Annotated in this window: 56 protein-coding genes and 2 pseudogenes; 19 read left to right on the top strand and 39 right to left on the bottom strand. The window is 42.4% G+C overall.

Going from position 1 to position 57,671, the window contains the following annotated elements; all coding sequences use genetic code 11:
• Positions 1–306 precede the first annotated feature (306 nt).
• From JMW39_RS02800 to modB, 16 genes are all read left to right on the top strand, one after another.
• Positions 307–1,686, top strand: a complete 1,380-nt coding sequence (locus JMW39_RS02800; protein WP_201543636.1) for a NarK family nitrate/nitrite MFS transporter — start codon at positions 307–309, stop codon at positions 1,684–1,686.
• A gap of 360 nt (positions 1,687–2,046) precedes the next feature.
• Positions 2,047–5,805 carry a nitrate reductase subunit alpha gene (locus JMW39_RS02795; RefSeq protein WP_201543635.1) on the top strand — a complete coding sequence of 1,253 codons (3,759 nt, stop codon included), beginning with the start codon at positions 2,047–2,049 and terminating at the stop codon, positions 5,803–5,805.
• 119 nt (positions 5,806–5,924) lie between these two features.
• Positions 5,925–7,463: a nitrate reductase subunit beta gene (gene narH, locus JMW39_RS02790; RefSeq protein WP_201543634.1), complete on the top strand. Its 1,539-nt coding sequence runs from the start codon at positions 5,925–5,927 to the stop codon at positions 7,461–7,463.
• A 70-nt stretch (positions 7,464–7,533) separates the two neighbouring features.
• Positions 7,534–8,325 (top strand): nitrate reductase molybdenum cofactor assembly chaperone, encoded by a 792-nt coding sequence (gene narJ, locus JMW39_RS02785; protein WP_201544267.1) that lies wholly within the window; start codon positions 7,534–7,536, stop codon positions 8,323–8,325.
• 14 nt (positions 8,326–8,339) lie between these two features.
• Positions 8,340–9,065 (top strand): respiratory nitrate reductase subunit gamma, encoded by a 726-nt coding sequence (gene narI, locus JMW39_RS02780; protein WP_201543633.1) that lies wholly within the window; start codon positions 8,340–8,342, stop codon positions 9,063–9,065.
• 245 nt (positions 9,066–9,310) lie between these two features.
• Positions 9,311–10,492, top strand: a complete 1,182-nt coding sequence (locus JMW39_RS02775) for a globin domain-containing protein (protein ID WP_201543632.1) — start codon at positions 9,311–9,313, stop codon at positions 10,490–10,492.
• A gap of 303 nt (positions 10,493–10,795) precedes the next feature.
• Positions 10,796–11,941, top strand: coding sequence for a peptidylprolyl isomerase (locus JMW39_RS02770; RefSeq protein WP_227679184.1), 1,146 nt, complete (start codon positions 10,796–10,798; stop codon positions 11,939–11,941).
• Positions 11,942–12,143: 202 nt separating this feature from the next.
• Positions 12,144–13,439, top strand: a complete 1,296-nt coding sequence (gene glp, locus JMW39_RS02765) for a gephyrin-like molybdotransferase Glp (RefSeq protein ID WP_201543631.1) — start codon at positions 12,144–12,146, stop codon at positions 13,437–13,439.
• Between the two features lie 291 nt (positions 13,440–13,730).
• The gene (gene moaA, locus JMW39_RS02760; RefSeq protein WP_201543628.1) at positions 13,731–14,831 is read left to right on the top strand and encodes a GTP 3',8-cyclase MoaA; all 1,101 of its coding nucleotides are present in this window, start codon (positions 13,731–13,733) and stop codon (positions 14,829–14,831) included.
• A gap of 57 nt (positions 14,832–14,888) precedes the next feature.
• Positions 14,889–15,419: a molybdenum cofactor biosynthesis protein B gene (gene moaB, locus JMW39_RS02755; protein WP_201543626.1), complete on the top strand. Its 531-nt coding sequence runs from the start codon at positions 14,889–14,891 to the stop codon at positions 15,417–15,419.
• A gap of 3 nt (positions 15,420–15,422) precedes the next feature.
• Positions 15,423–16,169, top strand: coding sequence for a molybdenum cofactor guanylyltransferase (locus tag JMW39_RS02750; protein WP_201543624.1), 747 nt, complete (start codon positions 15,423–15,425; stop codon positions 16,167–16,169).
• 93 nt (positions 16,170–16,262) lie between these two features.
• Positions 16,263–16,796: a cyclic pyranopterin monophosphate synthase MoaC gene (gene moaC / locus JMW39_RS02745; RefSeq protein ID WP_201543623.1), complete on the top strand. Its 534-nt coding sequence runs from the start codon at positions 16,263–16,265 to the stop codon at positions 16,794–16,796.
• A gap of 60 nt (positions 16,797–16,856) precedes the next feature.
• A complete protein-coding gene (locus JMW39_RS02740; RefSeq protein WP_201543622.1) occupies positions 16,857–17,135 on the top strand; it encodes a MoaD/ThiS family protein in 279 nt (92 codons plus the stop codon).
• Positions 17,136–17,197: 62 nt separating this feature from the next.
• Entirely contained in the window at positions 17,198–17,689 is a 492-nt protein-coding gene (locus tag JMW39_RS02735) for a molybdenum cofactor biosynthesis protein MoaE (RefSeq protein ID WP_201543621.1), read from the top strand.
• A 90-nt stretch (positions 17,690–17,779) separates the two neighbouring features.
• The gene (modA, locus tag JMW39_RS02730; protein WP_201543620.1) at positions 17,780–18,625 is read left to right on the top strand and encodes a molybdate ABC transporter substrate-binding protein; all 846 of its coding nucleotides are present in this window, start codon (positions 17,780–17,782) and stop codon (positions 18,623–18,625) included.
• Positions 18,626–18,761: 136 nt separating this feature from the next.
• Entirely contained in the window at positions 18,762–19,463 is a 702-nt protein-coding gene (gene modB, locus JMW39_RS02725) for a molybdate ABC transporter permease subunit (protein WP_201543619.1), read from the top strand.
• 61 nt (positions 19,464–19,524) lie between these two features.
• Here the strand turns inward: modB and JMW39_RS02720 are convergent, their stop codons facing one another.
• The 22 genes and pseudogenes from JMW39_RS02720 to JMW39_RS02615 all read right to left on the bottom strand — a co-directional run bounded on the left by JMW39_RS02720 (position 19,525) and on the right by JMW39_RS02615 (position 38,346).
• Positions 19,525–20,529, bottom strand: a complete 1,005-nt coding sequence (locus JMW39_RS02720) for a D-cysteine desulfhydrase family protein (protein WP_201543616.1) — start codon at positions 20,527–20,529, stop codon at positions 19,525–19,527.
• A gap of 208 nt (positions 20,530–20,737) precedes the next feature.
• Positions 20,738–21,325: pseudogene (locus JMW39_RS02715) on the bottom strand (HAD-IC family P-type ATPase); the annotation flags it as partial.
• Positions 21,286–21,441, bottom strand: a complete 156-nt coding sequence (locus tag JMW39_RS02710) for a hypothetical protein (protein ID WP_201543614.1) — start codon at positions 21,439–21,441, stop codon at positions 21,286–21,288. The gene JMW39_RS02710 and the pseudogene JMW39_RS02715, both read right to left, overlap by 40 nt.
• 216 nt (positions 21,442–21,657) lie before the next feature.
• A complete protein-coding gene (locus JMW39_RS02705; protein WP_201543612.1) occupies positions 21,658–22,314 on the bottom strand; it encodes a c-type cytochrome in 657 nt (218 codons plus the stop codon).
• A 97-nt stretch (positions 22,315–22,411) separates the two neighbouring features.
• Positions 22,412–24,025, bottom strand: a complete 1,614-nt coding sequence (locus JMW39_RS02700) for a flavin monoamine oxidase family protein (protein WP_201543610.1) — start codon at positions 24,023–24,025, stop codon at positions 22,412–22,414.
• An 89-nt stretch (positions 24,026–24,114) separates the two neighbouring features.
• Entirely contained in the window at positions 24,115–25,446 is a 1,332-nt protein-coding gene (locus JMW39_RS02695; protein WP_201543608.1) for a cytochrome c, read from the bottom strand.
• A gap of 88 nt (positions 25,447–25,534) precedes the next feature.
• Positions 25,535–26,149 carry a YceI family protein gene (locus JMW39_RS02690; protein WP_201543606.1) on the bottom strand — a complete coding sequence of 205 codons (615 nt, stop codon included), beginning with the start codon at positions 26,147–26,149 and terminating at the stop codon, positions 25,535–25,537.
• A gap of 122 nt (positions 26,150–26,271) precedes the next feature.
• Positions 26,272–26,901, bottom strand: coding sequence for a DedA family protein (locus JMW39_RS02685; RefSeq protein WP_201543604.1), 630 nt, complete (start codon positions 26,899–26,901; stop codon positions 26,272–26,274).
• 182 nt (positions 26,902–27,083) lie between these two features.
• A complete protein-coding gene (locus tag JMW39_RS02680; RefSeq protein ID WP_201543590.1) occupies positions 27,084–27,782 on the bottom strand; it encodes a VIT family protein in 699 nt (232 codons plus the stop codon).
• A gap of 93 nt (positions 27,783–27,875) precedes the next feature.
• On the bottom strand, positions 27,876–28,559 hold the full coding sequence (locus tag JMW39_RS02675; protein ID WP_201543589.1) for a ferric reductase-like protein: 684 nt from the start codon (positions 28,557–28,559) through the stop codon (positions 27,876–27,878).
• Between the two features lie 2 nt (positions 28,560–28,561).
• Positions 28,562–29,734 (bottom strand): FAD:protein FMN transferase, encoded by a 1,173-nt coding sequence (locus JMW39_RS02670; RefSeq protein WP_201543587.1) that lies wholly within the window; start codon positions 29,732–29,734, stop codon positions 28,562–28,564.
• A gap of 55 nt (positions 29,735–29,789) precedes the next feature.
• Positions 29,790–30,104 (bottom strand): hypothetical protein, encoded by a 315-nt coding sequence (locus tag JMW39_RS02665; protein WP_201543585.1) that lies wholly within the window; start codon positions 30,102–30,104, stop codon positions 29,790–29,792.
• Positions 30,097–30,633, bottom strand: coding sequence for a PepSY domain-containing protein (locus JMW39_RS02660; protein WP_201543583.1), 537 nt, complete (start codon positions 30,631–30,633; stop codon positions 30,097–30,099). Before JMW39_RS02660 ends, JMW39_RS02665 begins: the two co-directional genes overlap by 8 nt.
• Before the next feature lie 88 nt (positions 30,634–30,721).
• Complete coding sequence (locus tag JMW39_RS02655; RefSeq protein ID WP_201543581.1) at positions 30,722–32,218, bottom strand: ATP-binding protein; 1,497 nt, start codon at positions 32,216–32,218, stop codon at positions 30,722–30,724.
• Positions 32,219–32,308: 90 nt separating this feature from the next.
• Positions 32,309–32,983 carry a response regulator gene (locus JMW39_RS02650; RefSeq protein ID WP_201543579.1) on the bottom strand — a complete coding sequence of 225 codons (675 nt, stop codon included), beginning with the start codon at positions 32,981–32,983 and terminating at the stop codon, positions 32,309–32,311.
• A gap of 19 nt (positions 32,984–33,002) precedes the next feature.
• A complete protein-coding gene (locus tag JMW39_RS02645) occupies positions 33,003–33,629 on the bottom strand; it encodes a cytochrome b/b6 domain-containing protein (RefSeq protein WP_201543577.1) in 627 nt (208 codons plus the stop codon).
• 300 nt (positions 33,630–33,929) lie between these two features.
• Positions 33,930–34,658, bottom strand: coding sequence for a PAP2 family lipid A phosphatase (locus JMW39_RS02640; protein WP_201543575.1), 729 nt, complete (start codon positions 34,656–34,658; stop codon positions 33,930–33,932).
• A gap of 47 nt (positions 34,659–34,705) precedes the next feature.
• Positions 34,706–35,140 carry a diacylglycerol kinase gene (locus JMW39_RS02635; protein WP_227679309.1) on the bottom strand — a complete coding sequence of 145 codons (435 nt, stop codon included), beginning with the start codon at positions 35,138–35,140 and terminating at the stop codon, positions 34,706–34,708.
• A 338-nt stretch (positions 35,141–35,478) separates the two neighbouring features.
• Positions 35,479–36,066: a PepSY domain-containing protein gene (locus JMW39_RS02630; protein ID WP_201543573.1), complete on the bottom strand. Its 588-nt coding sequence runs from the start codon at positions 36,064–36,066 to the stop codon at positions 35,479–35,481.
• Between the two features lie 180 nt (positions 36,067–36,246).
• Positions 36,247–36,771 carry a cytochrome b gene (locus JMW39_RS02625; protein ID WP_201543572.1) on the bottom strand — a complete coding sequence of 175 codons (525 nt, stop codon included), beginning with the start codon at positions 36,769–36,771 and terminating at the stop codon, positions 36,247–36,249.
• A 617-nt stretch (positions 36,772–37,388) separates the two neighbouring features.
• Complete coding sequence (locus JMW39_RS02620) at positions 37,389–37,829, bottom strand: hypothetical protein (RefSeq protein WP_201543571.1); 441 nt, start codon at positions 37,827–37,829, stop codon at positions 37,389–37,391.
• A gap of 19 nt (positions 37,830–37,848) precedes the next feature.
• Positions 37,849–38,346, bottom strand: coding sequence for a hypothetical protein (locus JMW39_RS02615; RefSeq protein ID WP_201543570.1), 498 nt, complete (start codon positions 38,344–38,346; stop codon positions 37,849–37,851).
• A gap of 310 nt (positions 38,347–38,656) precedes the next feature.
• On the opposite strand from JMW39_RS02615, the gene JMW39_RS02610 reads away from it, so the two are divergent.
• Together JMW39_RS02610 and JMW39_RS02605 are read left to right on the top strand one after the other, a co-directional pair.
• Positions 38,657–39,451 carry a hypothetical protein gene (locus tag JMW39_RS02610; protein ID WP_265088437.1) on the top strand — a complete coding sequence of 265 codons (795 nt, stop codon included), beginning with the start codon at positions 38,657–38,659 and terminating at the stop codon, positions 39,449–39,451.
• Between the two features lie 296 nt (positions 39,452–39,747).
• Positions 39,748–40,452 carry a DUF1345 domain-containing protein gene (locus JMW39_RS02605; RefSeq protein ID WP_201543569.1) on the top strand — a complete coding sequence of 235 codons (705 nt, stop codon included), beginning with the start codon at positions 39,748–39,750 and terminating at the stop codon, positions 40,450–40,452.
• A 22-nt stretch (positions 40,453–40,474) separates the two neighbouring features.
• Here JMW39_RS02605 and JMW39_RS02600 read toward each other — a convergent pair whose 3' ends face one another.
• The 3 genes from JMW39_RS02600 to JMW39_RS02590 form a co-directional block, all read right to left on the bottom strand.
• Entirely contained in the window at positions 40,475–41,779 is a 1,305-nt protein-coding gene (locus JMW39_RS02600; RefSeq protein ID WP_201543568.1) for a sensor histidine kinase, read from the bottom strand.
• Between the two features lie 100 nt (positions 41,780–41,879).
• Entirely contained in the window at positions 41,880–42,566 is a 687-nt protein-coding gene (locus JMW39_RS02595) for a response regulator transcription factor (RefSeq protein ID WP_201543566.1), read from the bottom strand.
• A 40-nt stretch (positions 42,567–42,606) separates the two neighbouring features.
• The gene (locus tag JMW39_RS02590) at positions 42,607–44,313 is read right to left on the bottom strand and encodes a phosphoethanolamine transferase (RefSeq protein WP_201543565.1); all 1,707 of its coding nucleotides are present in this window, start codon (positions 44,311–44,313) and stop codon (positions 42,607–42,609) included.
• Positions 44,314–44,389: 76 nt separating this feature from the next.
• On the opposite strand from JMW39_RS02590, the gene JMW39_RS02585 reads away from it, so the two are divergent.
• A complete protein-coding gene (locus JMW39_RS02585) occupies positions 44,390–45,475 on the top strand; it encodes a phosphatase PAP2 family protein (RefSeq protein ID WP_227679179.1) in 1,086 nt (361 codons plus the stop codon).
• An 840-nt stretch (positions 45,476–46,315) separates the two neighbouring features.
• On the opposite strand, the gene JMW39_RS02580 is transcribed toward JMW39_RS02585, so the two are convergent.
• The 14 genes and pseudogenes from JMW39_RS02580 to JMW39_RS02525 all read right to left on the bottom strand — a co-directional run bounded on the left by JMW39_RS02580 (position 46,316) and on the right by JMW39_RS02525 (position 57,420).
• Positions 46,316–47,578 (bottom strand): RidA family protein, encoded by a 1,263-nt coding sequence (locus JMW39_RS02580; RefSeq protein WP_201543564.1) that lies wholly within the window; start codon positions 47,576–47,578, stop codon positions 46,316–46,318.
• A gap of 155 nt (positions 47,579–47,733) precedes the next feature.
• Entirely contained in the window at positions 47,734–48,333 is a 600-nt protein-coding gene (locus JMW39_RS02575) for a HupE/UreJ family protein (protein WP_201543563.1), read from the bottom strand.
• Between the two features lie 233 nt (positions 48,334–48,566).
• Positions 48,567–49,205: an urease accessory protein UreG gene (gene ureG, locus JMW39_RS02570; RefSeq protein WP_201543562.1), complete on the bottom strand. Its 639-nt coding sequence runs from the start codon at positions 49,203–49,205 to the stop codon at positions 48,567–48,569.
• Positions 49,206–49,305: 100 nt separating this feature from the next.
• Positions 49,306–50,028, bottom strand: a complete 723-nt coding sequence (locus JMW39_RS02565; RefSeq protein WP_265088436.1) for an urease accessory protein UreF — start codon at positions 50,026–50,028, stop codon at positions 49,306–49,308.
• A complete protein-coding gene (ureE, locus tag JMW39_RS02560; protein WP_201543561.1) occupies positions 50,003–50,569 on the bottom strand; it encodes an urease accessory protein UreE in 567 nt (188 codons plus the stop codon). Before ureE ends, JMW39_RS02565 begins: the two co-directional genes overlap by 26 nt.
• 21 nt (positions 50,570–50,590) lie before the next feature.
• Positions 50,591–52,294, bottom strand: a complete 1,704-nt coding sequence (gene ureC / locus JMW39_RS02555) for an urease subunit alpha (RefSeq protein WP_201543560.1) — start codon at positions 52,292–52,294, stop codon at positions 50,591–50,593.
• Positions 52,291–52,650 carry an urease subunit beta gene (locus tag JMW39_RS02550; RefSeq protein WP_201543558.1) on the bottom strand — a complete coding sequence of 120 codons (360 nt, stop codon included), beginning with the start codon at positions 52,648–52,650 and terminating at the stop codon, positions 52,291–52,293. The genes ureC and JMW39_RS02550 overlap by 4 nt, the downstream gene beginning before the upstream one ends.
• Positions 52,651–52,661: 11 nt before the next feature.
• Positions 52,662–52,964: an urease subunit gamma gene (gene ureA, locus JMW39_RS02545; RefSeq protein ID WP_201543550.1), complete on the bottom strand. Its 303-nt coding sequence runs from the start codon at positions 52,962–52,964 to the stop codon at positions 52,662–52,664.
• A 150-nt stretch (positions 52,965–53,114) separates the two neighbouring features.
• Positions 53,115–54,023: an urease accessory protein UreD gene (locus JMW39_RS02540; protein WP_201543548.1), complete on the bottom strand. Its 909-nt coding sequence runs from the start codon at positions 54,021–54,023 to the stop codon at positions 53,115–53,117.
• A gap of 708 nt (positions 54,024–54,731) precedes the next feature.
• Positions 54,732–55,085, bottom strand: a complete 354-nt coding sequence (locus tag JMW39_RS13205; protein ID WP_227679176.1) for an ABC transporter ATP-binding protein — start codon at positions 55,083–55,085, stop codon at positions 54,732–54,734.
• A gap of 59 nt (positions 55,086–55,144) precedes the next feature.
• The gene (locus JMW39_RS13295) at positions 55,145–55,276 is read right to left on the bottom strand and encodes a hypothetical protein (protein ID WP_265088435.1); all 132 of its coding nucleotides are present in this window, start codon (positions 55,274–55,276) and stop codon (positions 55,145–55,147) included.
• Between the two features lie 676 nt (positions 55,277–55,952).
• Positions 55,953–56,173: pseudogene (locus JMW39_RS13200) on the bottom strand (transposase); the annotation flags it as partial.
• 147 nt (positions 56,174–56,320) lie between these two features.
• Positions 56,321–56,902 (bottom strand): hypothetical protein, encoded by a 582-nt coding sequence (locus tag JMW39_RS02530; protein WP_201543546.1) that lies wholly within the window; start codon positions 56,900–56,902, stop codon positions 56,321–56,323.
• Between the two features lie 38 nt (positions 56,903–56,940).
• A complete protein-coding gene (locus tag JMW39_RS02525; RefSeq protein WP_201543544.1) occupies positions 56,941–57,420 on the bottom strand; it encodes a hypothetical protein in 480 nt (159 codons plus the stop codon).
• Positions 57,421–57,671: the final 251 nt, after the last annotated feature.

The raw sequence follows: 57,671 nt of genomic DNA, 5'->3' as shown, positions 1-57,671 counted from the left end.
CTCTTCATCGCGATAACGAAGTACTGTGAGGTATCATTTTTATAAGATTGATAGTTATCATCATTGGTTGTCATGATTGCTTGACACGATTAACTGTCACGATTGGCTGTGCTTATCAAGTGTCATGGCTAATGCTCACCAAAAACGCCTTGGCAACCAATATAAATTTTCCGCACCAATCTAACATATACATAAGCGGTCATCATAAATCAATAAAACGACTGCCTATGACAATTTTTATAGCTGCTTAGCGTTATAAAAATATCCATCATAACTAAGCATAGATGATATTAAGTGAGGAATAGTATGGGCAATGATTACAACTCCAAAGGTGGTAAGCTCATCACTGACTGGCGACCAGAAGTAAAAGAGTTTTGGGAGGGTGGCGGTAAAAAAGTCGCCCGTAGAAATTTATGGATATCTATTCCATCCTTACTATTGGCATTTGCGGTATGGATGGTATGGAGCGCGGTCATCGTGCGCTTACCGGAGATTGGTTTTGATTTTGATGGCGGGCAGCTATTTTGGTTAGCGGCGCTGCCCGGTCTATCAGGGGCAACGCTACGGATTTTTTATTCTTTTATGGTCCCGATTTTTGGTGGTCGTCGTTGGACAGCGATATCAACTTTATCTCTGTTGATTCCAGCGTTATGGATGGGCTTTGCGGTACAAAATCCTGAAACGCCGTTTATGACATTTGCCATTATTGCGCTGCTTTGCGGCTTTGGCGGTGGTAACTTCGCTTCGTCCATGTCCAATATCTCGTTCTTCTTTCCAAAAGCAGAACAAGGTACTGCACTTGGTCTAAACGCCGGCTTAGGTAACCTTGGCGTCTCGGTCATGCAGTTCGTGGTACCGATGATTATATTGGTAGCAGCCTTTGGTAGCTTAGGCGGCGACCCACAAGTAGCTGAAAGCGGTAAACTGTTTTATTTGCAAAATGCTGGCTTTATCTGGGTACCTTTTATCCTGCTATTTTCAGCGCTGGCTTGGTTTGGCATGAACGATATTGCCACCGCCAAGGCCTCTTTTAAAGACCAAGCGGTTATCTTTAAACGCAAACATAACTGGATCATGTGTATCCTTTATATGGCGACTTTTGGCTCGTTCATTGGCTTTTCAGCCGCGTTTCCGATGTTGATTAAGAACTCGTTCCCTGCTATTGATGCGCTTAAATTTGCCTTTTTAGGTCCTCTGGTCGGCGCACTATTTCGTCCACTAGGTGGCTGGATATCTGATAAAACCAGCGGCGCAAAAGTTACTTTTTGGAACTATATTGTGATGGTATTGGCAGTATTTGCGGTGATGTATTTCCTACCTAGCGAAGCCCATGAGGGCAGCTTCGTTGGCTACTTTATCTCCTTTATGGTGCTATTTATCACCACAGGTATCGGTAACGGCTCGACCTTTACCATGATTCCGGTTATTTTTAGAACCTTTCATGACCGCCGTGAGCCTGAGAAAGCAGGGACAGAAGAGTTGTTTGTTGAGATACGTAAAGAGTCTGCAGCGGTGGTTGGCTTTACCTCAGCAGTTGCCGCTTATGGTGCGTTCTTTGTACCGAAGATGTTTGGTTCAGGACTGGGCGTCGATGGCACCTTTATCGCCTTAATTGTCTTTTATGTTCTTTGTATTGTATTGACTTGGTGGTATTACAGCCGTCCTAACGCTGAGATTCCTTGTTAAGCTGATTCATTTATATAAAGCTATTAAGGATATTTCTTTTAATTCAAACCTCTCTCTTTATAGTGCTACTTGCCAGCGTAAGTAGCACTTTTTCTGTTTTAAATGCTTGTTCAAGGCTTTTGAGTTATTAATCATCATTAATAACTTAGATTTAATAGTGTTTTAAATGAGTTCTCAGTTTTAGCTACTACTAAGGTGGTAGTGCTCTGCTCATGTTAGCTGATAGTAACAGCGTGATGGCTTAACTAAAATGACACCATCGAAAAATATTTACGGCTTATGTGCATAGCAAGATAAAGATAGAAGCATTCTGCACTCAGCTCTAGATACACCATAGGCAATAAAACAGAGGATAGCGAAATGAGCCATTTACTCGACCAATTCCGTTTTTTTAAACGTAAACAGGGCGAATTTTCCGATGGGCATGGCGAGACGCGTGATGAAGCTCGTGATTGGGAAAACGTATATCGTAGCCGCTGGCAGTATGACAAAGTTGTGCGCTCAACGCATGGTGTCAACTGTACCGGTTCTTGCTCGTGGAAAATTTACGTCAAAAACGGCTTGGTGACGTGGGAGACGCAGCAAACCGACTATCCTGAAACCCGTCCAGATCTACCAAACCACGAACCGCGTGGCTGCCCACGTGGCGCAAGCTATAGCTGGTATATGTACTCAGCCAACCGTGTTAAATACCCTAAGGTACGTAAGCCGCTTCTAAAATTATGGCGTGAAGCCAAAGCGCAGTATCCTGATCCAGTCGATGCTTGGGGCAGTATTGTCCAAGACCCTATCAAAGCAGAACAGTACAAATCTAAGCGCGGTTTGGGTGGTTTTATTCGCTCGACGTGGGCGGAAGTCAACGAAATCATCGCTGCCAGTAACGTCTATACCGCCAAAACCTTTGGTCCTGACCGTATCGTTGGTTTCTCTCCGATTCCTGCGATGTCGATGGTCAGTTATGCTGCGGGTAGTCGTTATTTATCGTTGATTGGTGGTGTTTGCTTGTCATTCTACGACTGGTATTGTGATCTACCGCCAGCGTCGCCAATGGTTTGGGGCGAGCAGACTGACGTGCCAGAGTCAGCCGATTGGTACAACTCTGATTATATTATTGCTTGGGGCTCAAACGTTCCGCAAACGCGTACACCAGATGCGCATTTCTTCACCGAAGTGCGTTATAAAGGCACCAAAACCGTCTCTATCACCCCTGACTATGCAGAAGTCTCTAAACTTACTGACTTGTGGTTAAATCCAAAACAGGGTACTGATGCGGCAGTCGCGCAAGCATTTTGCCATGTCATTATCAAAGAATTTTATCTTAAGCAGCCAAGCGATTACTTCTTAGATTACGCCAAGCGCTACACTGACTTACCCGTACTGGTCATGCTAGAAGGTGAAGAAGGCGCACGCCATGCTGGTCGCTATCTACGCGCTTCTGACTTAATCGATAATTTAGGGCAAGAAAACAACCCAGAATGGAAAACGATTGGTCTCAACAGTGATGGTGAACTGGTTTCTCCCCTTGGTTCCATCGGTTATCGTTGGGGCGAAAAAGGCAAATGGAATCTTGAGCAAAAAAGCGGCACCACAGGCGCAGATATTGACCTAACCCTGACTTTAAAAGACAGCAATGAAACTTGCAAAGTCGGCTTTGATTACTTTGGTCATGTATCACACCCACACTTTACCTCGGTACCGGGCGAAGCGATACAACAAAAAACTGTCCCTTGCAAAACCATTACCCTTGCCGATGGCAGCACAGCGATTGTCGCTACTGTGTTTGATTTAACCGTTGCCAACCTTGGTGTTGATAATGGTGTTGGCGGTGAACACGTCACCGATGATTACAATGACGAGACTGTACCGGGTACCCCTGCTTGGCAAGAAGTCATCACGGGTCTTAGCCGTGAGCGCGTTATCCAAGTCGCACGTGAATTTGCTGAAAACGCTCATAAAACGCATGGTAAATCGATGATTATCATCGGCGCGGGTATGAACCATTGGTATCACCTCGATATGAACTATCGCGGCGTGATTAACATGCTGATGCTGTGTGGCTGTATCGGTAAATCTGGCGGCGGCTGGGCGCATTATGTTGGTCAAGAAAAACTACGTCCACAGACCGGCTGGTTGCCATTAGCATTTGCCCTTGATTGGCATCGTCCACCACGTCATATGGCGGGTACGAGTTTCTTCTATACGCACAGCTCACAGTGGCGTCATGAAACCATTTCTGCCCATGAAATCCTATCGCCATTGGTTAATAAGAAATTCTTCCCAGAGCACATGCTTGACTACAATATTCAAGCAGAGCGTGCAGGCTGGTTGCCTTCAGCGCCACAATTAAACCGTAACCCATTGACCATCGCGGCCAAAGCCAAAGATAGCGGCAAAGATATAGAAGAATATGTCGTCGACTCTCTCGAAGATGGCAGCTTACGCTTTGCTTGTGAATCTCCTGATAATCCAGCCAACTTCCCGCGCAACATGTTTATCTGGCGCTCAAACTTATTGGGCTCATCAGGTAAAGGCCATGAATATATGCTCAAGTATTTCTTGGGTACCAAAAACGGCTTGCTCAATGAAGAAAACGCCGAGGGTCATCTGCAACCAAAAGAAGTCGATTGGGTAGAAAAAGGTCCTACCGGTAAATTGGACTTGGTTGTCACTCTAGACTTCCGTATGTCGTCGACCTGTCTGTATTCTGACATCGTGCTACCGACTGCGACATGGTACGAAAAAGATGACATGAATACCTCAGACATGCATCCCTTTATCCATCCACTCACCGCGGCGACCGATCCTGCTTGGGAATCTAAAACCGATTGGGAAATCTATAAAGGTATTGCCAAGAGCTTCTCTGAAGTCTCAAAAGGTCATTTAGGTGTTGAAACTGATGTCGTCACCTTGCCGATGCAACATGACACCCCGGGTGAATTGGCACAGCCGTTTGGTGGCACTGACTGGAAAACGGCTGGCGAAAAACCAGTACCCGGTAAGAACTGTCCGATGATTATGGTGGTTGAGCGTGATTATCCAAATACTTACAAGAAGTTTACTTCTATGGGTCCTGCCCTAGAAAAACTAGGCAACGGCTCAAAAGGCTTAAATTGGGATATGAAAACCGAAGTCAAACAGCTCGGTGATTTAAACCACCGTGTGACTGAGCCGGGTATTTCTGAAGGCAGACCAAGTCTTAACACAGCGATTAATGCTTCTGAGATGATTTTGATGCTCGCGCCTGAAACCAATGGTCATGTGGCGGTAAAAGGTTGGGCGGCATTGTCTGAGTTCACCGGTCGCGACCATACCCATCTTGCCAAATCTAGCGAACATGAAAAAATCCGCTTTAAAGATATCGTTGCCCAGCCGCGCAAGATTATCTCAAGCCCGACGTGGTCAGGGATTGAGTCGGATCAGGTCAGTTATAACGCCGGTTATACCAACGTTCATGAGCTGATTCCTTGGCGCACCCTGACTGGTCGTCAGCAGTTTTATCAAGACCACCCTTGGATGCAGGCATTTGGTGAGCAAATGCAACAGTATCGTCCACCGATTGATACCAAGACCACTGAGCTGCTCAAAGACGCCAAACCAAATGGCAATAAAGAGATCGTACTGAACTTCTTAACACCGCACCAAAAATGGGGCATCCACAGTACCTACTCTGAAAACTTGCTGATGTTGACCCTAAGCCGCGGTGGACCTTGTGTTTGGATGTCAGAAGTCGATGCGGCAAAAGCAGGTATCGTCGATAACGATTGGATTGAATTATTCAATGCTAACGGTGCCCTTACCGCTCGTGCCATCGTCAGTCAGCGTGTCAAAGAAGGCATGACCATGATGTATCACGCTCAAGAAAAACTGGTCAATATCCCAGGTTCTGAGCAGACCGGTACGCGTGGCGGTATTCATAACTCAATGACTCGTACTATCTTGAAACCGACACATATGATTGGTAGCTATGCCCAGCAATCTTATGGCTTTAACTACTATGGCACCGTGGGTTGTAACCGTGATGAGTTTGTCGTAATTCGTAAAATGTCAAAAATTGATTGGTTAGAAGACAAACCGGATAACGAATTACCGCGTCCACTACCAACCACCATTGAGGATTAAAGCATCTTCTTCTATTGAGAATATGTCGTTTTAAAAAACTCTTTTAAAACGACATCTTTTAAACAACCTTGATGAAGAATAAAGCCTGCTTTTTCTACTAATATTTGGAGCACAGATCCATGAAAATTCGTTCACAAGTCGGCATGGTGCTTAACCTTGATAAATGTATCGGTTGTCACACCTGCTCAGTCACCTGTAAAAACGTTTGGACCAGCCGTGAAGGTATGGAATATGCGTGGTTCAACAACGTTGAGTCAAAGCCCGGTATTGGCTATCCCAAAGAGTGGGAAAACCAAACCAAATGGAAAGGTGGCTGGATACGTAATGCCAATGGCACCATCAATCCGCGCATCGGTGGTAAATTTAGAGTATTGGCCAATATATTTGCCAACCCGGATTTGCCAGAGATTGATGATTATTACGAACCGTATGATTTCGATTATCAGCATCTGCATACCGCACCGATAAGCAACCATCAGCCTATCGCCCGTCCGCGTTCAGCCATCACTGGCAAGCGCATGCAAAAGATTGAATGGGGTCCTAACTGGGAAGAAATTTTAGGGACGGAGTTCGAAAAACGTCGTAAAGACAAAAACTTTGACAATATTCAAGCGGATATCTACGGCGAGTACGAAAACACCTTCATGATGTATTTGCCGCGTCTATGCGAGCATTGCTTGAACCCAACGTGCGTGGCGGCTTGCCCTAGTGGTGCGATCTACAAGCGTGAAGAAGACGGCATTGTCTTGATTGATCAAGAAAAATGCCGCGGCTGGCGCATGTGTATCTCAGGCTGCCCGTATAAAAAGATTTACTATAACTGGAAATCCGGCAAATCTGAAAAATGTATCTTCTGCTATCCACGCATTGAAGCTGGCTTGCCAACGGTTTGTTCAGAAACATGCGTTGGTCGGATTCGCTACTTAGGCGTCTTACTATATGACGCTGACAAAATCGCTGAAGCGGCTAGTACGCCAAATGAAAAAGACATTTACCCTGCGCAATTGGATTTATTCTTAGATCCTAACGACCCTGCTGTTATTGCTCAAGCACTAAAAGACGGTGTCCCGCAGTCAGTGATTGATTCTGCACAGCGTTCCCCCGTCTATAAGCTTGCAGTTGATTGGAAGCTTGCCCTACCGCTACATCCTGAATACCGTACGCTACCAATGGTTTGGTATGTACCGCCATTATCACCGATTCAAAACGCTGCTGAAGCGGGCAAAGTTGGTATGGACGGTCTAATTCCAGATGTTGATAGCTTACGTATCCCACTACGTTATTTAGCCAATCTCTTGACCGCTGGTGATGAAGAGCCAGTACGTTTGGCGCTAAAACGTCTGCTTGCGATGCGTAGCTACAAACGTATGCAACTGGTCGAAAAACAAGAAGTACAAAGCATCTTAGACGACGTTGGTCTGACCAAGCTACAAGTTGAAGAGATGTATCGCTACTTGGCCATTGCCAACTACGAAGACCGCTTTGTGATTCCAACGGCGCATCGTGAAGAGGCGTTAAGTGACGCTTTTGCTGAACGTAATGGTTGCGGATTTACCTTTGGCGAGGGCTGTTCAGGACATTCTGACAACAGTATGTTTGGACAACGTAAAGCCAATCGCCGCGATTTCATCGATACTGTCCAAAAGTGGGAGTCATAAGATGCAAACTACTCAAGTTCATACTAGCAGTTCAGTAAATGAGCCTATTAATTCAGCGATTGAGACGCCGATGATTGGCGCTTCAGACTTAAAAATACTCAAAGTCCTAAGCTTACTTATCGACTATCCAAGCAATGAGCTATTTTTAGGCGATACGCTTGCTGATTGCACAGAGATTGTTGCTAGGTCAACCATTATTAGCCCAGAAGTACGGACGCAAATCATCGACTTGATTGAAGATTTAATCGACACCGGCTCTCTTGAAGCGCAAGCGCGCTATGACGGTCTGTTTGAGCGCGGTCGTTCTTTATCGCTGTGGTTGTTTGAACACGTGCATGGCGAGTCGCGCGACCGTGGTCAAGCGATGGTCGATTTGATGGGTCAGTACGAAGAAGCTGGCTTTGCCATTAGCGTCAAAGAGCTGCCTGATTATCTGCCTTTATATCTAGAATTTTTGGCGTATCAAGCGACGGTTATCGACGATGATATTCAGATTCGTATGGATATCGCCGATGTCAGCCATATTATTGCCTTGCTCGCTGCCAGACTTGAGCACCGCGGCAGTATGTATAAAGGCTGCTTTAATGCACTATTGCAGATTGCTGGAAAGCCTTTAGACATAGTCGAAGAGTATCAAGAGAAAATCAGCAAAGAAAAGCCCGATGACAGCTTTGAAGCCTTAGATAAAGAGTGGGAAGAGGAAGTCGTGACGTTTTTGGATGCGCAGCAAGAAGAGCGCTGCTCCTCTCAAACCAGCACCCAAAACCTTGCTGCAAAAGCGGGTGTTAGAGCCAATCCAAATGCTGTCGATGCCCCTGTGCACTGGGTAGACTTTAAAACCACCTCAGCGGTTAAACCATAATAAGGAGAAAGGACATGAATATTGCAGATCCTAGTGTACAGTCTTTAGCCAACCTCAGTTGGCTGCAAATTTTCCTTTTTGGCGTTTATCCGTACGTGGCATTAACCATCGCTATCATTGGTACTTGGGTACGTTTTGATTTATCTCAGTATTCATGGAAATCTGGTTCGACGCAAATGCTCAGAACCAAAAACATGCGCCTTGCCAGCAACTTATTTCACGTCGGTATTATCGTGGTATTGCTTGGGCATTTATTTGGCATGTTGACGCCGCATTTTCTTTATGACCGCTTTATCAGTGCCGGCCATAAGCAAATTTTAGCGGTGGTTGTCGGTGGTATCGCGGGGGTATTTTGTTGGTTTGGTTTGGCAATGCTGATATGGCGGCGCTTTACTGATGACCGCATCTCAAACACTTCATCATTCTCGGACAAATTGGTACTGGTGCTGTTATTTATTCAGCTTAACTTAGGTCTTATTTCCATCTTTACCTCAGTGAAGCACTTAGATGGCTACACCATGATGAATTTGGCAGGCTGGGCACAAGACATCACTATCTTAAGACCTTGGCAAGCAGCGGCGCGTATCGAGCAAACTGACTTGATTTATCAGCTGCATATGGCGCTTGGTATCACCCTGATTGCGATATTCCCATTCACACGCCTTATTCATATTATCAGCGCACCAATCTGGTATTTCGGTCGCCGTTACCAGATTGTAAGAGAGAAACGTTCGCAATAGAAACGTTGCCAATAGAAATAAGCACAATAGAAATAAGCACAATAGCGATACAGCATTGATGTTTAGATAAAGTTACGATACCATAAGATTCATTTTTAATGAATCTTATGGCAGTCGCTTAATTATTAGATGATTACAGGCTTAATCCCAGCGCTCTTTATAACGTCTAATAATGGTTGTCAGGTTCTTAAAAAGAACTTTAATCCCTAAACTTATCAATGTGAGATATCACTAAAGGATCCACCATGGCGTCACCACAAACATTAGAAATCGTGAAAGCAACCGTACCTGTGCTCGAAGAACATGGGACAGCGATTACTACCGTATTTTATAAAAACATGTTCAACGAACATCCTGAACTGCTAGACATTTTTAACGAAACCAATCAAAAATTAGGCCGTCAGCAAACTGCACTGGCTATGACCGTTTTGGCAGCAGCCAAGCATTTGGAAAACTTAGCGACACTATTGCCGCAAGTTACCCAAATCAGCCATAAGCATCGTGCTTTGCAAATTTTGCCTGAGCACTATCCTATCGTTGGTCATCATTTATTGGGTGCTATCAAAGAAGTTCTCGGTGAAGCAGCAAACGATGACATCATCGATGCTTGGACAGAAGCTTATGATGAAATTGCCGATGTCTTTATTCAGTTAGAAAAAGGCATGTATGAGCAAGAGATGTGGGAAGGTTTTGCGCCGTTTACAATTACCGAAAAATCAGAAGCAGCGACTGACATTGCAGCCTTTACCGTCGTTCCTGCAAACGATGATATTGATTTAAACAAACTTAAACTGTCTGCCGGTCAATACATCACCGTTAAAACCGATCCAACAGACAGCGAGCATATTGCTCTACGTCACTATTCTTTATATTCAGCCAATAGCGACAAAGGCATTCAGTTTGCCGTTAGGCGTGACAACCGCAATGAATATAATGGTTTAGTGTCAAACTACTTACATGATCACTTAGACGTTGGCGATACGATTTTATTATCTGCCCCTGCCGGTGATTTTGAGCTCAACCAAGACTTGGTACAACAAAACGAGATCCCATTGGTATTGGTCAGTGCAGGTGTCGGCGTCACCCCAATTCTATCGATGTTAGAGGCGCAAGTAGCGGCCAATCCGCTACGCCCTATCGTTTGGGTTTATGCCTGTCAGAATAAAGAACATCATGCCTTTGACAGCAAAGTTAATGAGTTGCTTGCCGCTGCCGAAAATGTAGAAAAGCACATCTTCTACTTTGACTCTGGGCAAATTTTAGATGAGGCGTGGCTTGCCAATTTACCAAAGCCTGCCGATATTTATGTCTGTGGCTCTATGATGTTTATGGAAAGTATCATTGATGGCTTAATGACTCTTGACCATGGCGTTGATAGCGTTCATTACGAACCCTTTGGTCCAAAGATGAGCCTAGAGCTGGCTTAATATTATCAGTCTAACTAAGCATTGAGTAAGATAGAAAATGCGCTCAATACTTTGTTAAAGATAGTGTAAAGTCACTTAGCAACAGCCATAGAGCCACCTTTAAATGCTTCATTAGCAGTAACATCATTTAAAGGCGGCTCTATTTTTTTATTTCGCTTTAATACTCGTTATCTTTAATGCAAATAGTTTCTAGTACAAATAATTTTAACAAAAACCTTAATCGTCATACTCATATTAACTGTAGTTTAAGATTGACTGTATTTTAAAATTCCTATTACCAGAACCCTTAGTGGAGCAAAAGCCATGACTGTCAGTACCTACAATCCAGCCGACCACACGACGACTAATAACGTAAATAACCATGTAAATAATAACGTTAGTAGTGACACTCATATTGACCATGCTGCTCATGCCCCTACTGGTGCTGATAACACACACAGCGGTCATAATTGTGGCCATGACCACAGCCACGATCATGATCATAGCCATGAACACCATCATCATAGCCATGAGCACAACCATAGCCATGGTGATGATATCGTGCATCTGATGCCAACCTTGACGGATTTACAAAAACCACATTCTGATCAAGAGTTTATCGAAAAAGCGATGGCAGAAGAACGCAGCAACCATAAGAACCTGATTGCCTCTAGCCGTGATGAGCTGCCTTCAGTGACGGTTAATGGCGTGATGATAGATAGAACCAATATCGCCCAAGAGCTACAGTACCATCCAGCGGAAAACAAAGAAGATGCGGTATATTTAGCGACGCAAGCGCTGGTTGTGCGTGAATTACTCAGATTGGCGGTTTTAGATGAGCCAAGCATTGGCGAGACAGCATGGAAAAACGACGAAGAACAAGCCATCTCGAGCCTGATAGACAAAAACGTCCAAGCGACGATGCCAGATATGGCAACTTGTGAGCGTTATTATAATCAAAACATCACTGATTTTAAGACCGATCCTATTATGACCGTACGCCATATTTTATTGGCATGCCTGCCTGAAGATGGCGATGAGCGCTTAAAGCTTAAAAAGACCGCTTATGAATTGATTGAACAAATCAAAAACAATACCAATCCTGATGCTGAGTTTATTCAATTAGCACGCCAGCATTCAGCTTGCCCTTCAAAAGAGCAAGGTGGTGAGCTAGGCGTTATTAGCAAAGGGCAAACCGTACAAGAATTCGAAGGTGCGTTATTTAAATTAGACGCAGGACTTGCCCCAAGCCCTATCGAGAGCCGTTACGGTTTTCATATCGTTGATGTGCTCAATAAAGAACCTGGCATACAGATGACTTATGAGCAAGTTAGCCCTGCTATCCACAATAAGCTGAGCCAGCAAGCGTTTCACCAGTCATTATGCGACTACTTATTTACTTTAGCGAATGAAGCTGAAATCGAAGGTATCGACATGACGCTTGAGCAAGAGAATATTTTCCGCGGCTAAGCAATATGCTGTCAGTCGTTTACTTCTTATGTTATAAAGTAGCTCTTATGTTAGAAAGTAGCTCTTATGTTAGAAAGTAGCTCTTATGTTAGAAAGTAGCTGCTACGGTATAAAGATTGCTAGCATATAACCTATCCTTTATACCTATATGCAGTTTCATATTAATAATACAGTTCAATCTTAATAAAATGAGTAGACATTTATGATTACGGTTGCAGGGCTTATCTCTGAAATACAGCAGCGTATAGAGACTTATAATACTAACGACTATCCGCTCAATAAAAGAGACGTCGTTAGCTACGACTTATTAGACAGCCGTCATCATATATTGGCAGAAGATATCGTCTCGCCCTTTGCTATTCCAAGGCAAAACTTATCGGCGATGGATGGTTATGCGATTGCTAAAGACAGCGTACTCTCAGCAAACAGCACAATTGATATCGTCGGTGAATCACAAGCGGGCAGCCCTTACAGTGGTAATATACAATCAGGGCAAGGTGTCCGCATTTTTACCGGTGCGGTCATTCCTGATAACTGTGATACGGTCATTATGCAAGAAAACACCAACTTTGCCGCCATAAAAGACAGCATAGATAAATCGCAGCCTTACGCTATTACCCTCAGTAAAGACGCTAAGCCTGATGATAATATCCGTAAGCAAGGCGAAGAAATTGAAACTGGCGAAGCGGTTTTATTAAAGGGTAAGCGCTTAAATCCTAGTGATATCAGCCTACTGGCTAATTTAGGGCTAGATAAAGTCAATGTCTATCAGCCTTTAATCGTTGGGGTACTGGCGACGGGCGATGAACTGGTGGCGATAGGTCATGAGCTGAACAGCTTGGCGCAAATCTATAACTCTAATACCCCCACTTTAAAAAGCTTGCTCTCTGACTTGCCCGTCACTATTCGAGATTATGGCATCATTGCTGATGATTTAGACAAAACTACCGCTGCCGTAACTCAAGCCATGCAAGAGTGTGACGTCCTTATCTCTACCGCGGGCGTATCGGTTGGCGACTATGACTTTTTAACCACTGTCATTGAGCAGCTTGGTCAGATTAACCATTATAAAGTGGCGATGAAACCCGGTAAACCGTTTGTCTTTGGCGAGCTAACTAAAAACCTTGCCAAGCCCGTATTATATTTTGGCTTACCCGGTAATCCGCTATCGACCGTGGTTGGCAGCTTGCAATTTGTCATTCCGGCTTTGTGGCAAATGGCAGGCGCTGCACCACAAGAGCGACCCATGCAGCTCAGCCTAATCGCCACCCTTAAAAACGATATAAAAAAATCAGCCGGACGGATGGATTTTCAAAGAGGTATTTTGTCGCAGAATAAAGCTGGCCAGTTTGAAGTTGAGAGCTTTAGCAAGCAACAATCACACCGTATCAAACAGCTTAGCCACGCCAATTGCTTTATTGTTTTGGCGCAAGATTCTGGCAATGTAGCTGCTGGCGAAACAGTAACCGTACAGCCCTTCCCTTGGTTACATTGCTAAATAACAGCTAAATAATTGATCTATTGATAACTGTATAGCTAAAAAGCTGCATGGCTAATCAATGGCATAAAGAGTTACACAGTTAATAACTCTTTATACCGTTAATCATGAGAAACTGATTGTTTACTATCAAATACTATCTACTACTTTGGTAGTAGTTTTTAGCTCACTTACGGTTAATTGTTATTTGCTTGCAAGCTGTCATAATCATACCTAAATAGAATTTCCCACTCATAACCTGAGGCAACGCCTAAAAGTACACACTATACTTAATATTAATGGTAATCATCTATGAACCATCTTGCCCCCAACGCAGCCAATGTGCAATTGTATTCGCCTACCGCTGCACCCGCTGTTTTTGATGCTGACTCATCGAAAACTGCTATCGCGTCGACGTATTCTCCGGTCACGCTCTCTCAACCATTAACCGATGGTTTCGCACGACGTCTAACCTATTTGCGTCTATCGATTACTGATTTCTGTAATTTCCGCTGTGAATATTGCCTGCCAGATGGCTATCAAGGCAAACCACCACAAAACGAGCTCAGTATCAGCGAAATTGCCACCTTAATCCGCGGCTTTGCCGAAGTTGGCACTAAAAAAGTCAGAATTACTGGCGGTGAACCCTCTATACGCCGTGATGTGGTAGAAATTATTAGAACCATCAAAAACACCGAAGGCATTGAAACCGTTGCCATGACCAGCAATGGCTATAAGCTTGGCAAGCATTTAGCTAACTGGCAAGCAGCTGGATTGAATCAGCTTAATATCAGTATGGACAGCTTTAATGCTGCTACTTTTCATAAAATGACTGGCTTTGACATGTTGCCGCAGCTCTTAGCGGATATGGATACTTTACTTGCGACCACAGACATTAAGCTAAAGATAAATAGTATTTTAATGGCAGAAACGGCCTTTGAAAATCTGATGAATGCCATCGAATATATCAAAGACAGACCTGTCACTTATCGATTTATTGAATTTATGCAGACCAGTGACAACAGTGACTTATTTTTTGCCCAGCATGCACAGTCCGATATTATTACCAATTACTTATTAAAAAATGGCTGGCAAACCCATATACGTGGCAGCAATGACGGTCCAGCGATAGAATACAGCCATCCAGATTATAAAGGGCGTATCGGTATGATTGCCCCTTACGCCGCTCATTTTTGTGATAGCTGCAATCGCCTGCGGGTCAGTAGTCAAGGCAAGGTGCATCTGTGCTTATTTGATCAAGGTAACTACGATATTCGTCACTATCTTGAGCAAGATGATGTGGCTGGTCTCGTTAATACCCTGCACAGCTTTATGCCGATTAAACCTGAGCATCATCACCTTCACGAATCAAACAGCGGCATGATGAATAATTTGTCGATGATTGGTGGTTAACTTATTAATAATAAAAACTTTTATTTCCATAACAAGCGTATTTATTAAGGAACATCCATGAGTAAGCTGCAAGCCCCCTTTACCCCGCTTAATATCGCCATCTTGACGGTTTCTGACAGTCGTACTCTTGCAGAAGACAGCTCAGGGCAGTATTTGGTCGACCAACTGACCGCAGCAGGTCATCAGCTGGCCGATCGTCAGCTAATTATCGATGATATTTATAAAATTAGAGCTGTTATCAGTGGCTGGATTGCAGACCCAGATGTGCACGCAATTATCACTACTGGTGGTACTGGTTTCTATATCCGTGACAGCATGCCAGAAGCAGTCGGCGTATTATTTGATAAATCGGTTGATGGTTTTGGCGAGATGTTCCGCTTAATCTCAAAAGACGATATCGGCATGTCTACCATCCAATCTCGCGCCGTAGCTGGCATGGCAAATGGCACAGGTATTTTTTGCCTACCCGGTTCTTCAGGTGCTTGCCGCACCGCTTGGGAAGGTATCTTACAAGAGCAGCTCGATAGCCGCACGCGTCCTTGTAATTTTGTGCCGCACTTTATGCGCACCAACCCAGGTCATGATTGATTCATGCTTGAAGTGGCGGATAGCTTAATCCAAACAGATGAACTCAGTCATTTAGCAGGTATCGTGATTTTGGCAGGTGGCGCCTCCAAACGTATGGGGTCGCCAAAAGCTGAGCTTATCTTACCAACAGGCGAACGTTTGCTTGATTATCATGTTAGGCAGGCGCTTGAATTAAGTGCCGCGATGATGAGCAATCTACCTATCATGATTGCGGATAATGGGCGTGGTTTCACTATCACTCCGGATTTAATCGTCAATAATCAGCAAGTGCCAATCATTCATATCGCTGATTATCTGTCTAGCAATACTCTTTATGGTGATGATGACGAGCAGATCGAAACAGGCGGCGCGTTGGTAGCGATTGAAGCAGCACTGCAATCTTTGGCAAGTTCAAACCAATTAACGAAAGACGCAAACTGGCAGCAATCTTGGTTGATTGTCATTAGCTGTGACAGCTTGATTCCTATCAGCTATTTATGGCAAAAACTGAAACCTTATATCACGCAGGCTGCAGACAAATCTGTCATTTGCCTGACCGATAACGAGCATTTATACCCATTATTAGCCGTTTATCGTTTAAGTATTGAGCCTGAGTTAAAGCATTATATTGACGCTGGACAGCGGCAAGTAATGAAGTTTATTAAGCCGATTGTGCAGCCTGTCCCTTTTATAAAAACATGGCAAGATTTAACCAATTTTAATACGCCTAAAGATTTTGTACGTGCTTGTTTAGCTTTGGGCGACTTATAAAAACTTTGGTTGAGAGAAACAGGCTTTAATAAAAATCCGCCATTTAAGAAGCACTGTATTTAAGAAAAATTAGCCATTTAAGAGAAATAAAGAATGAATAGCGACAGTCAAAAAAACAGTAACCAATTAACCAAGCAGTCAAGCAAGCAGTCGGGCTTATCACATTTAGATAGCGACGGTGATATCACCATGGTTGATGTGAGTGGCAAAATAGCTAGCATCAGAGAAGCTTGTGCAGTCGGACAGGTCGTTTTTCCTGCAGATATTTATACGCAAATCAAAGCCGCTGACGGTATGACCAAAAAAGGCAGCATCACCCAGACCGCTCATATTGCCGGTATCATGGCAGCCAAACGCACCCATGACCTGATTCCACTTTGTCATTCTCTGCCTTTAGATAAAATCAGCTTAAGCTTTGCATACGATGATGACCAAAACAGTATCACTGTGACCGCAACTGTCAAAGTAACTCATAAGACTGGGGTAGAAATGGAAGCGTTAACCGCCGTTAGTATTGCCTGCTTGACTATTTATGATATGACTAAGGCAATCTCGCATGACATTGTGATTGATAATATTCATCTACTGAAAAAAACTGGCGGTAAGTCAGACTATCAGCATGGGTAAATCAGCTTCATTAACGCCATATATAAAAAGCTTAGTAATGAATCAATAATGGAGACTTCTATGAGCACTTTAATCGACGACAATACTGATGCCACGATGAATATTAATGTCTTATACTTTGCCAGCTTGGCTGATGAAGCCAATTGCCATGAAGAAAAAATCACGGTGCCACAGTCAACTTCATTGACCGAACTGTATGAGCAGCTGCGCCAAAAGCATCGCTTTAGCCGTCCGAAATCAGAGCTGCGAGTGGCAGTAAACGACTATTTCGCTAAATGGACAGATGAGATTTATGACGGTGATAGTGTGGTTTTTATCACGCCGGTCGCTGGCGGTTAAAACCCTCCAAATATTTATTTATATCGCTAATAATCTTAAAATAATAAATAGAGAAAATAGTTATGACAGACACGGTACATGGCCAGTCGATGAGCATCAAGCGTAGCATCGATGAAGCGTATCTCATCGCTGAACGTGATGGTTTTGCACTGTTAGATACTGATATTGATGAAAGCCGCCTTAAAAAAACGCTCGATGATGACAGCTGCGGCGCATTTGTGTGCTTTGAGGGACGGGTACGCAATCATAATAATGCTAGTAGCGTTAATCGTTTGACCTATTATGGTTATGAAGACCTCGCCATCAATCAAGGTCGCGTCATTATCGAAGAGGCCAAAAAGCGCTTTGAGATTACTCATGCCATTGCCATCCATCGTATCGGTGCGTTAGAGATTGGCGATGTGGCGGTTTGGGTTGGCGTCGTCTCCGCCCATCGCTATCCTGCTTTTGACGCTTGCCGCTGGATATTAGATACTATCAAAGCAGACATTCCGGTTTGGAAGCAAGAATATTACCAAGATGATTCTTCTAAGTGGCTTAGTAATAACGGTTAAAATGCGATTCAAATAACTGCTCAAAGCGCTAGCTAGCATTTAGCAATAACAGTGAGCAATAACGAGCAATAATAGGAAGGTGCCATAATAATGAATAAAATAGTAACCATAACCTCAGTTTGCTTAGCATTAGTGCTAACTGCTTGTAGCAAAGAGCAAACCACTCAGCCTATTCAAGCGGACACCGACAACACTACTGAGCAGAGTCAAACGCTGCGCATCGCTGCTGCTGCCAACTTATCTGATGTATTGCCTGAGATTATTGCGGGTTATAAAATGGATAAAAACTTGCCTGCGCAAGAGATTGAGGTGAGCTATGCTTCTTCAGGTAAGCTATATGCGCAGATTACCTCCGGCGCACCTTATGATATATTTTTGTCCGCCAATCAAGAATTCCCTGCCAAACTTGCCAAAGAAAAGTTAGACAACGCCAATTCTGCTGATGAAGCTACCCATCAGCCCTTTACTTATACGCAAGGTCAACTAGCACTATATAGTGTTAACAAGTCTCTTGACGGCCTTAGCGCTGCTAGCTTAAACGCATTATTAGTGAATGAGTCTGACAGCAAAATCACCATTGCCAATCCAGAACTCGCCCCTTATGGCAAGTCGGCACAAGCCTATCTACAGGCGCAAAATATCTTTGACACTCTCACTGAGCAAAATCGTATTATACAAGCTGAAAATATTGGGCAAGCGTTTCAATATGCCCATACTGGCAATGTCGATTATGGCTTTGTTGCCCAATCACAGCTGACGGCGATTAAAGCCACGCCTGAACAGTTTTATACGTTAGCGCCAGAGTCTTACCCAGCTATTTTGCAAGATGGGATAGTGCTTAATAATAATACTGCCGCGACAGATTTTTCGAACTATTTGCGCTCACCTGCTGGACAGCAGTATTTTTCTAAAGCAGGTTATCTTGCAGTGAACTGATGTGGCTTTAATTGATTGATTGATTGATAAACTAAATATATTCATTTATTGATAAACTTGCAGATAAACTCAACAAGTAGACGGTTAGGATAAATGAAACGGTTAGCATGGACTAAGCCAGTTGATAAGTAACGCTATGATTGCTCAATCTTTGATAGCTGACATGCTAAGCCCCGTTTGGGTAAGCATCAAGCTTGCGGCTATCACCACCTTATGTTTGCTGCTGTTCGCTACGCCTGTGGCATATTGGCTTGCCAAACCCAGTCGTGGACAAGCGGTATCTCGTCTTAAGGTTTTGCTGATCGGCATCATTGCCATGCCACTGGTTCTGCCGCCTACCGTGATTGGTTTTTATTTATTATTGCTACTGAGCCCCAGCGTCGGTATTGGTAAATGGCTTGTCGAGCATAATTTCAGCCCCTTGGTTTTTACCTTTGAAGGACTGGTTATTGGCTCTATTATCTACTCCCTACCCTTCTATATTCAGCCTGTCTATGCGCAGTTTTTACGCATTCCAGCAAGCGTGATGGAGGTCGCAAGCTTACTAGAGCCCAGCCGTCTTAGACGCTTTATAAGGGTTGCTCTACCACAAGCGCGCATTGGTATTATTTTGGGCAGTTTAATCAGCTTTGCCCATACCATTGGCGAGTTTGGCGTGGTGCTTATGATAGGTGGTAGCATTTCAGGTGAAACCAAGGTTGTGTCGATTGCGATATATGAGCAAGTAGAAGCGCTAAATTATGAGGCAGCGCACATGATGTCGGGGATTCTTATCATTATGGGTATTATTATGGTAGCGCTGATTGCCAGTGTTAGCCGGCTTAATCAACGCCCATAGCCATTTAATTAATCAATTAATAACAATTTAAACTTCTTATTTAAGAAATTAAATTTCTATATTACTGGGTTTTTTTCGCCAAATCCAACTCGTTGGCATAAGCAAATAAAGCCGGTGCACCGCCAGTATGCCAAAATAAAACGCTGTCTGTTTTGTTGATTTTCCCTGTACGAATCATATCTATGAGCCCGCCCATCGCACGACCGGTATAAACAGGATCTACCAATATCCCTTCTGTTTGCGCAGTCATAGCAATAGCCTCATTTTCTAATGCGCCCACTACGCCATAACCTTCGCCAACATAATCAGAGTTAAGAATCAAATCTGAGGCGGAAAATTCGTAATCTGCATCGATAAGTTTTGCCGTTTTATTAGCAAGCGCCAATGTATATTCATCGAAAGAAACTTTATCGGTTTCACCTTTATCAATATTGATGCCCAGGATTTGATAAGGTGAGTTAAAGATTTTGTTGCCAAGCATTAGGCCTGCTTGCGTACCGCCAGAGCTTGACGCAAACACGATATGGGTAAAGGAGATACCCATGCTTTGACGCTGCGATTCTAGCTCTTTAAACGCTTCTACAAAGGCTAACGCACCTTGCTCACTTGAGCCACCGTACGGCACTACATAGACACTCTTACCTTGGTTGGTTAATTGCTCAACGATGCGAGGAATGTCTTCGCCTTTGCGATTGGCGCCTGCCCAGTGAATATGACAACCGAATAGCTTATCTAGCAACAGATTGCCACTTGCCAGCTCCGGCTCTTCGCCGCCCAAGACTAAATGACACTCCAGCCCTAAGCTCGCCGCCGCAGCAGCCGTCTGACGACAATGGTTTGACTGTATCGCGCCGGCGGTGATGATGGTATCAGCGCCTTTATCAAGCGCGTCACCGAGGATAAATTCAAGCTTGCGAGTTTTGTTGCCACCCAATGCCAGTCCCGTATTGTCATCTCTTTTCATATAAACTTTGGGACCGCCCAAGGCTTTACTCAATCGTTTCAGCTCAATTAACGGGGTTGGAAAAAAACCTAACGGCTCTCTAGGTAGGTGATTATAGTCCATGGTGTATTTTTATCCCTATGATATTATTTATCTAAATTTACCTGTTAGCACCGCCAGTAAAAGCACGATAAGCAATGCTAGCTTCCATTTTAGCTGGATAATATAACTTTCTGTTACTTTCTGCCTGTTAATTGCTAATTGCCCCTTGCTGTAATTTATAAACATTAACGCCGTTTAATTAAAAACGTTAGGTCAGCCGTTATTAGAACTATAAATCTAAGCGACGTAATCTAAGGGCATTCCCAATCACCGACACTGACGATAGGCTCATCGCCGCTGCCGCTATCATCGGACTAAGCAGCAGACCAAACGCTGGATATAGCACGCCTGCGGCAATCGGTACGCCAATCGCGTTATAAACGAAAGCGAAAAATAAGTTTTGTCTGATATTACGCATGGTCGCGTGGCTAAGCTTATAGGCTTTAGCAATACCCATTAAATTCCCTTTTAGCAAGGTAATTCCTGAGCTCTCCATTGCCACATCCGTACCTGTACCCATGGCAATACCGACATTAGCCTGTGCCAGTGCAGGCGCGTCGTTGATACCATCGCCTGCCATCGCTACCAATTTACCATTATCTTGCATCTCTTTAACAATGCGGTTTTTGTCCTCTGGTGAGACATCGGCATGGACTTCATCGATGCCTAATTTATTGGCGACAGCTTGTGCGGTTTTTTCGTTATCTCCTGTTAGCATGACGACTTTTAGCCTAGCCTCGCGTAGCAGTTTTATAGCATCAGCAGTACTTGGCTTAATCAGATCAGTAACCGAAACAAAACCCGCCGCTTTACCATCTCAATATCTCTAACTTCTGGATGCATCGGACAAATATAGACTGTACCAGTATAATTTTCTGGTACTTTATCGTATTTACCAGCTTTGATAGGCATTTTCTCGGTAACATGTTTCATAAAATCATTCCTTAAAGACAGCAAGTGCAGATAATCAGTCAGGATTTCAAAGTACTATCAACCATCCTAGACTGCTATTTATCATACTGTCAAATGAGGTTTATTATAAAACTTCGCTTAATACAACCTTTAGTTTTTATTACATAAATAGTTAGGTAATGCCGTGATAACAGGCGCTCTTTTTATACATTTAGTTTCGTTTCTTATAAAATTAAACTACTCACTAGGATCAGAACCCGGTGGAAAATCATGACGGAGCTGAGCGACATTGGCAGCAGTGACTTTATCGGTAAATTTATTCAGATCACTATGCACATATTGAGTGACTGCTGCTATTTGTTCATCGTTCATCATGCTGTGAAAGGAAGGCATACCGCGTAGACCATTCATCACAACACTAATAATATAATATTTTGATTGCATCTTACTGTTATCGGCAAGCGGCGGATAGTAACCAGCGCCTTGTGCGCCCTTGCCATCTGGCATATGACAACCCGCACAAGAATCGTCATAGAGCTTTTTGCCGTTGGTCGTTATAAAGCCCTTTTTACCTTCAGAGCTACCTTCGAATTTTGTAAGCCATTTTTTCAGGCTAGCATCTTCTGTCATTGTTGGTATTGAGCTGATATCGACGATATTAGCTCTTGGCGACCTAAGCGCTTCTTTGGTCATATAGACGGCACCCCACGCACCATTATTGCGACTGGCTTGATTGTCAAAGACCATTTGTGTGGCTTGTTGCTGACTGGCAAGGGTGGCTGTGGTATGAGCGGTTTGGTCTTTTTTATATTGACTACAGCCAGATAACGCGACTGTGCCTCCAATAGTTAATATCATTGCCACAGCAAGTAGGTTTGATTTGCTCATATCCATGATGACCTCTGAATTTATTACTGTTATCACTATTTAAGTTAAGCATTTTTACTAATCAACGCCACCAATCAATGCCGTTAATCAACAACCACTCCGACTAGCCGAGCTTTTTTGCTTTTTGATGTAGTCGCTGAGCGGCATCCATGCCAGATAAAATTGCGCCTTCTTGCCATGCTGGGATATGTGAGCAGTGTTCACCTGCCAGCACGATACGGTGATCAATCGCGCATAGCGTATCGTAGTACTGATCACGGCTTGATTCACTCCAGATACCATAGCAACCGAGCGACCATGGAATACGATGCCAGGCGACCGAGGTTCCAGAGCGGAACTCTTTGGTATATTGCGGATGAATATGCTTGCCATACTGTAATGCCGAATCAATACGCTCTTTTGGATTAAGGGTATTAAATTTATAAGAGGCTTCCCCAAATCCATAGGCGCCAAGTAGCACCCCTGAGCCTGTGGTAAACATATCGTGTGAGGGATAGGAGATTTGGGAGATTGGCATATCGGTATAGCTGATACCGCCATAAATCCACTCGTCTTCTTCCCAAAAGCGGCGTTTGAACTCTAAACCTACTTTATAAGAGGTGTCATAAGGTACCGCTGCCATCGCTTGCTTCATTGATGCTGAGACGTTAACGTCAATCTGGGTCAATACCGACAATGGAATATTGCAAATACACCAGTCAGCGCGCACGGTTTTAGTGGCGCCATCAGGATTGTTACTATTGCTGCTGCTATCGACGTAATCAACAGTGACGCCGCTCTCATCTTGATAAATCTTAGTGACTTTAGCATTGAACGTAATCATATCTCGGCATTCGTGAGTGAAGGCATCACCTATTTTTCCCATCCCGCCAACGGGCTGAAACATGGCTGGTTGATGGTCATATATCGTATAGTTGCTATAAATATCTGACCACATGCCTGAATTTAATAGTTTGTTCATCGGTATTGGCGTCGAGGGTTTGGCATCAGGCATCAAGCCGCCACCCGGATAAACGCTATAGCCACGATGCTTACTGGTTTCATGGCTTTTAACATAGCGATAATTATTATCAAGGACGCCCCACCCTTTTAAGCCTTCTAATAGCTTCTCTCTGTCCTCTTTATTTACTGTCTTATCAAGGCTACCGGTATTTACCGCTTTAGATAATAGCTCTGAGACATAACCCCGTATGTCGCTTTGTACCTCGCCTAAGCGCTGCGGTGCCCCATTAAAATGGCTGGTACGGTGTAGATAGGCACGGTCATTAGTTTGTATAAAGGGCTGTAATGCCACACCAAATTTTTTACAATAATGAAATACGGCATAATGGTGAACCGGCAGCCGCCATGGTCCGCCGTTAAAGTAATTACCTTTTTTAAAGTCGCAAGTCACCTCGCCGCCACCAAGCTCAGTATATTTATCACCAGCATTTAGTGTCCAACTGCGACCACCACCTCGATTTTGAAATTCTAGAACAGTGACTTTATAGCCAGCCTTCCGTAGCTCATAAGCAGCTGTAAGCCCGCCCAATCCTGCGCCAAGTATCACAATGCTTGCACCAGCAGGCGCACCCTTTAAATTCATCTCTTGCTTAAAGCTAGACTCAGAAGCAAAGCCCAATGTGGTCATTGCCTGATACATTGCTGTCGCTCCTGCGGTCTTACCAATCATTGACAGCAGTTGCCGACGTGTGGGCGATTGAAACATATCATTCATTTTATTATCCTTGTTATAGAACCGTAATCCATGACATCAGGTAGTATTAGGTGTTTTTATAGCTAGATTAATAGTGTGATTAATAGACCTTAATTTAATATGCGTTTGACGTCAGCAGCACTCACATTACTAGTTGCTAGACCACCGAAATTTATCCGCACGTAATTGGTAATACTGGCAATCTGCGCATGAGTTAATTCTTTCTCGAAGCCGGGCATTTTGGGTGCTGTGTTTAACGCCCCTTTTGCACCATAAGCAATGACATTAATCAGCGCGTCTGGCTTAACGCGACGAATACTACTCAGTCCTACGATAGAGGCGTAACGAGCATCGGGCTGCGCGTAACCATCTACTCCGTGACAGCTAGCACAGGCAGCAAGATATAGCGCTTTTGGTGAATTTCGGTCGTTATTAGAATTAGTATTAGTTATAGATTTTGCCTGCGCCAGATAGTCTTTTTGTTCAATTAAATTATAGGTAATAGAGCTGCTGACTGGACTGGGTAGCCGCGATGTATCTACGGGTATCACGTAATCGTCCGTCTTGAGGATAGGGACGACTTTTAAATAAGCAGCCATTGCACTCAAGTCTTCATCGCTTAGATAGCGGGTACTATGGGCGACCGCTTCAGCCATAGGTCCACCGGCATAAGCGCGTTTATCGAGCATACCAGTACGTAGATAAGTGACGATATCATTCTCGCTCCAACGCCCGATACCACTGTCAGTATCTGGGGTAATGTTGGGTGCATACCATTTACCAAGCGGCGCGCCGGATAAGTATTTTTTCTTATCAAGACCTTGCGTAAGGTTGCGCGGGGTATGACAAGTGCCGCAATGCTCTAAATTATTCACCAGGTATTCACCGCGTTGCTGGGTTTGGGTCAGTCCTAAGCGGTTTTCGGTAGAAGGGACATTAATCACGTTCCAAGCTAGCATTAAAGTGCGGATATTTAACGGAAATGGTAGCTTAGTTATTTTTTCAGGTGCCTCCTCTACTGCAGGTACAGTTTGAAAGTAAGCGAATAACGCGCTGATATCCGCATCGGCCATACCATGATAAGAAGGATACGGCATTGCAGGATAAAGCTGATGCGTAGGCGCCCGACCTTTTTGCAGCGCTTTTCTAAAGTCATTTTCGGTATAGTTGCCAATACCATAACGTTGAGAAGGCGTGATATTGGTTGAATAAATATTGCCAATCGGGGTTTCAATCGCGACGCCGCCGCTATAGTTCTCGCGATGACACGCCATACAGTCAGCAGTACGGGCGATATAGGCACCGCGATTGGCAAGATTACTATTGGCAAGGCTGACATTGGGTAAGCTTATCGCATGAGTTAAGCCAGCGCTATCAGCCATGACAGCGCTGGAAGCCATACTAAGTACAAGTGCTGATAACATTATAGAAATTGGCTTCATAGTATCCTCGCTAGGCTGGCAAAAACTCATTTTTAATAACGTTGGCTATAACTCTATGACACGCTGATTATTTACTAAACTTAAAAAACTACTGTTTAGCTGCTTCAACTTGAATATTTAAAGTCAAGTTTTTAGTCATACCAAATAAGACATATTTTTTGATGTTCCACTGAGTACGGTCAATCGTGGCGGTAAAGTTGCCGCCACAGACCGTTCTATTAAGTGCAGAGCTCAGGTAACAATTAAATTTGGTCGCCAGTAAGCTAATAGGATGGGTCTGACCGTTTAAGGTTAGCTTGCCATCCACTCGTGCGACCTTTGGATTGTCTTTGTCAGAGCTGAAATGCCATTTGGTAGATTCAAAACGTGCTAATGGATACTGTTCCATATTAAAAAAATCAGGTCCCATCAGTTTAAGATTAAAAATCTTGTTACCGGTATTTAAGGACTTTATCGGAATAATAAGAGAGATGTCGCCGGTTTTTGCGCTCGGGTCATACTGGAGTATTCCGGTCACATTATAGAAGCCGCCAGTGGTAGCAGAGGTTTTGAGGTGGTCAATAGCGAAGCGTACGTTGGAATGGTCAGGCTCAATTTTATAGGTAGCAGCATGGCTAATCACCGTACAACCTGCCAGCAATAATAGTGTCCATAATCGCTTGTAGTAACGTAATACGACTTTGTCGAATACAAGCTGGCTCATGACAACATTCCTTTGTTGTGTGATCTTATTTATGACACGCTTTTTAAAATTTTACTAGCCCTATCTTATTAAACTGAATACAAGGGTCGTTCACTACAGCAGATAAACAACTATGTTTTCAATTAAATACTATCGATATTACGTCGAGCCGTTAAACGACGTTTGATAAACCAAGCAATAATAATAACCACAGCGAGTAATAAGAAACCCTTAGAGTACGGCGCTAGCATAGTCTCAATCACTTCGTAATTCTCACCAAAATAATAGCCAGCAATGGTTAATAAGCTTGTCCAAATGCTTGAGCCCAAAGCAGTAAATACCAAAAAAGGAAGCATCGGCATTTTACTCATTCCCGCAGGGATGGATATAAGTGAGCGAATACCCGGCACCATACGTCCAAAGAAGACCGCTTTGCTGCCATGTTTATCAAACCAAACACTAGAGGAACTTATATCACTAGGCTTAACGAATACGTATTTGCCGTATTTTTCAGTAAATACCATTAAGCGGTCTTCATTCAGTAAGCGCCCTAGATAATATAACGGCAGTGCTCCTATTACCGAGCCAAGCGTACCTGCTAGGATGACTAATATTAAGTTTAAATCACCTCTTGCCACCGCAAAACCAGCGGCAGGCATGATTAGCTCAGAAGGTATGGGCGGAAAAACATTTTCAGCAAACATAGCAAAGATAATACCGAGATAGCCAAATTTTGCCATGATAATTAGTACCCACGCGCTTACCTGACTCATTGAAATACCTTGTTAAGTAACCGATGTAATTTTTGAACCATGTACCATGAGCCAATATATCATGCACTTCTATTTGTACCTCTATTATCATAACTTAGCTTGGCGTTAAGATAGCGTTAAGGTGATGGCTAATATTAGAAATAGTTTGAAGTGATAGCTTGTTTTTAGAGATGTAGTGAACGCTAGACAGCCACGCCAAATAACCCTCCAATCAATGAGGTTGCAACCATCGCTAGCACGCCCCAAATGACTACTCGAGCAGTAGCAGGAATAACAGGTGCGCCACCCAAACGCGCCGATATTACCCCAAGTAGCGCTAAGCCTATTATGGTCAAAGATGATAATGACCAAACCAGTGTTTGTGCTGGCAACAGCAGAATACCCATAATCGGTAATATCGCCCCAGCAATGAAAGATAATCCAGAAGCTACTGACGCATGAATCGGCTTAGCTTGACTTAAATCCGTTAAGCCAATCTCATCTCGGGCGTGAGCTTCAAGTGCATTGTGCTCAGTCAATGCTACCGCAACTTGATGTGCCAATACGTGATCGAGTCCGCGTGTCTCATAAATTTTCGTCAGCTCAAACAGCTCGCGCTCAGCGTTATGAGTCAGCTCATGTAACTCTTTATCCAAATCTGCCTTTTCGGTATCTGCTTGTGATGATACTGAAATATATTCACCAGCTGCCATTGATAAAGCGCCTGCTGTCAACGCTGCCATTCCTGTCAGTAGTAATGTCTGACTGCTCGTACTTGCTGCAGCGACACCGACCAGCAAGCTAGCGGTTGAAATCAAGCCATCATTCGCGCCCAGTACTGCCGCTCTTAACCAATGATTGCGATTGCTTAAATGTACTTCATCATGAATAGAATGGTGCATAGATATCTTCAAACCTCAAACGGTGTTGACATGAATTAGAATATGTCAGTGTAGCTTATAACTGCTTACAACTTCACAACTCTTCATGCATAATTATTTGGCTTGTTTTAGCGCCAATAATCGATAGGTCATCAGTACAAAGACTGTCGTTTGACTAGCTGCATAAAATAACAATAAAGGCAGCGCTCGACTGTCTGAGCCGACCATAAATACATGAATACTAATAAACATGTAAGCCATAAAGGTTAAAAAGTGTAGCCAGCGCCATGCTGATTGTCCAATATACTTCTTAATATAAAAGCTAAAAGCGCAGATGAATAATAGCCAAAACCCCAATTGTCCTAATGCAACGCCCACACGCTCAGTTTGGAAACCAAAAGGCAGTAAAATTTGCCATAAGTTAAGATTTAAGAAATTATCTGCTAATAAGATACCCGCATGGAACGCGGCAAAACCCACTGCTATCAGACTTAAATACTGATGTAAGGCAAATACTCGTGCCATATTAAAATGCTTGCCTAAACGAGTGCTGAGCAATAAACCAAAAACGACTGCCAGCCAAAATAACGTATAAGCGATAACACCACTTGCCCGTGATAAATACCAGAAATGTTTATCCGTGGCTGTCAGTAGCTGAGAAACTCTCTCTCCCCAAGTTAACAACGCATAGCTGCCGACACCAATAGCAATGGTTAAGATTAAGCCAATGCATAGCGCCTTAGTAAGAAGGTTTGTTTTGAAAACAGTTTGAGTGTTGGTAGGATTATTAATGTTCATAATTATGCTCCTATGCTAGCAATCAAGTTTTCTTGGATTAAATTTGGATGCATAGCAGCTGTCACCAACGCTTTGTTATTCGTATCGATTAAGAGCGCAGCAATATCATGCTTATTAAGCCATGCCATCGCCTCTGTAACGCCAAGAAGCACGCAGTATTTTGCATATACCTCCGCTGTTAGCGTGTCAGTAGTCAATACGGTTGCTGTTAAAACGTCACTGCTTACTGGACGAGAGTAATGAGGATGGATCAAATGATGTTGCCAACGACCGTCGTGCCACCAGCGACGATAGTCTTGCCCAGAGGTGGCGACAGCGCCCGAATTAATGGCAAGGATTGCTACATCTTCATCATCGTGGACTTCCTCATCATTAGCAAAATACGGTTTAGCAATAGCTACTCCCCAAGTAATGGGTTTATCTATTTGTTCTGTTGGAACACCAATTGCCATATCTCCACCCATATCTACTAAGCAGGGAATTTGCCAGTCATGAACGTGGCTAATATGCTCAGCCAGTTGCATGGCGCACCAGCCTTTGACATAGCCATTCAGATCTAGTGCCATGTCAGCTGGCAGGTATACTTGATGCTGCCCGTCAGTTAACTGGCGCAGTTGGATACGCCCTATTTGTTGATTGGCATGGTTTAATTTAAAATTTTTCGTTATAGATGCATCTTGCAAATCTGTACTGGTATTTAAGTTAATGTTTGAGGAGGTATTTGAGCTAATCTTTGATGAGCTAGCCTTTGAACCAATGATGGTCACACATGGCTCAGACATTTTGGGCAAAGTCTCAAATGAATGCTGATAACCTGCTGACCAAAGTTCTTTCAGTAAAGTTGGTGTTACCAAACCTTGAGTCTTTGAGACAAAATGAATAGCGCGTTGTAAAACTTCAAATAACTCTGCACTCACTTTAGTCCATTGATTGGTATGGCTATTAAGTTGCATCAGCTCACTGGTCTCATGAAAACGACTGAAAATGTGTTCCCATTGCGCTATGCGTTTTTGAATATCACTTGTTAGCAAAGCAATTTGCTGGTTTATGGCTATCTGTGAATAACGCGGGTTAAGCCTTGTGGTATTCAAGCTGATTTGAATATGACAACCCATGGCGAATAGTTTAATCGTTACCAGTTCAGGTATGTTGCTATCAGGCATATTGGTTTGCATTTGCCGTTTCCTTTACCACAAACTTAAATTCAGTCACCGTTAAATTTCTCTTCACTTATTGAGAAGAACGTGTACGGGCGACCACTCTTATTGCCTGAACAGGTGCTACCTCATTGACCTGCCGCAACTGGCTGATATCAACGATGGGCATTTGCTCAACAGCCATCTCGCTATTCTGAGAGACCGTAGTGCTTAACACAGCAGTATTCATAGCTGGCGTGTCTGTCTCTTGATTAAGTAATACTAGCCATCCCGCCATGGTGCCTGCAATTGAGACCAGCATAATGCTACTTTTAAGAGAGGCAAAAGGATCTACTTTTTTAGTCGTCTTATTCACGGTTTTAGCCTGATGTGGTTTGGTATTAGTCATCGTAGCTACCCCCATCAAAGCCATCCTCATCATATTGCTGATAGCTCGTAGCGATTAGGCGACTATTTTTTTTGTCATACTTATCGTGATGCTTTTCTTTGTCGTGTTTATCATCATGATGCTTATCCTTATGGTCATCATCATCATCATCGTCGTAATCATAGCTCTCAACGTAATCATTACTGGTCGCGACTGGATTGAGAATGGCACCAAAGTTGGCGTCAATATAAGTAGTACCACTGTCGAATAACACTTCATAAGCGGCGGTGCCGTTATAGTTGATAAGCTCTGGCTCTGCTTGCAATATCGCATTGGGTACATCTTGTTTGGCAAGGGCGATGGCTTGCGCAGCGCTGAGGGCAGCAAGCGATGAGGGTTGAGTAAATTGAGGTTGCGTGACGGGGTTAACCACTGACAGCACGCTATCAGCGCTAGGCGATTGGGCAGATAAGGCGATGACACCACCAAAGAATACTAGTGAGGTCGCACTGACAGTCAATAATAAGGGTTTTAATAGAGATAGGCTCATAGGATGTACTCCGTATATGTTAGTAGGGAATACAAACAGCATACGGGGTGAATATTAACTCAAGCTTAAGACAGCTTATTTTAAATGCTTATAGTTCATTTTTATTTCTGACTGTTACGATAAAGCCAGTGTCTGGCTCGGAGCGGTTGGTAAACTCCAATTTGAGACCATGAAGCTCTGCTATTCGATTGGTAATTGATAGTCCAAGACCGCTACCTAATTGGCTTTGACCGGCTGGACGATAAAAGCGTTCGCTCAAGCGAGTGAGTTGTTCTGGCTCTACACCTAAGCCATTATCAACCACTCTAATCGCATTACTATCAAGTTGAAGTTCAATCAATGAGCCTTCGGGACAATAGCGAATAGCATTGTCTAACAGGTTGCGAATTAATAGTTTAAATAAAATGGGATTGATAAGAATGGGGAGAATGTCAGCAGGATTATCGCAGTTCACGGTACGTTTTAACTGAATATGTTTTTCACGCGCCAGACGATTGATATCACTAAGGACAATATCTGTCAGTAGCAGCCAATCTGGTTTTTCTAATTGCTCAGGGGGCAATTGTTGTTGTGGTTCTATTTTAGCCAAAATCAGCAGTTGATCAACTAAATGCGTGGCGCGCTCAATACCGTCGCTGATTTTTTGGGCATGATAAAACAGCTGATTATTATCTTCCACGCCAGATTCTAAGCCAGACAATTGCAATATCTGCTGCTGTAATAAGTCAGCTTGTAGTTTTAATGCCGCCAGTGGGCTTCTAAGCTCATGCGAAGCATCCGCGGTAAAGCGTTGCTCACGGGCTAAGGTATCAGCAACTTTCACAAATAAGGCATTCAACGCTATAACCAAAGGCTGAATCTCTTTCGGTACGTCTGCTGTGATGGGACTGTCATCTTGCGGTTGACGCTGTTCAAGCTCGGCACTAATCTGAGTTAATGGCATAAAGCCGCGTCGAATCAATAAGACCACCAAAGCCATAAAGGCAAATAGACCAATTAACATTGGTAGTACTTGTACAGACATAGCATCAACAATCATCCCTTGGCGAGATTCAAGGTTTTGACCAACGGCAATCACCCGACCTTCATGCTTATCATCGTGGTTATCATGCACATAAAATAAACGCCAGCGCTTACTAAAAGGGTTAAGGCGCTGATAGGCAGAATCCTGTTCTTCTAAAAACCCACGTTGGTCTGGCAAAAAAGCAAATGACTGACCATTTTCATCAGCCATCAATAGACGTCCTTTTTTATCCCAAATGGCAAAGCCCATATAGTCGTCTTCAGCTTCGCCAAGGTCACCTGATAGCTGCTTACTTTCTAGGTTGTATATTTTGGCGGGACGCTTCTTTTTATTTTTACTATCCTCTTGCTCATAATCTTCCCTATCATGGTGGTCGTCTCTATCATCATCGTTTTTAGGAGCGACACCTATTAAGTAACGGGCAACTTGGGTAATCTGCGTATCATTCATCTCATTGATTTCGTGCCATAAACGCCACGCAATAAAGCTAGAGGTGAGTACCCAAAGCAGAGGTAAACCAATCAGTAGAGATGTTAATAGCCGTTGCTGGATACTTTTCATAGGCGTACCTATTAGGAGGCAAATAGGAGGCAAAGTGTTAGAGGGCAAGATAAATAAGCCAAACGTAGACGTAAGTCGTCTTAGTGACCGCTAACTATGACTATAAGCGGGATTAAGATAATAGCCGATACCACGTTTGGTTAAGATAAAATCATTGCCCAGTTTTTTACGTAAATGATGAATATGCACTTCAATGGCGTTGCTTTCAATATCTTGTTGCCAACCATACAGTTTATCTTCTAAGCTCGCTCTACTATGTATCTGTTTAGGATGAGTCAGCATTTGCTCTAATATGGCCACTTCCTTGATGGTCAATTCAACGACTTGACCTTGATACGTCACTTGCTGAGTATGCGGCTGATAGGCAACCTCGCCATAGCGGATTTCAGGTTGGCTACGTCCCTGACTGCGCCGCATCAAAGCTTGGAGACGGGCAATGACTTCATCTAAAGCAAACGGCTTGACCAAATAATCATCAGCACCAGCATTGAGTCCAGCCACACGATTGGCAATCGCATCGCGTGCCGTGATAATCAATACCGGTGTGTCTATCTGTTTGGCGCGCCAATTTTGCAACACCGTCATACCGTCCCCTTTTGGTAAGGTTAAATCAAGCAGTACCGCATCAAACATGCCCTCTTGCAGCGCCATTTCACCTTGCTTGGCATCACTAAACCAATCGACCATCATGCCGTGACTTTTTAGCCCAAGGATGATGCCTTCAGCAATGGTAATATCGTCTTCTATCAATAATATGCGTGCCATGTTTATTCCACCGCTTCGTTTATTTCACATCGGACGGCTTATCCGTCACCGTTTTCTTGCCCGTTATCATCGCTTTAATCAGGTTTTGGCGTTGCCAATAACTCATGGCAATCGCAGCGACGATATGTAAAGGAACGAGTAAATATAAACTGTTGGCTAATAACTCATGTATTTCTTCAAGCACATCTTTATTACCAAGCAGCTGTATGTGACTAAAAAAATCTGTTTCCATCAGATAACCGGTTATTCCTAACCCTATAATTACTGCCCATAACGATAGCATCATAATGGCTGCCAATGGGTTATGACCGAGGTGCTGTTCATCAACCTGGCGAACATTTAAAGCTGATAGGTGATGTTTCAGTCGTGCCGGTGTGGGGAAGAAATTGGTAAATCGTGCATAGCGTGTTCCTATTAGACCCCACAGTAAGCGTATAACCACTAATCCTACCACGGTATAGCCTACATAGACGTGAAGATCGCTGCCGTCTTCAGTAAAGAGTAGATTAGCAATAATACCAGCCGCGACTGTCCAGTGGGTAAATCTTACTAGAATATCCCAAACTTTGACTTGCCTAGTTTTAGGATTGCTAGGTAATTTTATGACGGAATCGTCGACCACATCAATCATGTCTTGTTGGCGCATGGTTGTCACTCCCTTAATAAATCGTTTATTGATTGACCATATCCTGCTGCTAAAAACAAAAGCTAAGCGAGATATCGTAAGCAGACTAGAGTTAGCATCGTCTGTCTTATCGCTATTACAACAAACAAATCTTAAGATGAGCTTAGGAAATGAAAAAACAAGAATATTTAGGTAGTGGTTAAGCGGTCATAGTATTCAGCGAGAATAATATGGTATTAGTTAGAGATACGGCTTAAGTGAATATACTGGTTTGATGTGTGACTATAGTCATCATCTTATAATACGGTTAAAGTGAGAAATTCATTCTTTGTCCATATTGATTCTACCAAAGAAAACCATCGCCAGCCCACAAGCTATCGTCCATGCCAGAAGCATCGACACCAAGGTATGACTAAAAAAATGGTCGCCAAAGAGCATTTTGTACAGCCCCATCGTCCATCCTAAAACTGTGACGATTACAAAAATTTTATAGCGGTGTTTTTGTAATGTCGGTAAAAATGCTAACCCATATAAAGAGAATCCTGCGCTGGCATGAGCCGCTGGGAAGCACTTTGCTGGTGTCATGGCTACTATACTTTGCCAAAGATTAAGATAAGGTAAGTCACCATTGAATAGAAATAAATGATTGGGGCAACTGACATGGGTGAAGCTTTTGAGCGTCGCGATAACCGTGGGCACCATAACTATAGTGATTACTAAATAACCTATCTCTCGGCTAGACAATGCTGCGATTGGTCTAACAAAGTATGATTGAGCATTCACGTTAGTAGAGTATCGACTTTGCCAATAACGCCAAGTTAAAATGGTTATTAAATAGACGCCGAATAATATTAATAATAATTTAGGCAAGTCATAAAAGATAAACGCATAAGGCTGCGCGTCTTTCTCAAGTAGCCAATGTCCATTTTTATAGAAAAGCTCACTAATATGAACATCAAATTGGCTGTGTTCAAACGTCAGTGTGGCGATAATCGTTAAGCACAATAATTTGAGCCACATCCAATCAGTTGAATTTTTTGCTAGAGTCATTGAGTCACCTTGTAAACTATATTAAACCAAAAATATCCAAGTATTACTTAATATAAAAGGTGGCATAACGCCATTACCCATAAGATAAACAACAGTGCTAACGCCAAAAATTGCGCTGCAGAACCCACATCTTTAGCTATTTTAGCGAGTGGATGCTGTTCTGTTGAGGTATGGTCAACACTGGCTTCAATACCAGTATTAAACAGCTCAACGATAAGGGATAAAAAAGAGGCGATTATCAGCATCATTTTTATGCTGATATCAAAAGGGATAAGTATGATTGCAATAAATAACACAAGGTTGAGCCAGAACACTTGTCTAAAAGCGGCCTCATATTTATAAGCGGCTTTAAAACCATCTAAAGAATAACCGGCGGCTTTTATAATACGAGAAAGACCTTTGTTGCCTTTAGCAATACTCGCATAACTATCGGGTACAAGTAGCTGATTAGAGGTTTCTTGGCTCGAAGTATCATAATTCATCTTTTTGTCGTCAAGATTGATAGGGTTTTCATTGCTCATATTGAGTGCTCAATAGTCATTATTATCAAGGTATATGGTAAATTTTAAGTAGTATAAGATAGTAGAGATTAAGAAAGCGTTAAGGGAGTATTGACTTATTGGGACAGAAAATGCAAAAAATAATTACTCTAGAGATATTGTGATAGTGTTATTACTGATTACTTAAAATCTAAACACTAAACGAGCAATAGCCGATACCATGTCTATCACAGTATCGGCTATTGCCTGCTATTTGGGTTATAAATTAACAATTAACAATTAACAATTAATAATTAACAGTGACAATTTAAGCGTTTGGTTTAATCATCATCTTCTACATCCACTTGACTACTTAACACTTTGCCAGTATTGGCATCTATGCTCACATCATATATTTGATTGCCTTTGACAACTTCGATGTCATAAACAGACTGCCCTTTTTCTAGCTCAAACTCAGCACTGATGACTTTGCCATTCAAACTTTGTGCTGCTTTTTGCATGGCACTGGTCAACGACACTTTTGCTTGCTTCATGGCGTTATACTCAGCCAACTCCTTTTTATCTAGTTTCTCTTGCTTAGTCTTAAGAACTTTACCGGTATTGGCATCAATCTTCACTTCATATGACGTATCGTTAGATACAAATTCGACTTCATATTTACCGGTACCTTTATTTTTGCCATCGTCGTCATAATCAAACTCTGCACTGACCAGATCGCCTTTAGCATTTTGTTTGGCGATATTGATTGCCTGCGTTAGGCTAATTTTACTTTGCATAGCACTGAGCGCTTCACTTGAGCTTGCCACAGCTTTAGTATTGGCAACAGGCGCTGCAATAGCGGTTGCGCCGATACCGGCAACAGTTAGAGCGACAGTCATTGATTTGGTTAGCATTGATAAGTTTTTCATAAGCTTCATCCTTTGTATTAAGTCGATTTGTGACATTACGTTCAGTAGTTTTGTCAGCTACCTTGTTGGTATGAATCCATAATACGACCTAAAACTTAAGAGAAGCTTAACGGGAATTTAGAATTTAATTAGTAAGTAAAAATAATAGAGGCACCTTTACTGGACAAGTGATTGAAACAATTATTTCATACGATTGATGAGCTTATCTTTTAAAATAAACTGATGATAGAGTGCTGCGCCAATGTGCAATAAAGTAAAGGCTATAATCATCGGCCAAATAACACCCGTATGTATATTTTCATAAAAACGTGCTGTACTACGATTAGGGGTTACAAAAACAGGGATTTCAAACAGTCCAAACACATCAACTGGATGACCACCATAGACTGACGTTAATAGGCCAGCCACAGGCATTGCAATCAGAATCATATAAAGAGCTAAATGAGTCAACTGCGATATTTTTTTTTGCCAAGGCGGCATGACAACAGCTGCTGGTACTTTAATCAATAAACGATTGAATCCACGTGCAATCATCCAAAACAACACACTGAGACCAAAGGCTTTGTGTAAATTAATATATAAGTTTTGATCAGTATTTTGGTACACAACTATTAGTATCCAAGTTATCAGCAATAAAATCGCACTTATCCAGTGAAATATTCGGCTGCTAACTGGCCATTTTTGTACTTGTATTACCTTTTCCATATATCACCTCATATATAAATATATTTTTGTTATTATTGGATTTTTCATGGATATAGTAGATTTCTAAGAGTATTCAATAGTTGTTTCATGCTCATTCTAAATATATTGCTTGATAGTCAATAGAATCAAAGTACGTGGCAGGTTATTTAAAATAAAAAGTGCAATCAGTCATATGGTTGTAGTCAGTATCCCAGTGTAGGAGGTCACAGGTTAGCACTTGGGTATGAGTATGAGCTTGGGGTTGTTAAGAAGATGTTAAGGTTAAATATTTTTCATTTATTCTTTAATCTTCATCCTCCATATCAACCTGACTGCTTAAAACCTTGCCAGTATTGGTATCTATGCTTACATCGTATATCTAATTGTTTTTGACCACTTCGATATCATAGCTAGTAAGTCGATTTCTGACAGACCTTTCGTGGTGTTGTCAGCTACCTTGTTGGTATGAATCTATAATACGAGAGACGACATAGGAGAAACTTAGCGAGGATTAAGAGTTTGATTAGAAGGGGTTGGTTAAGTATGGTTTGGAGACAAAAAAGGTGAGTGAAAGTACTACGAATAGTAGACTAAGCGAGCCTGATGCTATTTCTGACTTATATAGGATTTGACTATATTTAATCATCGTTTGGGTGGTTTAAAGCCCACTCATAGAGTTTTTTGAGTCCATAGCTTCCGGGGTCAACGAGTTCAAGCATATCTGCACAAGCTTCAGCACACGATACTCGGTATACAGGATTGTAAAAGCCAGGCGTCTTTGGTCTAAATAGAGCGAGATAGTCATATTTAAAGTGTTGGCGTTTTTGAAACCAGCGCAGAACGTAACCCATATCGCACATCACTGGTATCAGAACCCAGTGACTGCGCGACATATCGATACTCTTGCGTCTCAGTCCGCCATCACGGTGGCTTGAGCCAATACAATCGTAGCATCGATTACCAAGATCCTCGACTACCAGCTCGCAGTGACTATAAGGTGAGCCGTCAATCAGACTAATAGCTCGATCTAACAGCGTTCCATGTGTCGCCGTATAAAAAGCCAAATAGGTAGGTTGCATCAAAAACCTCCTTTAATAATCATAGTTTGCTAGGGGTTTTGCTAGGGAGTTTGCTTATATCTTTAGCTATATTCGTCTGAGTAGCCCATTCATAGAGTTTTTTGATTCCGTAGCTTCCAGGGTCCACTAACTCTAGCATATCTGCACAAGCCTCAGAACAAAATTGAAAATGAGCAGGTTCGTAAAAGCCGGGAATGACGGTTCTAATGATACCAAGATAGTTATATTTGAAGTGTTGACGTTTGTTGAACCAACGCAGAACATGACCCATATCGCACATCACTGGTATCAGAACCCAATGATTGTCTGACATATCAATCTTCTTACGTCTCAGTCCACCATCATGATAGCTTGAGCTAATACAATCGTAACACTGATTACCAAGATCCTTAATGACAAGCTCACAGTGACTAAAAGGAGAGCCATCAATCATACTAATAGCTCGATCTAAAAACCCTCCATGTTTGGCAATGTAGAAAGCAAGATAGGTGGTTTGCATTACATAATCGTGTCGCATATTAAGCCTCCAAAAGTCCTTTTTCTTAAACTTGACACTAGGGTGAAATATGGTTGATAACAGCGATTTTCATAGACTTTAGCATAGCATTTGTCGATAGTATTGGTACAAACCCTTGACACAGATTACAAATAAAGGAAAAAGTCTTAAAGAGTAGTCGAGGTTAATAATTTGATTAGCAGAAACTGTTTATATTAAAAGGTAAATGATGACGTCTTAACACTTTCTTAATAGCTGGATGGCTACTATAAGTTGAGAGCGTAGCAAATATAGTGCTATGTCTTAACCATCCTAAAAAAGGAAAGCACTCATGTCTACCTCCCGTCAAATACTTGCATCAGAAAATAGCCTATCCAAACCGTCTAAGCTTGGTCATATGCTTAATAAAGTGCCTGAAATTACGATCGTGTTTTGGCTGATCAAAATGATGTCAACCACAGTCGGTGAAACTGCCGCCGATTTTATGATTTTTAATTTCAAGCTAGGTCTGCCGACGACGTCTCTTATTATGACCGTGCTATTTGTAATCGTATTAGTAGTACAGTTAAAAGCTAAAGAATATATACCGTGGAAATACTGGCTAACCGTCGTATTCGTCAGTATTCTTGGTACGCTGATTACCGATAATATGACAGATAACCTTGGCATACCACTAGCGTACTCAACGATAGGATTTAGCATACTACTTGCAGTAGTCTTTGCGGTTTGGTATGCCCGAGAGAATACTTTATCTATTCATCACGTTGATACTTTTCCTCGTGAATTATTCTATTGGACAGCCATCTTAGCTACTTTTGCGCTGGGTACTGCTGCAGGCGATTGGTTTGCTGAAGGGCTTAATATCGGCTATCAAAACTCTACATTGATATTTGCGACAGGAATCGCTCTTATTACAGCTGGGTTTTATGTGTTTAAGTTAAACAGCGTTTTATGCTTTTGGTTGGCTTATATTTTGACCCGTCCTTTGGGCGCAGCGCTTGGTGATTGGTTATCACAACCGATAAAAAGTGGAGGTTTGGCTCTAGGCGTGACCAGTATCAGTATTGTATTTTTATTGATGATTGTGGGCTTGGTAGGCTATGAGACCTATAAAAAAAGATTGTGAAATTGAAGGCTGTATATGAAGTTAATCTCATCTCTGCTAGCAGCCTATGCTATAGATAATAAATTATGATGAAAATAAAAATTAACTGGTAATGGTTCATTGCCCTCATTACCATCGAAAAAAATACAACCCTCATTGGGAAGCTCGTTATATGGGGATCGAGACTGGACCTGGAGCTGCCATGAGGCGTATTAAAGGACTAACAGGTACCAAATAACTTATCTGCGATGTATTTGGAAGCTTTGTTAAAACTAGCGCTCAATAGATACTATAATCTGAACAATAATCGATACAGTTTGATTGACACTATGATAAGAATATCAAATGCGTTTCTTAGCCACTGGCGCTTATTAGGCAGTCTACTAGGTGGAGCAGTTATTGGCTTAATAGTAGCGGCAATATGGCCACTCTCTTTTAGTACCAGCTTTATTATTGGTTGGGACAGTGCTATTTTGATCTATATCGTCAGTATCATCATGATGATGCGTGCTAATACCATTCATGGTCACCTAAACGAAGATCATGAAGGAAAAGTAATCATCTTGAGCCTCATCAGTACTGCAAGTTTAATCTGTTTATTAGCGATCTTTAGGCAAACTCAGATTGGCAAAGACTATCAAGGTACGGCACGCATTTTAATTATTGCACTTACGGTCGTTACTATTTTTATTACTTGGCTGATGATACAAGTCATTTTTGCTATGCAATACGCTTATTTGTATTTCTCTAAACAACGTAGCGAATCAAATCTACCTTTTATGTTTCCTGAGGCAATGGTTGAGGATAAGGGTAGCAGCGCTGAGTCAGCAACCATAGTAAACGCTAAGTTTGAAGATTTCTTTTATTGTGCAGTTGCCATTGGTACTTCAGGCCAAACTGCTGATATTGCTTTTACTTCAAAGGCAGGTAGAAAGCTTGCTACCCTACACAGCATCATCGCCTTCATATTTAATTTGGTTATTATCTCTTTATTAATTAATATTATAGCCAGCTATATATAATTGATTTGAGATTTGGAGAATCCTACTTGTAATAAATACTAAACTTACTACCGCCTGTAGCATTGGCTTGATGGATAAGCTTCCAATCCATATGAGTCATGATGCGTTGTACAATGCTAAGACCCAAACCGCTACCTTCTACCTGATCGCTTATATTTATGTCATTTAGACGCTCAAATCTCTCATAGAGTAACGGCATCATGACCTCTGGAATACCAAGACCGGTATCAGTCACTGTAATCTTTTCAGCATCGATAGTGACAATGACTTCACCATCATCAGTATATTGAAAAGCATTTTTTATCAAATTGCCTAACGCCATTTTTAACAGCTCAGGTCGTACATAAGCCATATACTCTTTATCAGCGACTACTTTGCAAGTTACCGATTTATGGCGGAGCAAATATTGTAAGCGTGATACTTCGCTCATAGCGATGGTGTTGATAGAGGTTTGCGGTGTATCCAGCTGTTCAGGCGCGCGCGATAACAGTAATAAAGCACTGATGATTTCAGAGGTTTCTTTGGCAGTCGTGCTAATACGGTTGGCGAATTCGCCCAAGTAACCGTTGTCTTCAAGCTGTGAGGCTAGTACTTCAGATGCGCCCATGATGATGGTCAACGGTGTGCGCAACTCATGACTGACATCGCCGGTAAACAGCTGCTCACGTTTTAGATACTGCTCTAGCTTATGGTTTTTTTCATCGATAGCTCGTGCTAATACCCCAACCTCTGAGGGTAGATGGGTTAATTCGGTTAAATTTTGATGATCGGTTTCTACGGCCTTTTTTAAATCTAGTAAAGGCTTGATGATTTGCTTAGAGGATAAATGGGAGAATAGCGCAGCAATGAGCAAACTTAGGATAACCGCCATTTTCAATGCGTCGGCAAATATACCCTCTAATTCTTCGAAGATGGCCAAAACAGGATAGTGTTCCATCACCATTTCAGACCCTTCTAAGTAGGTCAAAACATACTTTTGCTCATTTTGTTGATAGGCAAAAAAGTGCAGATTGGCCTCAGTGTTGCCCGCTTTACTATTCACGCTCACCCGCATCTCTTGAACCGTTCCATTGGCTAGCGCTTTTAAATTCTCTGGCGCGCTATCATAATGATAAATTTTAATACCGGGATCTGCTGTATAAATAGCCTGCTCACCATATTTTTCTTGACTGAGTTGCAGCTGTTGCAGTAGACGCCCTTTTACTAAGTCCTGTTCAATTCGCATCTCAGCATACATAAAAATACTGACGAACGTGGTACAAAGCAGTAAGGCGAATAAAAAATATGAAATTCGAAACTTATTAGCGATTGAGTCTATAGTGAACATGGCGTGTGCTTATTTAGTGTAAGTCAGTAGATGGCGTAAGAAAAAATACAGATACGACTGTTTATAATAGACTCTAATCTGTAAATGGTATTGTGAAATTTTAGACTTTGTCTGGGTCAATAATTTGATAACCAACACCAGCTATCGTTATTATCATGACTTTATCAAAGGGTTTATCAACTTGTGCACGCACACTGTGCAAATGTGTTCGAAGCGCATCACTACTTGGTATATCCTGTCCCCATACCTTTTCCTCAAGCTCAGTTTTACTAACTACCCGAGGCGAGGCACTCATTAAGGCATGCAAGATTTTAAATCCTGTGGGAGTTAGTTTTAGCAGCTTGTCTTCTCGTTTGATACTGTGTTGCTCAGTATTTAGAGACAGCTTACCGACCTCAATAGTATGCTGAAAATGTTCATCTTGATTACGACGTATCAGTGCTTTGATACGTGCTTCTAATTCAACCAATGAGAAAGGTTTGACCAAATAATCATCAGCACCACTATCGAACCCTGCTACCTTATCCAAAACAGTATCACGCGCGGTTAGCATCAATACGGGCGTTTTATCATGCAATTCTTCTCTAAGCGTTTTGCACAGCTTGGTACCGTCCATTCCGGGTAACATGACGTCTAGCAATATAACGTCGTAACGATTGCTTGAAGCAAGCGCTAGGCCACTTAGTCCATTATGAGCGTTGTCCAACTCAAAGCCCTTTGGTTCAAAAAAAGCATAAATATTGGCTACGATATCAGGATTGTCTTCAATGACAAGTATTTTGTGCATAAAAGTCTCGTGTATGAATGCTAGTTTTTAAAACGCTGATTTACTTAAAGAAAGTTGGTGCGGATGCCACTTCTTGAGTCGTTATATTAAAGAACTTCAGTAGGGTCGGTGTAATAAAATCATGCGATACTGGCTGATCGATCATACTAGAGAGGCTATTATTGTCGATGCTATTACCATTCGGTGACCAGATAATCACTGGCACCTGCTTTTGAGCATTCGGTGCAATACCATAGGGTAAACCATGTAAATACACGTTGTTTTCACCCAAACTCTCGCCATGATCACTAATATAGACCATCACCACATCGTAGTCCTGCTCATATGATTTTAGCTTATCGATAGTGACATTTAAAAAGTAATCGGTATAGCGAATCGCATTGTCATAGCCATTAATAACTGACTGGTCATCGCATTTAGACAGCTCATTGGTCATACAGACGGGCTTGTATTCCTCAAAATCTTTCGGGTAGCGTTTATAATAAGCAGGACCATGATTGCCCATTTGATGTAGTAAAATTAGGGTATCTTGTGGCTGAGCCGCTGCTTTGCCCGCTGTATTCGACTTAACTAAAGTATCAAAACCATCGAGCATACCTATATCGCGACATTCAACATCACAATCGGGGTTTGTATCGGATGTTCTATAGTCCTCAAAAGTGACTCGGTCTGCCACGCCTTTAGAGCTAGAATTGTTGTCCCGCCAAATGACATTAACACCTTGTTTGTTGAGGGTATCCAGCACATTTTCATGATACTCAGCAGTGTCTATGTCGTAGTCTTCTCGGTTGGCATAACTGAACATACAAGGTACTGAATACGCTGTAGAGGTTCCACAGGAAGCAGCATCTTTGAAGCTATAGATATCCGCTTGCTTAGCAAGTAGCGGCATCGTATCGCGCTTATAACCGTTTAAGCCAATATGATCAGCGCGAACCGTTTCACCGACTACAAATACCATAAGCTTAGGTTTTACCTTGCCAACCGTAGTTGTCCGCTTAGCATCTACAGCGTGAGCCGTCATCGTATCAGGGCGACGCAATTCATCGACATAGTCGGTACCGAGTTTTATGACTGAATAAATGGGCGTAATGGGATTGGTATAACTACGCACCATTTTATGTTGACGAAAGAAGCTGGCATACTGGTCACCAAACGGCAATAGGCAAACCGCTATCAACACAATAGACAAAATCAAGGTAATTGCCTTTTGTACGATTGAGCGACCTATAGACAAACGCTTTATACGAATCTTACTGATAATAAAAGCAGGTAACACCCCTAATAATAGCAGTCGAATAACAAAGCTTGGCGCCATCAGTCCCATCGCTTCTGCTTGGTCCGTCTGTAAGCTATTAATCAACATACCGCTATCAAATATTGTTCCGTAGCCATCGGTAAAATAACCACATATGGCCGCAATAATGAGCATTATGCTAAGCACAGGTTTTGCTATCGGGCGGTAGCATAATAGCTGAAACAATAACCACATCAGCCCAAACAGTAAGCCTGTAAGAGAAACTATAAAACCCATGTTATCAGCAAACGGATAGATCGCTAATACTTGCTTAAAGAAACCTATATTTGCCGTAGCAACGAGATATAGTACAACGACTACAATCAAGTAATTGAGGTTGACCTCACGATTATAGAATCTTCTTTTCTCGCTGGTCCCATTATTAGTTGTGACAGGACCTATATTATTGGCTTCTGCAATACTGGCATCAGTAACTAAGTGTTTTGACATACACGGACTTCTTAATAGAATGAAAGAGGACTTTATTCGCTAAAATAGCATGTACTGTGTTAAGAAGGTGTTAAGAGTGCTAGATAATAAAATTTATAAAGTATTTAATGTTTTAGGAATTTATAAAACATCTACAACCACTGTTTCCAGAAGAGAACTCTTACCCATGACCAACCTTATCCAAGAAAATCAGCCGTTGCTCATATTAGGAAGCTTAATTCTATCAGTGATGGTTGTGTTATGGGTTTTGCAATATGGATTGATTCGTTATGGTAAGAAAATACTGAATCACGCGCTGCGATATTGGACGGCGATTAAACAGTATTGTAGTCAAAGCAAACGACTTATTCGATTAAGAAATAATTATCCAAAGTTGTATCATGTTTTATCGCAAAGGCTTCATATACAGCATTTTTATGGCTTACCTCTGACACTTTTAGTGCTAATCATGGGTTATATTCTATTTTTGTTTCTCGGCTTGGTTGAAGATGTCGTCACTTCAGATACTATTGTGGCAATGGACTTTTTTGTGTCACAGCAGATGAGTATGCTAAGTGAGTCGCCCCTAGTAACGTTTTTCATCCTAATTACCAGCTTCGCCTCTACCGCAACGACATGCTTAGTTGTATTTTTAACCTGTATTTTATGTTGGATAATTCGCCAGCGCTATATATTAATAGGGTTACTGGTAGCCACTTTAGGAAGTACAATATTTACCTTTCTTAGTAAACTATTGTTTCAACGCGATCGACCAATTCATATTCTGCTATTCGAGCAGACAGATTCCTTTCCAAGTGGACATGCAACAGTTACGGTTGCGCTATATGGATTTCTTGCTTATACGGCCATTCGTTTTAGCCGCAACTTTAGTCAGCAAGTCCGTATAGTGGTAATGACTGTCTTTTTTTCTATACTGATAGGCTTAAGTAGAATTGTACTCAATGAGCACTATTTAAGTGATGTGCTAGGAGGTTATTTGGTCGGCACATTATGGCTCACGGTAGCGATTAGTGTGACAGAATGGCTAAGAGCGAGTGATAGAATTGACTGGCAAGCAGAATGGTCAGTTGCTCATCTTCGTCTGGTCTGGTTCAGTGTTGTATGTGTCATCATTGGCTCATTTATCTATGCGCTATTTTATCAATTTCCCCTCTTAGTATAATGAGAGTCGAGTCAGTAGTTGGATGCCTAATACGAAAAAACCAGCGCGCATTGAATCGACAGATAATTTATCTCACCATTTGGTTGATTTAACACCAGATAGCTATAATAGTATTTTACAGACACAAAAAAACCTCAAGTAAACGAATACTTGAGGTTGAAACTTTGTACTTAATAATATAATTAAAACTAAGTTTTAAATATGGCGCAGCGGACGGGACTCGAACCCGCGACCCCCGGCGTGACAGGCTAGACACAACAAACTATCTTAAACACCCTTAATATATATTAACACCCAAAGCCTTACTACCAAAAGGTTTAGTCTAAAATATAGCAATGACCTTTAGCGTATATTAAAGCCTTTTACCGAGTATATATAATCATTTTTGGTCACATTAATGTATTATTTTTAATACATAGATATAAAATTAATGTATTAAAAATAATACTACTCTTTTTTAAGAAGTTGAAATTGCCTTCTTATTATCAATCATCTTTACTGTCAATCATAATTACTAATCCATCTGATAAAGCGATAAATCACACCTAGTAACTAAGTGTTGTGGTCAATTAATTTAGGATCTCTGATATTACAAATTTGTCGATGACATTTATCTACTGTGGCTTATGAGATATCTACTATTTTTAAGTTTATATAGGCGACTCGCTTAATATGGGTTTGACAATATGGAAATCAATCCAGCCGAATTAAGTATTCAAAGGCCTTCAAGTATCTAAAGGCCTTTTCTATTTGAGGTAAATTATTGATTACAACTCTATTGCGAGACGTTAGCAAGTGAGTATCAAAGTAATTATTGCGGAAAAACATGAATCACTATTCTCAAGCTGGTGGCGTACCTTCGGCGTTGGATACGACAGTATCAATCTGTATCAAAGCATCCATAGGAATAGCGGCGACACCAATCACTGTTCTGGCTGGTAAGTCGCTATTGAAGAAGGTCTTATAAATATCATTTACCGCATCGATATCCGTGATGTCTGTAAGTTGGATAGTCATTTTTACCACATCATCCATAACATGGTCGATACTTTCTACAATGGCTTTGATATTTTCTAAGCACTGCTTGGTCTGCGCTTTTATATCACCTTCGATTAGTTTACCCGTTTCAGGGTTGATAGGTAATTGACCTGAGAGATGGTTGTAATGAGAGAACGCCACCGTTTGTGTTGATAGCGGGTTCTTCGGCGCTTTATCAGTATTGTTAGCCTTAATAGTGATGCCATGTTTATCTTCAACAGCTTGTGGCGGTGTGCCATTTCCGTGAGACACGATAGCATCAATCTGTACCAAAGCATCCAGCTGTAAATCTGACGCTATAACCATCGTCAGTGCAGGTAAATAGCCCGCGCTTCCATCACTGGTTGACTCTGGAAAGAATTCTTTATAAACGTCATTTACCACGTCCACATCGGCAAGATTTTTTAAAAAGATATTTACTTTGACAATTTCATGGAGAGGAACGTCGATACTCTCTAAAATCGCTTCGATGTTTTGTAGGCATTGCTGCGTCTGCTCTTTGACGCCACCAGCGACCAGCTCACCAGTTTCAATATCTACAGGCAGTTGCGCTGAGATATTGTTGTAATGAGAAAAAGCGACCGTATGCGGCGATACTGAATCCTTGTGTACTTTTTCATTGTTTTTGGGTACTTTTACCAGCTCAACGGGTGCTTGTGGATACGTACCTTCACCGTTCGAGATTACAGCGTCCATTTGTACCAAAGCATTATCCATCGGTAGCGCTGCTACTGCTATGACCGTCCGTGTCGGCAGATAGCCTTGAAAAAACGCAGGATAAATCGTATCTATTTCTTTAATATCTTCGATATTTTTCAAAAATATATTAATTTTGATTACATCATTCATGTCATGATCGATGCTTTCTACAATGGTTTTGATATTTTTTAAGCACTGCGCGGCCTGTACTTTTATATCATTCGCGACTAAATCACCGGTGGTAATATTGACAGGTAACTGCGCTGAAATATAGTTGTAATGCGAAAAAGCAACGGTTTGCGTAGATAGTAAATTTTGCGGGGCAATGTCCGTGTTTCTTGATACTTTTATGATAGTGTCGTTCATATCGATATTCCCTATTTGATATGTGTTTTTAATAGTCTCAGTTTGATAAAGCTAGCTGTGGAATAGGACGAGAAAATTAAACTCAAAAAGCCGCAAGAAAATCTGTGCGGCTTTTTAGATTTATCATGATAACTGGGTTGCAGCACTAGTAAAGATTAGCCAGCAGCCAATACCCCACCAATGATAGCAACCACGCCGCCTAATGCACGAGTAATACGGTTATCGGCTTTGAGCATCGCTGTGCCTAGACCGCGACCAACAAAGGTAATGCCTAAGGTTGCGACAACGAAGCCGGCCATATAAAGCAGTAAGCTTGAACCTTGGGTCATCTCAGTTCCGTGAGCATAACCATGAGCGACCATAAATAGCGCAACCAACGTGCCGCCAACAGCCGTCGGCAGTTTGGCAAGCGTTGCGATGAGCACACCGACTAGCAGTACTGACATGGCGATGCCTGTCTCTATTCCAGCCAAATTGACACCAGCCCAAGCAAGGCCTGCGCCCGCTATCATGCCACCGACGACAAATAAAGGCGTGCCACGTTTCATCGTGGTGTTTTGGCGGATACTCCAAAAACCAATCGCACCCATGGCTAATAAGTGGTCAAGACCCATGAGTGGATGTAATAACCCACTCATGAATCCATTACTCACGGTCTCGCCATGGCCTGGGTGGGCAATGGCTAAAGTAGCCGTTAGCATCAGCCCGATAGTCATTAATAGCTTTGCCACTGGCAACTTGGTCATCTTATTCATGGTGTTCTCCCTCTGTTATTTTTGTTTATTGTGAACTGGTATATAACTGTTATTTATATCTTACTTGTACTATAAAGGCGTTTAAGCACTGACAGTAAAGCACTGATAACAAGGCACTGATAATTAAGCATCAGCCCTTAAGCATCAGAGCCCTTAAGCATCAGAGCCCTTAAGCATCAGAGCCCTTAAGCATCAGAGCCCTTAAGCATCAGAACCCTTAAGCATCAGAACCCTTAAGCATCAGAGCTTAGCTTGCCAGGACGACGCTCAGGTAACATGCCTTGCTTTAAAATAAAGCTAATGATTTCTTCTACGCCCACACCGTCATACAAGTTGGTGAATATAAAAGGACGCTCGCCGCGCATTTTTTTCGAGTCACGTTCCATCACATCTAGGGAGGCGTGTACATATTCAGCGATGTCAATTTTATTTATAATTAGCAAGTCTGATTTGGTAATACCCGGGCCGCCTTTACGAGGGATTTTATCACCAGCAGCGACGTCGATGACGTATAGGGTTAAATCAGAAAGCTCTGGGCTAAAGGTCGCCGCTAGGTTATCGCCGCCAGACTCTACTAACACCAGCTCTAGATTAGGATGACGCGTTTGCAAATCATCGATTGCGGCCAGATTCATAGAAGCATCTTCGCGGATAGCAGTGTGCGGACAACCGCCCGTTTCCACACCAAGAATACGATCAGCAGGCAAGGCGTCGTGCTTAAGTAAAAAATCAGCATCTTCACGGGTATAGATATCATTGGTGACCACGGCAATGTCGTAGTGATCTTTTAAAGCGCTACATAACTGGCGCAATAAGGCCGTTTTGCCAGAACCAACGGGCCCACCGACACCTATTCTTAAACAATGTTTCATGGCTATCTTTCCTTATATATTAGTAAAAGCTGTTATAAAATCGAAGCTGTTATAAAATTAAAGCGATCGTAAAATAGAAACGGTTGCAAAATAAAAATGATTAGCTTCTAAACAATCTTGAATATTGGGTTTCATGTTGAGCACTACCGAGTGCTAACCCCGGTAAAATCGGACCTAACTGCTCATCAGTTAATGCCAGCGCAGTATCAACGGCAGCGACCAGTTGCGGGCGCAATTGCTCGTTCAAACGTTGCGCAGCGGTATGACCTAATGGCATCGCTTTACATGCAACCGCCAGTTGGTTTTCCAGCCAGCCCCAAGCAAAGCCGAGTAGACTTTGGCGTATAGGCACTTGGCGTTGATGAGCGGTCCAAGCAAAAACGGTCACATATCCGGGCTCTTCTGGTAGCTTGGCATGACCTAACGCTTTCTGCGGCTGCAACTCTAAGCTGTTGAGCAAACGCATCAATGCTTGACCTAAACGTGTGTCTTCATCGCTGAGCTCAGCGGTCTCACGATTGGCATGTATCCAGTCATTCCAAAAGGCAAGACCCTCACTGTCACCATTCTCCCAGCAGGTTTGCAAACGTGCCAGCACTGGTAATTCGCAGCGCGACATACCATCGTCAAGTACGCCCTCTAACCACTCGCCAAGCTCAGCCTCATTACATACCCAGCCAAGCTCAAATGCACTCTCTAGGCCTTGCGACCAAGCGAATGCCCCGATTGGCAATGCAGGGCTAATCAGTTGCATCAGTCCCAGCAGCGCCAAATCGCTGGTTGCCTTTGGCTGCGCGTCAGTGTGCATGGTTATGGTCGTCATTATGGGAATGTCCATGGGCATGATTGTGTTCGTGAGAATGCTCATCTGCATGTTCATGTGCATGTGCATGTGCATGTGCATGAGAGTGTTCACGGCCAGCTTGCGCATAAGCACCAGATTCGGGATCGAATGGCGCTTGGTGATGACTCAAGGTTGCGCCCAACAGAACCGCCAACTCTTCTAATACATGATCTGGCGGGAACCGCACCCAATGACGCCCATCTTTATCACTCCCAAGGGCGAGCGATACATGACGATTACCTAAGTGATAACCAAGTCGTCCCAATGCTAAACCGCCCTCAACATAAGCGGTAGTGACTGGCTCATCAGCGGCACATACTTGGATGATCTCGCCGCTGCTCGCTTGTAATAAATCACCATGACGCAGTACCGGACCACGATCAAGGAACAAGCCAACATCGAGGCCGCTATCTGTCACCGCTTTTAGACGGCCACGTATGCGTAGCTCATAAGGTAAAGTCAGGGTGTCGTGTACATCGACCTGAGTGCTGCCGTCGATTCTTTTTATTAATTCAAGCATATTGATATCCTTGCAAACGCTTTAAAACAAATGATAACGTTGGGCTAATGGCAATTCAGACGATGGCTCACAAGTTAATAACACGCCATCTGCACGAACTTCATAAGTTTGTGGATCTACTGTCAGCTCTGGGCAGGCATCATTGAGCTTCATATCACTCTTACGCATTTGACGGACGTTTTTACACGCCACCAGCCTGCTCTTTAGACCAAGTCTTTCTTCTAATCCGGTATTCATTGCTGCTTGACTAACAAAAGTGATTCGAGTTGCGGCGGCAGCACGACCAAGCGCACCAAACATACGGCGATAATGTACGGGTTGCGGCGTAGAAATAGCGGCATTGGGATCGCCCATTGCAGCGCCCGCTATCATGCCACCTTTGATAATAATTGATGGCTTAACCCCAAAGAAGGCTGGCTTCCACAACACCAAATCCGCCAGTTTATCAATTTCGACAGAGCCAACTTCATGACCAACACCGTGAGTGATAGCTGGATTAATAGTGTATTTGGCAATGTAGCGCTTCACGCGGAAGTTATCCGTACCGCGTTCTTCATCTTCTGGTAACAGGCCACGTTGCAGGCGCATTTTGTGCGCAGTTTGCCAAGTACGACATACCACTTCACCGATACGACCCATCGCTTGCGAGTCAGACGAAATCATCGAAATCACACCCATATCATGGAGGATGTCTTCGGCAGCAATAGTCTCGCGGCGAATACGCGAATCGGCAAAGGCAACGTCTTCTGGAATACTTGGGTCTAAATTATGGCACTCCATCAACATATCGAGATGCTCATCGACGGTATTAATCGTATAAGGACGTGTCGGATTAGTAGACGATGGCAATACGTTGGGCAAACTACAAGCGACGATGATATCAGGCGCATGACCACCACCAGCACCTTCAGTGTGGTAAGTATGAATACAGCGGTCTTTGAACGCGGCTATCGTGTCTTCTACAAAACCAGACTCATTTAAGCTATCGGCATGAATAGCAATCTGTATATCGTAGCGGTCTGCCACATCTAGTGCATTACTGATAGAAGCTGGGGTCGCGCCCCAATCTTCATGGATTTTTAGACTCATCGCCCCAGCTTCTACTTGTTGTATCAGCGCTTCAGGAGTACTGGCACTACCTTTACCAAGAAAACCAATATTAATGGGCAAGTCATCTACGGCTTGCATCATTTTGCCTAAATGCCAAGGGCCGGGCGTATGGGTAGTTGCGATTGAGCCAGTCGCTGGCCCCGTACCACCACCAATCATAGTCGTTAGGCCACTCATTAATGCTTCGTCAACCTGCTGCGGACAAATATAATGTACATGCGTGTCAACACCACCCGCCGTCAGAATCTGACCTTCACCCGCTATAATTTCGGTACCGGGGCCAATGACGATATCGACATCAGGTTGGGTATCAGGGTTACCGGCTTTTCCGATAGCAGCGATGCGGCCATTTTTTAGACCCACATCGGCTTTCACGATACCCCACCAGTCGATAATGACGGCATTGGTAATGACAGTATCCATCACGGTATCGTCGCAGCGCTGACTTTGACCCATGCCATCACGAATCACTTTGCCACCGCCGAACATGACCTCTTCACCATAATGCGTGTAGTCTTTTTCTATCTCGATCCACAGCTCAGTATCGCCTAAACGAATTCTATCGCCGGTCGTTGGACCATACATATCTGCATAAGCTTGGCGAGTAATTTTCATGAGTTCGCTCCTGAGTCTGAGTTTTGGTTCTGACCCTGATTCTGACCTTGATCTAAAGGACCCATTACCTCACCACGGAAACCATAAATATGGCGTAAGCCTGAAAAAGGAATTAAGGGGACATCACGGTGTTGACCCGGCTCAAAACGTATCGCCATGCCTGCTGCAATCGCTAAGCGATGCCCATAAGCTTTTTTACGGTCAAATTCTAAGGCCGCGTTGGTCTCGGCAAAGTGATAGTGAGAGCCGACTTGGATAGGACGGTCACCCGTGTTTGCGACGTTGATAGTGATAGGTTCACGATCGACACATAACTCAATGTCATCGCTCTGTAGCTGATATTCACCAGGAATCATAGCAAGTCTCCTCAGACAATAGGGTTATGAACGGTCACAAGCTTCGTGCCGTCGGGAAAGGTTGCCTCAACTTGTAAGCTTTCAATCATCTCAGCGATGCCATCCATGACGTCATCTCGGGTAAGGATTTCGCGGCCCGCACTCATCATCTCTGCTACGGTACGGCCTTCACGCGCACCTTCCATAATGGCGCAACTGATCAGCGCTATTGCTTCAGGGTAATTCAGTTTTAGGCCTTTAGCCTTACGGCGCTCAGCAAGCAGCCCTGCCGTAAATAACATCAACTTATCTTTATCTCTTGGCGTTAATTCCATCGCTGACTCCTTAATTATATTATGGTTATCGTTATCGTTTTATGGAAAGCCTATGTCGTTAGAAGGCTTATGTTATTAGTTGTTAACTATCAATAAATAGGCATATAAAAGCATTTGTCAGCACTTAAGAAAAAGCTTGGGCAGCAGTCGTTAAGTCAACCAAATTCGTGGTGTAATAGCTTTGTGTCCGGTCAATCGCGGACGTAGCACTTCTCGCGCTTGCTGAAATATATTCCAAGCTTCGTTACGCTCTATGCCTAAATAGCGTAGCAGCAATACGCCGCGACGATAGGTAACTGCCCAGTGATTGGCAGCTGGAATATGCTCACGTAGTGCAGTGATAGCCTCTAGCGGATCGTCCAATCCAACCGCCCATAATGTCGCATGGACGGTGGCACCGCCCTGGCCCCACATGCCGGAAAATCTTGGATGATCGGGGTCTATACATTGGCGTTCTATCCATAACGGGCGACCATTACGGGTGAGATGAAAGCGCTGTTCGAGACGGCCACTGACGAAAGGTAGCTTGCTGGCAGGACGGCCAAGACCAAGAATTTCCCACCCCAAGCACTTGGCGTTGTCTTCTAAATCAATGATGATGGTCTGCTCGCCGCGAGAGCCGTTAAAAGCGAGCGTTTCCTGCGGCAGCCATTCTAAAGTAGCGTCATTAGCGATTTTTAGGTGGGTATGCTGGTTCCAAGCAACGCCATTACTGTCGGCTTTATAAAGCTTATTGGCAGCAGGCGTCGTTAACAAAGTATGGGCGTTTGCCGATACAGTGACATCTATATTGAGTGCATCGCCACTGGCAATACCACCAGGCGGATGCAGCAGATAGACGTGACAGCAACCATCGCGGCCTTCAGGATAGAACGGTCTTTGCACACGCAAGGGACCATAATGGCGGGCTATATTCATGCGGGTAATGCTAGTCTCAGATTCAGTGTGAGCACCAAATCCTAAGGTCAAAAATGCCGCCCAATGACGGTTGGCATCAAATTGGTGTCCTGAGTCTTTAGCAGTCTGTTGTACTGTAGATTTATGAGATAAAGTCGTCATTCCATCGAACACCTTTTTATAGGCCCAGCGCGACACATATCGCTGAATCGTTAGCCAATCATCCTGAAAGGCAGGGTATTAGCTTACAGATAGCAAAATGAGTAAAATATTCACGTGCGCGGGTGAGGTCAGGTTGACAATACTGGCTTATTAGCCGTCAATGAATGTCAATATTATGTGGGCATTAACTGCCTAGAAGCTGTGATACGAATACTGCTGATAAATTACTGTAGAAAATCAGGGTAGAAGACTCTGCCCTTGGTATGTGTAAAAGTTGTATTGCTTTAAATATTGAATACTAAAAAGTAGCTATAGGAAAACAACCATACTATTTACCTCTTATAAACTAAAAGTATATGACTGTCAAACTATTTACTTCCTTATCCAGAGAAAGATAGCGTTAATTATGGTTAAGCTACACAGTCTGTCTTGCAGAAATAAAACACAATAATTAATCAGAGGAAGGCTTACTGTACAGTGGTTAGAGCGGTTCTTTTACTTGCAACAATTGTATGTAAAACGGCGCTTTTTATGCGCAGATTCTCTAAATTAAGTTAATGTGAGACTATCATCACATCATCTCCCTATTGCTAGGGTTAAAACTTGGCCATCGCTTGCAAAAAGGCAGATACGAACCTCAGCCAAATAAAAACCTTCATTAATAAAGGTTTTATAGAAAAATAACTGATTCTGCTCTCATTATAAAACCTATATAAACACCAAGCCATCTTCAGTTTGATGCACTTTAATATCGACATCATAAACATCGCTTAATTGTGGACGTGTCATCACTTCACTAGGCGTTCCTTGTGCAACAACTTGTCCACCATTTAACAATACCACCTTATCAGTATAGCGATATGCATGGGTCAAATCATGGAGGACAACCAAGATACTTTTGTGCTGCTGTTTCACCAAATTATGCAAGTAATGAAGCAAAAAATGCTGATGGCGAATATCAAGATGATTGGTCGGCTCATCGAACATCATAATATCGGTATCTTGCATCAGCGCTCGTACGATAGCCAAGCGCTGCTTCTCACCGCCTGATAAGGTTTGCACGCGAGCACTGACCAAACTTAATAACTCAAAATCCTATAGTAAACGTTGCGCGTGGACAGTCAATGCTGGCTATTTGGGCGCTGATACCATGCAGGATTTGGCGAGACTCCTAACAGTGCATAATCCAGTACCGTTAAAGGCAGCTCAAAACGCTCATGTTGTCTAACCCAAGCGATATGTCCATGATTCATGACCTCGTTGATCGGCTGACCGTAAATCTTAATGTGGCCATCTGTTTTAAGCGCGGTTCCTGTGTGTTAACCCAAAACCGTGTGCAGCAACGTGCTTTTACCCGCGCCATTTGGTCCGATAAAGGCGATCAGCTTTTGACTGACGCCTGCTGTCAGATCTATAAAACTAAATATGGAAGATTTTATATCAGATAGCTTAATAACGCATACTATCAATTTTATGGTAATTAAATTCATACCTAATGTTAGTAGTTCGATACCTGTAGAACGCACTGAATTACGTTCAAAAATAAAGTCACATGATTTGGGTAACTATGAGTAGCTATTCACTCAATGATCTCAAGTTAATTACAAGTTGTCTAATGCTATGGGATGATTTTACTTATCAAGAAAGCTTAGAGGAAAAAGAGAAAGACAAAGCAGAGTATTAGCAAAACTGTGAATTGCAAATGAGCGCGCTACGCGAAAAGCTAAGCGCCATTGAATTATATACCATGTATAGCGGCCTGTTATAAATGGCAAGCTCTTACCTATGCTATTGATTTTATATTTATTGATCTTATCGCTAACACTAGTAGTTTGATGCCTGTATAACACACTGGACGCATTCCATAAAGTTATAATAATTGAATGCTAACCTGACTTATGCTAAGTATCCAATATAGGCAGGCGGTTCAAGAATTCTGCATTTACGAAACCAAAGCTGATAGTCTTTGTAGACAGTATAGTGCTTACTAAAATACGGGGGGGTAAGTCATGCCAAGGGCGACCAAAAACCATTTGATAGACAATACCTTCGGCCGTCTGTCTCAGATTTCCTTTGTCATAGATATTTAGTTCTAATAGTATCAGTATTAGTCTGGTCCAGTGATTATCTTTGAGCATGGTGCCAGACATAACGAATGGTATCTTTTGGTGCGAGAGCTTAAAGATCACTTGTTCAATATTTTTTTTGCTAGCATTTTATTGTCCATGCTCAACAGAGCCTAATTAAAAAGATAGTAAAACGACTATTTCGTGTTGAAGCTGTAAATTAAATTTCTCTTAACATTTATGCTTATAGACAAAATCTCGCTGACGTCCAAAATAATCAGCAAATTGCTCGGCACTAATCCTATTTCCCATAAGCTCTAGATATACATGCTCTAACTGTTTTGAGCTCTTAACAATATTTCGAAGTCCATGAAAGTTATTGCCGAGTGCTGACATATTTGCTTGAGATAAGGACTTCAAGAAATCTAATAAAATTAAAGTTTGCAAATCATCTTCAAATGCTTTTTTGCTCTGACCCTCCACTGGACTGAGTTCTATGGCTACTAACTGCTTATTCGTTCTCAATACTTCATCATCGAACCAAGGGTTAAAACAACCTGCAACTATCTGATAATCAATACTCTCTTTTTCTTTACTTTTTTTAGGCTGATTTAGTAACTTCACCTGTTCACGATTTGAGATCAAATAGATAGTTTGTTGGCTTAATTGTAGGTTGTCTTGGAACATTTTAATAATAGTGCTATAAAACTCATCACTATAAGACTTCATAAAGGATTTATGAAGCCTTTTTGTCATTGGATGCCAAGACAGGTTTGAGTTTTTCGCAATCCTTTTGATGATAGATTTATTCATATGTTACTCATAATGTAAATTATTAAGCACTTTATATATTACCGATTATAATTATATTCTAATATGTTATTATTAATATCATCTAAAATTATAAATTTATAGAAACAAAAAAATTGTAGTATGCGGTTATAATGTATTTTGCTACTACCTTTGTAATATTTTTCTTTGGAACTAGCAATACCTATACTGGCTTTTACTTTCTTAGTATATTTTATTTCTTTTTTATTATTCAGTAGATCATAGTGTACGTTGGATTCTGGCAACTTATTAAGTCGATTTTTCCATTTATTTACCAACCTCTTATCAGTACAACTTTGTAAGTTTCGAATATCTATATGAATTAATACCTTAGGCAAAAGATTAATTATATAATTTAAAAACCGATCAAAATCCTCAAGATTTTCAAACCTGATTTTATTTTGAGTGTACTCACAATTTTGTAGTGTATAGCTTATAAACCAATCGAGACCCTCTTTATGTTTTTTTGATAAAGATAGTTCTTTAAAATTAAGCTCCATACCCTCCATTACTTTCTGATCTTCTGCAATTAAATTATAGCTTGGAACAAGCAGGTTTTTTTGCTCTGATGAAAATAGCCTTGAGCCACCGAACTTAGTTTGATACTCAGAACTCTCCTTTAAGTATAGTCAGTTCTTTTTAAATAAGATACAATCGTTTTAAAACAAGCGAAATGGCAGAAGAACAAATGACCTATTCAGCAGATTTTCGAGCACAAGTGATTAGAAGTGTCAAAAACAAAGACATGAGT

Origin of the sequence: Psychrobacter immobilis, from assembly GCF_904846175.1 — a bacterium.
Lineage (GTDB): Bacteria > Pseudomonadota > Gammaproteobacteria > Pseudomonadales > Moraxellaceae > Psychrobacter > Psychrobacter immobilis_E.
The sequence above is the reverse complement of the archived record's forward strand: the minus strand, read 5'-3'. Positions and strand labels throughout refer to the sequence as shown.

Coding starts and splice junctions, on each gene's coding strand:
- JMW39_RS02800 (WP_201543636.1), top strand. CDS start 307: ATGGGCAATGATTACAACTCCAAAGGTGGTAAGCTCATCACTGACTGG.
- JMW39_RS02795 (WP_201543635.1), top strand. CDS start 2,047: ATGAGCCATTTACTCGACCAATTCCGTTTTTTTAAACGTAAACAGGGC.
- narH (WP_201543634.1), top strand. CDS start 5,925: ATGAAAATTCGTTCACAAGTCGGCATGGTGCTTAACCTTGATAAATGT.
- narJ (WP_201544267.1), top strand. CDS start 7,534: ATGATTGGCGCTTCAGACTTAAAAATACTCAAAGTCCTAAGCTTACTT.
- narI (WP_201543633.1), top strand. CDS start 8,340: ATGAATATTGCAGATCCTAGTGTACAGTCTTTAGCCAACCTCAGTTGG.
- JMW39_RS02775 (WP_201543632.1), top strand. CDS start 9,311: ATGGCGTCACCACAAACATTAGAAATCGTGAAAGCAACCGTACCTGTG.
- JMW39_RS02770 (WP_227679184.1), top strand. CDS start 10,796: ATGACTGTCAGTACCTACAATCCAGCCGACCACACGACGACTAATAAC.
- glp (WP_201543631.1), top strand. CDS start 12,144: ATGATTACGGTTGCAGGGCTTATCTCTGAAATACAGCAGCGTATAGAG.
- moaA (WP_201543628.1), top strand. CDS start 13,731: ATGAACCATCTTGCCCCCAACGCAGCCAATGTGCAATTGTATTCGCCT.
- moaB (WP_201543626.1), top strand. CDS start 14,889: ATGAGTAAGCTGCAAGCCCCCTTTACCCCGCTTAATATCGCCATCTTG.
- JMW39_RS02750 (WP_201543624.1), top strand. CDS start 15,423: ATGCTTGAAGTGGCGGATAGCTTAATCCAAACAGATGAACTCAGTCAT.
- moaC (WP_201543623.1), top strand. CDS start 16,263: ATGAATAGCGACAGTCAAAAAAACAGTAACCAATTAACCAAGCAGTCA.
- JMW39_RS02740 (WP_201543622.1), top strand. CDS start 16,857: ATGAGCACTTTAATCGACGACAATACTGATGCCACGATGAATATTAAT.
- JMW39_RS02735 (WP_201543621.1), top strand. CDS start 17,198: ATGACAGACACGGTACATGGCCAGTCGATGAGCATCAAGCGTAGCATC.
- modA (WP_201543620.1), top strand. CDS start 17,780: ATGAATAAAATAGTAACCATAACCTCAGTTTGCTTAGCATTAGTGCTA.
- modB (WP_201543619.1), top strand. CDS start 18,762: ATGATTGCTCAATCTTTGATAGCTGACATGCTAAGCCCCGTTTGGGTA.
- JMW39_RS02720 (WP_201543616.1), bottom strand. CDS start 20,529: ATGGACTATAATCACCTACCTAGAGAGCCGTTAGGTTTTTTTCCAACC.
- JMW39_RS02710 (WP_201543614.1), bottom strand. CDS start 21,441: ATGAAACATGTTACCGAGAAAATGCCTATCAAAGCTGGTAAATACGAT.
- JMW39_RS02705 (WP_201543612.1), bottom strand. CDS start 22,314: ATGGATATGAGCAAATCAAACCTACTTGCTGTGGCAATGATATTAACT.
- JMW39_RS02700 (WP_201543610.1), bottom strand. CDS start 24,025: ATGAATGATATGTTTCAATCGCCCACACGTCGGCAACTGCTGTCAATG.
- JMW39_RS02695 (WP_201543608.1), bottom strand. CDS start 25,446: ATGAAGCCAATTTCTATAATGTTATCAGCACTTGTACTTAGTATGGCT.
- JMW39_RS02690 (WP_201543606.1), bottom strand. CDS start 26,149: ATGAGCCAGCTTGTATTCGACAAAGTCGTATTACGTTACTACAAGCGA.
- JMW39_RS02685 (WP_201543604.1), bottom strand. CDS start 26,901: ATGAGTCAGGTAAGCGCGTGGGTACTAATTATCATGGCAAAATTTGGC.
- JMW39_RS02680 (WP_201543590.1), bottom strand. CDS start 27,782: ATGCACCATTCTATTCATGATGAAGTACATTTAAGCAATCGCAATCAT.
- JMW39_RS02675 (WP_201543589.1), bottom strand. CDS start 28,559: ATGAACATTAATAATCCTACCAACACTCAAACTGTTTTCAAAACAAAC.
- JMW39_RS02670 (WP_201543587.1), bottom strand. CDS start 29,734: ATGCAAACCAATATGCCTGATAGCAACATACCTGAACTGGTAACGATT.
- JMW39_RS02665 (WP_201543585.1), bottom strand. CDS start 30,104: ATGACTAATACCAAACCACATCAGGCTAAAACCGTGAATAAGACGACT.
- JMW39_RS02660 (WP_201543583.1), bottom strand. CDS start 30,633: ATGAGCCTATCTCTATTAAAACCCTTATTATTGACTGTCAGTGCGACC.
- JMW39_RS02655 (WP_201543581.1), bottom strand. CDS start 32,218: ATGAAAAGTATCCAGCAACGGCTATTAACATCTCTACTGATTGGTTTA.
- JMW39_RS02650 (WP_201543579.1), bottom strand. CDS start 32,983: ATGGCACGCATATTATTGATAGAAGACGATATTACCATTGCTGAAGGC.
- JMW39_RS02645 (WP_201543577.1), bottom strand. CDS start 33,629: ATGCGCCAACAAGACATGATTGATGTGGTCGACGATTCCGTCATAAAA.
- JMW39_RS02640 (WP_201543575.1), bottom strand. CDS start 34,658: ATGACTCTAGCAAAAAATTCAACTGATTGGATGTGGCTCAAATTATTG.
- JMW39_RS02635 (WP_227679309.1), bottom strand. CDS start 35,140: ATGAATTATGATACTTCGAGCCAAGAAACCTCTAATCAGCTACTTGTA.
- JMW39_RS02630 (WP_201543573.1), bottom strand. CDS start 36,066: ATGAAAAACTTATCAATGCTAACCAAATCAATGACTGTCGCTCTAACT.
- JMW39_RS02625 (WP_201543572.1), bottom strand. CDS start 36,771: ATGGAAAAGGTAATACAAGTACAAAAATGGCCAGTTAGCAGCCGAATA.
- JMW39_RS02620 (WP_201543571.1), bottom strand. CDS start 37,829: ATGCAACCTACCTATTTGGCTTTTTATACGGCGACACATGGAACGCTG.
- JMW39_RS02615 (WP_201543570.1), bottom strand. CDS start 38,346: ATGCGACACGATTATGTAATGCAAACCACCTATCTTGCTTTCTACATT.
- JMW39_RS02610 (WP_265088437.1), top strand. CDS start 38,657: ATGTCTACCTCCCGTCAAATACTTGCATCAGAAAATAGCCTATCCAAA.
- JMW39_RS02600 (WP_201543568.1), bottom strand. CDS start 41,779: ATGTTCACTATAGACTCAATCGCTAATAAGTTTCGAATTTCATATTTT.
- JMW39_RS02595 (WP_201543566.1), bottom strand. CDS start 42,566: ATGCACAAAATACTTGTCATTGAAGACAATCCTGATATCGTAGCCAAT.
- JMW39_RS02590 (WP_201543565.1), bottom strand. CDS start 44,313: ATGTCAAAACACTTAGTTACTGATGCCAGTATTGCAGAAGCCAATAAT.
- JMW39_RS02580 (WP_201543564.1), bottom strand. CDS start 47,578: ATGAACGACACTATCATAAAAGTATCAAGAAACACGGACATTGCCCCG.
- JMW39_RS02575 (WP_201543563.1), bottom strand. CDS start 48,333: ATGAATAAGATGACCAAGTTGCCAGTGGCAAAGCTATTAATGACTATC.
- ureG (WP_201543562.1), bottom strand. CDS start 49,205: ATGAAACATTGTTTAAGAATAGGTGTCGGTGGGCCCGTTGGTTCTGGC.
- JMW39_RS02565 (WP_265088436.1), bottom strand. CDS start 50,028: ATGACGACCATAACCATGCACACTGACGCGCAGCCAAAGGCAACCAGC.
- ureE (WP_201543561.1), bottom strand. CDS start 50,569: ATGCTTGAATTAATAAAAAGAATCGACGGCAGCACTCAGGTCGATGTA.
- ureC (WP_201543560.1), bottom strand. CDS start 52,294: ATGAAAATTACTCGCCAAGCTTATGCAGATATGTATGGTCCAACGACC.
- JMW39_RS02550 (WP_201543558.1), bottom strand. CDS start 52,650: ATGATTCCTGGTGAATATCAGCTACAGAGCGATGACATTGAGTTATGT.
- ureA (WP_201543550.1), bottom strand. CDS start 52,964: ATGGAATTAACGCCAAGAGATAAAGATAAGTTGATGTTATTTACGGCA.
- JMW39_RS02540 (WP_201543548.1), bottom strand. CDS start 54,023: ATGACGACTTTATCTCATAAATCTACAGTACAACAGACTGCTAAAGAC.
- JMW39_RS13295 (WP_265088435.1), bottom strand. CDS start 55,276: ATGAATCATGGACATATCGCTTGGGTTAGACAACATGAGCGTTTTGAG.
- JMW39_RS02530 (WP_201543546.1), bottom strand. CDS start 56,902: ATGAATAAATCTATCATCAAAAGGATTGCGAAAAACTCAAACCTGTCT.
- JMW39_RS02525 (WP_201543544.1), bottom strand. CDS start 57,420: ATGGAGCTTAATTTTAAAGAACTATCTTTATCAAAAAAACATAAAGAG.